We start from the raw sequence: 57,671 nt of genomic DNA on the forward strand, positions 1-57,671 counted from the left end.
TTCAATACTTATTCCTACAAATGATATTTCCCGATATGTTATTTTGTTTGATTACTCATTAAGACATTTTTTAATTTTATCTTCGCCTACTACAGTCTGTAAAATAACAAATTGATAATAGCTTAATGCATCTAATACTTTTTTATAACTAGAAGATTGGTGATAATTTTGATTATCTAAAAAATCATACATTAGTACAATTTCTGGTTTAATATAATCCACATTCCATGTCAAAGAATGGAAATAAATATTATTTTGAGGCAATCTCACATGATTATCTAATCTAAAAATCCATTCACCATTCGCTACATCATATATAAATATATTTAATAATAAACTAGTGTTGTTCATTACAGTAATATGAACGACCTCTGTAATAACAAGTTGACTCGTATCTAAAACATGATTGTTTTTATTATAGTATGTTAATTTAATATCATTAGGCAAAGCTGTAATCACTTCTGTTAAATGCTTACGCTCTACACATAAATCAACTATAGAAGGAAGATCAAATTGATTATTCAAAAATAATTGCATGGCTACTTCTCCATGAAATTTAAAAGCTTGTGGACAGTTATCAAGTAAAATATTTACTAAGTCCTTAGCTTTGTAATCCTGTAATTTAGCCATTCGACCCCTCCTTAGGAAACGCTTTCATTACTCAATTATAACTTGCTCGTACTACATTTTCAATTTTTGAATTGTGAACTTTTGGTAAACTGCATGTTACTTCATATTTACCTATAATTATATATATAGTTACTTTGGCTTTAATTTGAACTTTAGATATTTAATAAGCTACACATTTTGTCTACGCATTGATTGAATTAATAAATTAAACTGTATATAATTTACAGTGTATTTGTATGATTAAAATATCTTTAATAATCAGGAGTATTTTAATGATATAACAATACAAAATAAACAGAGTAAGGTGATAAATAATGACCTTGTCAATAGTGCTTATTATTTTATTAGTGATACTCATTTTAGCTTCTATACTACATCATCGCTACATGCAAAGTAGAATTGATACAGAAGTATACGCTAAAAATCAACTCACTTCTAAGAACGCGATTCTCAGTAATGAAAATACTGAACTCAAAAATCAAATGTTAAGTTCTAATAACGATGTCAGCACACATGCTAAGAAAAATGCAAAACGTGAAGTCAAAGAAATACTTGAAAGTTTCAAAAAGAATGGCCAGCTAAAATACTACGAAATTATTCAGACAAGTAAATTAGCTACAAAACATCCATTCTTCGAGTATTTAAGAACATTTGACTTTATCGTTGTCTCAGATGTAGGTCTAATCAATATCGATGTCAAAAATTGGAAGCAAAAAACATTTTACCATTTTGACGCATCTGTAAAGGATGAATTAAATTTATCTAGCTTTAGTTCAATTGATCAAGTCATTGGACATTACATTGCCAAGCAGTATCACAGCCAATTTAATTCAACACGTCAAGAAATATATACGTTTATTGAAAAAATACAAAGTAATCGTGTTATTTTTGATTTTTATGACGTAGATCCTTATCAACAGGCAGCACTGAACTCTAAAACATTAAAAGACGGCATTGAAAACCACTTCAATCACAAAATTCAAAGTATTGGTGTTGTGTACTTTAATGATGGTAGTGTCAATATAATTGAAGGATCAGATGAAAGAGGAAAATATGTAGATACTGTTTCTACAAAATCTTCATTAAAATCCGTCATTGGACATGCTATAGAGTTGTCAAAACATCCACTGACTAAAGAACAAGTCGAAACCATTGCAAAAAGTTTTGATTAATAATTAAAAAGCCGGAAATGCACCTCTCATAAAGTGATGTAACCACAATCACATAAGCAGATGGGCATTCCTGGCTTTTTCTAACTCCAAAGATTGATTTTTTTCTTTTGCGCCTCGTTTTGTGCTTTGATAAAGACGTCTCTATATTTTCCATTAGGTGCAAAGTATTTTTCTTTAGCTAACCCTTCTTTTACTAATAGCTCATTAAATAATGTATCTTTATCCAGCCAAACATATGCTAAAACACGTCCATAGCGATCATTTTTTTCTTTATCATATTCCAGATAAACATCTTTATTGGTTAAGTTCTTTTTACTAAAATGCGATGCTTCTTTACCGTATGGCTGTACAGGTGTATTAGGTTTCACTGTTTCAGGCGTATCAACGCCGATTAAACGAATTTTAAGCTGCTGGCCTTTGCTATTACGAGCTACAAAGGTATCACCATCAACTACACGTATAATATGAACTTTTTCCTTTCCTTTTAAATCAGTAGATGATTGCTGTTTAGATTGTGATAACAGAGATTGAAAAGGTCCTGTATGATTAATATATTGAAAACCTAAGACAATAAGTACTATGACCACAAAAATAACAATTGATTTTGACTTTTTGGATTTCATTAGTTGCTCCTCATTTTAAATTTACTCAATTATCATATCTAATTAACTTCATCAAGGTCAATATGAAATTACACTGTTATTCCATTCACTTCTATTTAAAGCATGATATAATATTATTGAAAGTTGGGAGTGAATATTATGAGCGAACAAAATGAGAGCCTCGTTACCATCATTGGAGCTGTCATTGCTATAATTGTAGGAGTTATTCTCCAAATCATTTTTAAATTACCTATCATCGTATCAATTGTAGTCGCTATACTACTAGGGGTATTCGTAGGTTTTCTAGTTTATCTTATCCAAAACATCATAAATAAGCGTAATAATAAATAATCATCACGCAACAAATAGTTTTTCTTCTATAATGCCTTCAAAAGCTAATTTCAAGCTTTTGAAGGCATTTTTTTGATTTAAAATTGTAGATTAAAGTTTAATAATGTTATTTTTATTCAAAATGTGGTATATATAAGTAAAGATACTAAAAGACGAACTTTCTTACGAAAAATATTTTAAAAGTTAAGTTTTTAGACTGTGATTAAATTCAAATGGGATATGAGGTGTTTAAAATGGAAATTATGGATATTATTATTGAAACTGATGCTCTTGTATACTGCGTAAAAACACAAGAAGGCTACACATTTAAACATACGTTAGCTAGTGATACACCACCTGACAAAGTAGCACACGTTTTGAGACTTTTGGCTGAACATGTTGATAAAATGTCTAGCAACCAAAAAGTAGTTACAAAATAATTAAACCCAACCTTTTTCAAACGCTTTTTTCCAAGCTTCAAAGCGATTGTCCGCCTCCATCTTATCAATAATAGCTGATGTATAATTTCTCACTGTTCCGTCCGACAAATACAATTTATTTGCGATTTCTTTACTGCTGAGGCCCAGCCCAATTTCTCTTAAGACAATTTGTTCTTTGTGTGTGAGTGGATTCATATTAGAAATCATTGATGTCATGAGTGAAGCACTGTATTCCTTTTCCCCTGTTATTACTTTTTTTATCGTGCCAATCAAATCATCAACAGAACGTTCTTTAAGCACATATGCGTCTACATCATTCGCAACCGCTTTTTCAAAATAACCTGGTCTTTTAAATGTCGTTACGATAATAATCTTAGTTGAATCGTTTCCTTCTCTCACTTTAGCAAGGACTTCCAGCCCCGTCATCTCAGGCATCTCAATATCCAATATAGCTACTTGAGGACTGTGCTTTTGGATATATCTTAATGCAGAAGCGCCATCGCCAAATTGTTCTACCACTTTAATATCATCGCTCATATTAAGTAATTGAACCATCGCTTGCCTTAACATTGTTTGGTCTTCCGCTACAATAACTGAAATCATAGTTGCTCACCTCTTGGAATATGAACTTCAATGGTCGTTCCTTGTTGTTTACTAGAATGAATAACTAATGTTCCTTTTAAATATGCAACACGTTGTTCTATACTATTTAAACGAACAGTTTCTGGTTGTCGCATACCTTGACCATTATCCGATACACATAATATAATTTTCTCTTGTTTGTTTATTAAGTTTCCTTCTACTTTGGTCGCATGCGCATGCTTAATAATATTATTTATTGCTTCTCTTAATATCATTGCTAATGTAGATTGACGTACAGGGCTCATCGTCTTGGCAATATTAGCATTATAAAAATCAAAAGAAATATTCGCATCTTTTAATACATGTTCGACAGCATGAACCTCTTCATCAAACGTTTGTGTTTTTAAATCTTCGATAATTGCTCTAACTTTAGTCAATGTTTGACGTGATAAATCTGCCAGTGCTTCAATTTCTTCTTTTGCCTGTTCTGGTTGCTGGTCAATTAATTTTGTAGCTAGTTCTGCTTTCAATGTCATCCCTGCAAACACATGACCTAGTGTATCATGCAAATCTTGACCTATACGATTTCTTTCTTTTTCAGTAATCAACATATTAATATATTCATTTTTAGCATTTAATTGATCTTTTAAATGTCTTTCATGAACAGCTCGGATATTGCCTAGACACATCATTAAAATGACTAAATAATACACTAATAAAACAAACATATGACTTTGATCTATATAGTATTGCATCATTAGAGCTGCTGCTAGCGCCATGCAAAATAAGACAAAAAATTTAGATTTTATGCCTACTTTTAACATAAATGGCAAAGCAAACGCACTAAAAAAGAAAAATAACGTGTTCATAGGTGTATTACAAAATACGAAATATATTAAAATCGCATAATGTATAATAAACAATATAAAAAGCCAATTATTTCGCCACTTAGTGTAACCAAAAATAATCATCATATATGTGATAGTAAATACAATAACAATGCTTACATATTCAACTTTAGATCGTGTTATATCATCTGAAAACGTAGCCAATATTGGAAATATCAAATAAATGAGTGGCGTTATTTTTTCTGCTAAAAATATAGTTACTGAACGTTCTTTCATTTAAGACACATCTTTTCTATGATTTATCCACAATGCAATGATTAAGGCAAATATACTATATATAAATATAATACTAAATGATTGTACATTGATTCCGCTACCTTTACTTAAGTCATATGCAATCGCTTTTAAATGGTAGGTTGGCATCCACTTTGATACTTGCTGCATCCAATCGGGGAAAGTTGTTGTTGGGAACCAAAGTCCTCCTGCTATTGCAAGCAATATACATATCATATTAGCTATACTACTTGCTTTTTGCGTATCATCAAATTGGGCAATAACAAGACCAAAGGTTAAAAATAAACTTGCGCCAATCCAAAGTAATATACCTGATAACATCCACTCAGCAATACTCATCGTAACGTCTTTAGAGAAATGTGCAACGACAAAAATGATAACAATCGATAATAAAAATTGTATCATCGTTCGCACAACTTTTACACCGTAATAACGTGATATTGACATAGGTGTAACCATTAACCGTTTATACCATCCATTGGCACGTTCTTCTATCATATCTAAAGGAAACGACATCATACAAAAGTTCAATAAACTAAACACTACCATACTATACATATATTCTTTATTAAACACTTGTTGTTGAGCTTTAGGTAAATCTAAAATTGACGTAAAAATAAGATAAAAGAATAAAGGTAATAAAATCGAAAAAATTAGATACACTTTTTTTCTAAAAAGAACTTTTAATTCCGTTGTTAATAAAGTCATCGTCATAATGTTTCCACCTCTTTTGAATGATTATCTTTAAACATGATTTCAAGTAATGATGCTTTATGTATCTCAATCTCATTTAAATTTACTTGCTGTTTTTGCAAATCTTGTAGCGTTCGCGAAACATCTTTGGTACATATTTTAATGATGTGCTGTTGCTTTGTTTCTTGTATCTTTTCATTAATATGAAGCTGTTTTTGATATTTTTTAGGTATATAAATAAATGTCATCGCATCTTGTTGGCGAATTTGTGATAACGTGTCGTTCATTTGAATAACACCATTTTTTAATAAGACAATATGATCAGCCATCCGCTCTACTTCTTCAATGTAGTGTGACGTATATAAAATAGTTGTTCCTTGATCTTTGAGATGTTGAATCACCTGCCAAAAATATTCTCTAGTCTCTATATCCATTGCTGCTGTTGGTTCATCAAGAATGAGTAATTGCGGATGCCCTACCAATGCAAGGGCAAAATCTAGCAACCGTTGCTGTCCACCCGATAGTTTATTGGCCATTTGATTTAACTGAGCATCGTCAAATAATGTTAATGCTTTAAATGCCTTAAGTGACATTGCTTGTGGATATAATGCGTGATGTAAGTAAAATAACTCTTTCACTTTTATCATTTTGGGAAATTGCGTCTTTTGAAATAAAATAGCCATTTTTGATGGGTCTAATAATTCTGACTTATCTAAAATTTGACCTTCATTAGGAGTTAAATTACCAATAATAATATCAATCAATGTTGATTTACCCGCTCCATTTTTACCGATAAAAGCCGTACATTTACCATTTTGAATTTTCAAATTAATGTCGTTTAACGCTAATTTTTTCCCAAATTGTTTTTTTATACCTTTTACTTCAATCATCTATATCACCTCTTGTTTGACTATTACAACAATAACAAGGAATGACGTTTGATATTAGATGCAAATGTCATCATGTTAGAATGACATTTGTCATAAAAAACACCTACTGAAAATATTTCAATAGGTGGTAATACTCCAATACTTTAACTACTTGTTATAAAATTGGTGATACGAGCTTTGCAATGTCTTCTTTTATTTTTATTTTTAATGAACGTTGGTTATATTTTTCTTTAGTTAACAATTTAGATTTTTTGATATCTTCTTGATAAGCTTTTTTTAATTGCTGTGCAATCGTTTTATCATATACAAAGGCATTGACTTCAAAATTAAGTTCAAAACTTCTGTAATCCATATTAGCTGTACCTACAGACACTACTTCATCATCAATCATACATAATTTTGAATGAATAAAGCCATTTTGATAGGTATGAATATGCACCCCACTATCTAATAGAGCGGCCGCATTAGAAAAAGTCGCCCAATAAACAAAAGGATGATCCGGTTTGCATGGTATCATAAGATGCACTTCTACCCCTGTACTCGCTGCCATTTTTAATGCATTAATATAAGCATTATCCGGTATAAAATAAGGCGTCTGTAAGTAAATCGATTTTTTAGCACTCATAATCATTTTAGTATAACCAAATTCAATTTGATGCCAATCTTCTGCCGGACTACTTGCCACAATTTGAAGTGGTGTATGACCATCTCCATAATCTTTTTTAGGAAAATACTTACTATCATATTCAAATTGAGTACGATGTGCTTGAGAGTTCCAATCTAAAATAAATCTTACTTGCAAGGCATCAACTGCATCACCTTGAATTCTAAAATGTGTATCTCTCCAATAACCTAATTTTCCCAATCCTAAATAATCATCTCCTATATTAAAACCACCAATATAGCCTTTTTGACCATCTATGACTATAATTTTACGATGATTACGATTATTCATTCTAAAATTAATTAATGGAAACTTCGATGCAAAGAATGCTTCAACTTCGCCTCCAAGTGCTTTAAATTGCTTAAATTTAGATAAGCCAACTTTTTTAGAACCAACATCATCATAAAGGAGTTTTACTTCTAAACCTTCTTTTAACTTCGTTTCTAAAGCATCAAGAATACGTTTACCTAAACCATCTAACTCAAACGTATAATATTCTAAATGAATGTAGTGTTTAGCATTGTATATATCTTCTATAACTTGATCAAACAACTCATGCCCATCCGTAAATACATCCACTTGATTATTTTCAGTTAAAAAGCCATCTTGGTTCATAAGCAACATGCGAACTAAATCATGATGTGTTGTTACTAGTTCATTGCTAGTACCATAATTATGTTTGTCAAAACTTTTTATCTGATCATCTATCAATTGCTTAAATGCATTAAGCTCCTTACCATTATGTTTTTCCATTTTACGCTTTGACACAGTTCGACCAAAAAATAAATATAAAACAAAGCCAATGAGTGGCAATACTAACAGCACAAAAAGCCATGCCCATGTTGACGTAGCACTTCGTCTATTACGTTCTAAAAAGATAATAATAAATGCTAAAATCAAGTTCAATATAAAGCCAATGATTAACAAAAATGTAAATATAATACCTAAATTTCCCGTTACCCCTAAGAACATAATTCATCTTTCCCTCTTTCAGCGTCATTTATATTCATTATTCATATTTATTTACTAATTTAAATAATAGCTTTTTTAGTTTTAAATATCAAACTACTGTATCTTTTAACATCAACTTTAAAACGCTTACAATTATTTAATTGCGAAATTTAATTTATTTCCAACGAAAAATGCGCTATAATTGTCATATTATATTTTCAGAAAGTTCTGTTAATTTAAGGGGGAATTTCATGATTTCATTTGAAAACGATTATTTAGAGGGTGCACATGAAAAAGTGTTACAACGACTTATAGAAACAAATATGGTGCAAGAAGCCGGTTATGGTGCCGACCAATTTTCTCAACAAGCAGCTGATAAAATTAGAGAAATTATTGACTGTCCACATGCGACTGTAAGATTTTTAGTTGGTGGCACACAAACCAATCAAGTCGTTATAAGTACAGTATTAGAACCGTACGAAGCTGTGATTTCAGCCAATACAGGACATGTTGCCGTTCATGAAGGAGGAGCCATTGAATTCAGCGGTCACAAAGTAATAGAGTTAGAATCAAACGAAGGAAAAATTACAGCAGAATCAGTGAAACAATATTTGGAAACATTTAATAGTGATTTCAAAAAAGAACATATGGCCTTTCCGGGAATGGTTTATATATCACATCCTACAGAATATGGTACGCTCTATTCAAAAAGTGAGTTACAAGCTTTGTCAGAAGTATGTCGTAAGCATCAAATACCATTATTTATGGATGGTGCTAGATTGGGTTATGGCGTAATGAGCGACGCAACTGACGTAGATATCACAGATATTGCAAAGTATTGTGATATTTTTTATATCGGTGGCACAAAAGTTGGTGCATTGTGCGGTGAAGCAATTGTCTTTACGCAATATAATGAACCAAAACACTTCACTACACGCATTAAACAACACGGTGCATTATTAGCTAAAGGACGATTAGTTGGTATTCAATTTTTAGAATTATTTACAAACAATTTATATTTTGACATCAGTCGTCATGCGATTCACATGGCCAATAAAATGAAAAAAGGGTTTATTGACAAAGGTTACAGAGTCTATTTCGACTCACCTACGAATCAACAATTTTTCATATTAAGCGAAGAGAAAATTCAACAATTACAACAAAAAGTAAAGTTCGCAGTTTGGGAAAAATACGATGAAAATCATCGCGTCGTAAGATTTGCTACAAGTTGGGCAACAACTGAAGAAAATGTCAATCAATTATTAGAATTAATATAATAGAAAATACTTATATTTTTAACTAAAGAAGATATATCGAATTAGCCGTCTAAACATTTTTGAGTATGATAACAATGTTTTTGACAATATTTGTTATCTACTCTTTTTTTATAGTTTAAAACGTATTACCTTGGTGATTTGAAAGAGTATATACACCTTTTCTAATCAAGTCTAAACATTTTGTAATAATTTAAGATGAATGATGATGCTAAAGAAAATTTTGAGAAATATATCAAGAATGTATTTTAAAATGAGTTGCCCAATAGTTGCCCATCCAATGAAAAAATAGCTTTCTTTTATAGGTTAGTTGTCCACTTTTATATAAAAAAGAAGCTAAGGCAAAGTGCCTTAACTCCTTGTTATCCCTAAGTCGGTCCCCTGTTTGCTTAGCGATTAATATTGTTTCATGTATTGGTCGCGCTCCCATTCAGAAACTTGGGTTCTGTAATAATCCCATTCAATTGATTTAGAATTAATAAATTGATTGTAAATATGGTTACCCAATGCTTTTTTAATCGTTGGATTTTCACGCATTGCTTTTAATGCTGTATAAAGTGTTGATGGAAGGTCATGAATGCCAACAGCTTCACGTTCTTCACGATTCATTTCGTAAATATTTTGGTTCACTGGTTTTGGTACTTCTGTTTTATTTTTAATACCGTCTAACCCTGCTTGCAAAATAGCTGCAAGCGCCATATAAGGATTTGCCGCTGGATCTACTGAACGCACTTCAATACGTGTTGATAACCCTCTTGATGAAGGTACACGAACCAATGGAGAACGGTTTTTACCACTCCATGCGATATAACATGGTGCTTCATAGCCTGGTACTAAGCGTTTGTATGAGTTTACAATCGGATTACATACAGCTGTGAAGCCACGTGCATTATTTAAAATACCAGCTGTGAAATGATATGCGTCATCTGTTAATTGCATTTCACCATTTGGATCATAGAAGGCATTTTCTTTACCTTTGAATAATGACACATTGAAGTGCATACCGCTACCGTTTACACCGAACAATGGTTTTGGCATAAATGTTGCGTGTAAATTATGTTTACGTGCAATCGTTTTTACAACTAACTTGAATGTTTGAATATTATCACATGCTGAAATTGCATCTGCATATTTAAAATCAATTTCATGTTGACCAGGTGCTACTTCATGGTGACTTGCTTCAATATCAAAGCCCATGTCTTCAAGTTCTAAAACGATATCACGGCGGCAGTTTTCACCTAAGTCAGTTGGTGCTAAATCGAAGTATCCACCATCGTCATTTAACTCAAGTGTTGGTTCACCTTTTTCATCTAATTTGAATAAGAAGAATTCTGGTTCAGGTCCAAGGTTAAAGTCTGTATAACCCATGTCTTCCATTTCTTTCAAGACACGTCTTAAGTTCGCACGTGGATCCCCTTCAAAAGGTTCACCATCCGTTTTATATACGTCACAAATTAATCGTGCTACTTTACCTTGTCCTGCTGTCCATGGGAAAATAACCCATGTATCTAAATCTGGATGTAAATACATATCTGATTCTTCAATACGAACAAATCCTTCAATTGAAGAACCATCAAACATCATTTCATTATCTAACACTTTTTCTAATTGGCTTACTGGAACTTCTACATTTTTTATTGTTCCTAAAATATCTGTGAATTGTAAGCGTAAGTATCTTACATTTTCTTCTTTTGTAAATTTACGAATGTCATCTTTTGTGAATGTACGTTTTGGCATATTTGAATCCTCCACTACTTTATTTAATAAATCTGGATAAATCTCCACGATTTATTGGCAATGCTTCACCTATGGGTTTTTGCGTTGCATCTACAATCATTCTTTTTCTAGTCTCTTGTTCATCAGTTGTTAAATGCCCTTGATCATCTAAAATAATTTGTTTGATTGCTTTGATGTTAAAACCCTTTTCTAAAAGCGCTTTAATCTCTAAAAGTCGTTCCAAATCATTCATTGAAAATAATCGTTTATTTCCTGCTGTTCGTTCGGGCGTTATCAGTTCATGTGTTTCGTAATAACGGATTTGTCTTGCTGATAATTCCGTTAATTTACTTACAACACTCATAGAGAATACGGCCATATTACGCCTTAATTTATCATTAGACACTAATAACCTCACCTCTACTTTTGAACTTGTTAACAATTTAGCATACTTTTTTTTATAATACAAAAATATGTCAGGTTTTCTAACATAGAATGGTTAATACTTCATTAATCTTAATCATACGAAGTCATGTGGTTTATAAAATAGGCTAACACTGCTCTTTCAGGAGTCTCGCCATAAATAATACGTATTAACATGTCGTCTTATATTGAAATGCTTAAAAAAACAAGACACTTTCGTATCATTTAATAAACTTTACTAAACTAAATGAACGAGGTGCCTTTTGTATAAAATCCTGATATAAATTAATCTACGCTACCCAATATTGTAAGAACCATATCCAAATAAAAAGTTTTGGTGTTCCAATTTGAATCCACTACATTTATATTCTAAAATGTTTCTGACTATACTAATTGTTGCTCTTGTAATTGTTTTACTGCATAAATAATCGCTAGCTTAACGTGCTCATAAGTTAAACCGCCTTGGACATAAACTTCATATGGTGGACGAATTGGACCATCTGCAGATAATTCGATAGATGCACCTTGGATAAAAGTGCCTGCAGCCATAATGACATCATCTTCATAACCAGGCATGTAACTTGGCTCTGGACTAAAATGTGCATTTATAGGTGACGCATGTTGAATACTTTGACAGAAAGAAATCATTTGTTCTTTTGTTTCAAATTGTACTGTTTGGATTAAATCAGTGCGTGGTACATCATATTTGGGCGTTGTGTGCATGTGCATTTTCTCTAATAAAAGACTCGTAAATAAAGCGCCTTTCAAACTTTGGCTCACTACGTGTGGTGCTAAGAAGAAGCCTTGATACATTTCATGAAGTGCATAGACCGAAGCCCCTGCTTCACGCCCAATTCCAGGTGCCGTTAGTCGATAGCCACAACGTTCAATTAAATCTTCACGACCTGCGATGTAACCACCAATTTTAGCTAAACCACCACCAGGATTTTTAATCAGTGATCCTGCCATTAAATCTGCACCACATTCAATTGGTTCTCGTGTTTCAACAAATTCGCCATAGCAATTATCTACAAAAATAATAACATGCGGATATTGTGCTTTAATTTTTTGAATAGCGCATTCAATTTTATCAATATTAAGAGATGGTCGTTGATCATATCCTTTAGAGCGTTGTATAGCAACTACTTTTGTTTTATCAGTAATCGTGCTCAAAACTTGTGAAGTGTCTATATCACCATCTTTTAATGGAATATCACGATATTTAACGCCATGCTCTTTTAAACTTTCGATACCATTACCATTGACGCCTATAACTTCTAATAAAGTATCATATGGACTTCCAGTAATATAAAGTAGTTCATCTCCATGCTTTAACATACTTTGAAGCGCTATTGTAATCGCATGTGTACCTGAAATAATTTGCGGACGCACCAAAGCTGATTGTGCTCGAAATGTATGTGCATAAATCTCTTCTAAATGCTGCCTTCCAATATCATCATATCCATAACCAGTAGTTCCTAGTAAATCACTTTCTGTTGCTTTTACATGATGAAATGCTGCTAGTACTTTTTCCTGATTCAAAAGTGCAATGTCTTCAATCTGTTGAAAAAATGGTGCTAAGATATCTTCTACTTCTGCAATTGTGTGTGTTAAATCTGACATGTATAATCTTCCTTTTTGTTATTTTCTATATCCCGTAACCTCATAACAATTGTTTTGAGGATTAAAGTTCATTTCTTCTATTAGTGTATGCTGTTTCAAAAAGTATATGCGTTGTGCATTGGAACTTGCCACTGTTTCTGAATAATAAGTTAAACTTTCTTTTATTTGTTTAATTAACAACGCTTTGACCTTTGTAATATCTGAATGATGCTGTGTCGATACAAATTCAAATAATGATGATGACATTGGTAAAGCCATTGTAGAAGGACATAAATCTCTTTTGTTAAACAGTACAACTTGTGGAATTTGGTCCATATCTAATTCTTGAATTAACTGATTGACTGTTTCGTATTGTGAGCGAAATTCAGGGTGGCTCGCATCAACTATATGTAATAATATATCAGCATTTTTGGCTTCTTCTAAAGTGGATTTAAATGCAGCTACTAAAGTTGTTGGTAGTTTTTGAATAAATCCTACTGTGTCCGTAATTATCACATTAAATCCTTCATTTAGCTGGATTTGTCTAGTTTTAGGGTCTAGCGTAGCAAACAATAGATTTTGCTCATAAGTACTTTCACCAGACAATACATTAAACCATGACGATTTACCTGCATTAGTATAGCCAACTAATGCTATTTGAAATACTTGATTTTGCTCGCGTTTATTTCGATATCTTTCTCGATGTTCAACTATTGTCTGTAATTGATGTTTAATTTCATTTATTCGTGTTCGAATATGTCGTCGATCCATTTCTAACTTGGTTTCACCAGGACCTCTCGTACCTATTCCTCCACCTAAACGTGACAAACTCTTTCCATGTCCTTGTAGTCTAGGTAGTAAATAATCTAACTGTGCTAATTCAACTTGTAACTTCCCTTCTTTGCTTTTAGCACGTAATGCAAAAATTTCTAGTATAAGTTGTGTGCGGTCAATAATCTTAACATCTAACGCATCATTTAAACTTTTGGACTGTGCTGTCGTTAATTCATCATTTGCTACAACGACATCTATATCATGTAAATCAATAAATGCTTTAATTTCATCGATTTTACCTTTACCAACATAATATTTATGATCAACTTGTTGTCGATTTTGTGTTATTTGACTAACCACTTCAAGCTGGCATGTCTGTGATAAGGCCTGTAATTCTTGCATAGTTGAATCATAATCAAATTGATTATCTACTTGGGCATTTACACCGACTAGAACTGCAGTTTCTCGTTTCTGTTGTGTGCTATATGCTGCTTGTTGCACCATAGTATGCATCTCCTTAATCTTGCTACTCAAATCATTCTAACACAGTGCTTTATTTAAGACTATCTGCATAAATTATGTTAAATTAAAGATAAATTGAAAGGGTGAATAGAATGGAAAATATTTATGATATTGTCGTTCAAACTTCAGATGGTAAAGACTATAAATTAGAAAAATATAAAGGGGACGTCATGCTCATCGTGAATACTGCAAGTGAGTGTGGTTTTACACCTCAATTTGAAGGACTTCAAGAGATTTATGATAAATACAAAGAACAAGGTCTTGTCGTATTAGGTTTTCCATGTAATCAATTCGGTGGTCAAGAACCTGGTTCTGGTGCTGAAGCTAATCAAAATTGTAAAATTAATTATGGTGTCACATTCCCTATTCACGAAAAAATTGATGTAAAGGGAGAGCATCAACATCCATTATTTAGATTTTTAACTGACGCGCAACATGGTATGTTTAATGAGAAAATTAAATGGAATTTTACGAAGTTTTTAGTTGATCGTCAAGGTCATGTGGTTAAACGTTTTTCTCCTCAAAAGAAACCTGCACAATTACATGAAGCAATTGAAGCTCTTTTATAACACAAAAAGGCATCCAGTTCGTTTTTAGCGAGCTGGATGCTTTTTACAAACAACTAACGATATTATTTTAATGTGTTATCGCCTATGTTTGTAAACATGTGTAGTAACCGAATACTTCGCTTACTTAGATATGATGATTAAAAGCTTGTAAGCTTATAACCTATTCTTCGCTGTTTGTTTCAACAGTGTCTGAGCCTTCTGTATCTACAGCAAAAGTACTGATCGCATGTTTGTAAATCAAATGTTGTTTACCTTGAGATACGATGTTGACAACATATTTGTCAAAGTCTTCAATAACACCTTTCATTTGGAAACCATTTAAGAAGAAGACAGTGACTTCTGTTTGATTCACTTTAAAATTTTCTAGTGTTTGGTCTTGGATGTTGTGATTTGCAATCATTTTACAGAACTCCTTTTATTTATTTGGGTTGTAATCTCATCTAACATCATTTGAAGCGACATGTTCTCTTTATCTAACCATCGCACTTTCATCTTATTCTTGAACCAAGTCAGTTGTCTTTTGGCATATTGTCTCGAATGCTGTTTCAATTTATCAACTGCATAAGACAATGTTTCTTCACCTTTGACCACAGGAATTAGCTCTTTATAGCCAATTGCTTGCATGCTCTGTTCATGCTCATATCCTGATTCAAGCAGTGCTTCCACTTCCCTAAATAATCCGTTGGTCAACATAATATCAACTCGTTTATTTATTTTAAAATATAATGTTTCACGCGACATTTCAATCCCTACTAATAATGTATCATAATTTTCTGTAAATTGTTGAACTTTCTTGCGTGAACTTAAAAGTTTTTCTGTTTTTAAATAATATTCTATTGCCCTAAGCACTCTTTTTCGATTATTAGGGTGTATTTCTAAAGCAGATTTTGAATCAAATGTTTTTAAATATTGATGTAAATGATCATTATCTAATTCTTCTAATGCATTCATTTTTTTTGCGACTTCACGTTTCTTTTCAGCTGTAATTTCTTCCTTTTCAAATGGATAATTATAAATCAGTGATTGAATATACAAACCTGTACCGCCTGCAATAATAGGAATTTTCCCTCTCGCAGTGATATCTGCGATGCATTGTTCTGCACGTTTTTTAAATTCGTATGCCGAAAAGGCTTCATCTGGATTTAAAATATTGATAAGATGATGCGGTACACCTTCCATTTCTTCTTGTGTTACTTTTGCTGTACCTATATCCATTTGTCTGTACACTTGCATTGAATCGCCACTAATCACTTCACCATTTATTTTCTTAGCTAGGGCGACACTCAATTCAGTTTTCCCTGATGCCGTTGGACCAACGACAACAACGATAAACGGCTTTTTGCTCATCATATTTTACTATCCTCTCTCGTTTGTTCGCTTCAAAATATGTTTTTCAATCCATTCAAACATGTGATTCCATGTTAAATCATAATTATCTTCAAATAATATTTCATGTCTTTTGAATTTATATAGTTGTACCGTGATATGTTTTATACCTGCTCGTTTAAATTTTCGTCCTAGCTTGCGCACACCTTTGCCGTAATCACCAAATGGATCTTCCTTACCTGATATCAACAAAATCGGTAGCTTACTATTTATCTTCTTGAGTTCTTTTTTCCATGATGTCACCATCATATATTTAACCGTTTGATAGATAAGTTGATTAGACACTAAAAAGCCACAGTATTCATCTTCAACATATTTATCTACTTCTGCACGTTGAGAAGATAGCCAATCGCTTGGCGTTTGAGGATTGTCGATACGTTTATTAAATGATTTATAAACAAGTTGATTTACCCATTTTAGACGCTTTCTTCTACCTAGGCATAAAGCTATAAGTTTAAGACTAACTGCTGCTGGAATGGCTTTCCATAATGGAAATTGACCTGTCCCCGTCAAAATTAAGCCATCAGCAACATCAGGGTATTGTTCAACAAAACGACGCGCAATAATAGACCCCATTGAGTGACCCAAAACAATATATGGCAATTTGCCAAAGTCACCATATATTGTCCGTGCGATTTCTTCTGCATCTTGAGCTACAATACGCAAATCATCATAGTGGCCGCGTTCATTAATCGTTATTTCCTTTCCATGTCCTCGATGATTGTGACGAATCACGTCGTAACCATGTAGATTAAATGCATGGACTAAATTATCATATCTATCCATATGCTCTGCCATACCATGAAAAATATGTACTACGCCAATTGTGGTCTTATGCGCTTTATTAAGTTTAACTTCCAACATTGTGCCATCTTCAACGGTGATATAAAACGTGCCTTGGCTCACATATATGCCCCCTAAAATGAAATATCATGTACTATGTATAAAATTCAGTGTTATATTTTAATATACCTTTACTTATCACTGTTATCAAATGGTTTGCTTTTGTTGAAAAGCTTAGCCAAAGCTCATTATCTTCAAAATAATTAGTAAAAACGCCTATATTATTACACAAGAAATAACACCCTGAAAATTAGACCTCCGACTACTTTTCAAGGTGTTACTTGTTTATATAACAATATTTTTATACATAATACTTATGCTTTTACAGCAGGTTGATCATTGCCAGTTTGAGCCTCATCAATAGCTTGATCTAGTTCAGCAGTGAATTGCATCTTCTGCGCAGGCGTATAGTTCAATAAATTACTTAACACTTCGATAACACCTGCTTTATAGGCTAAAACATCTTGAATATTAAAATACAATTTACCTGTTCGGCGTACCAAGAAGTCGGTTGGTTTATATACCATTTCATTTTGAACACTATAAATAAGTTCAACATAAATTTCAAGTGGTAAATCAATATCGTGCAATTGTGCAGTTTGTGCAATATTAAACAATTGATCTACATTAGATCCGTATTTTGAAGCAAGACGTCGTGCAACATTTTCATCGATATGGAATGCTTTTGCTTCTTGGACTTTTTGTTCAACAAATTGATTAAAGTTCTTACTTCCACCAACGTCACCACCAGAAATTGGTAAATGTTTCGTTGCACACGCATCGAATGTTAAACCATATTGCTGCTTCAATCGCTTAGCTAATAAGTTAACTATATCCAATGCCATATGACGATATCCTGTGAGTTTACCGCCTGCAATTGTTAGAAGACCTGAATCTCCTTCCCATACTTCATCTTTACGTGATATTTCTGAAGGATCTTTGCCTTCTTCTAAAATTAATGGACGCACACCAGCCCATGTAGATTCAATATCACTATCCGTCACTTGAACATCGGGGAACATATAATTAATAGCGTCTATAATATAATCTCGATCTTCTTGTGTCACTAAAGGTGATGCTTTGTCATTATCATAAAATGTATCTGTAGTACCTACATATGCTTTACCTTCACGTGGTATGGCAAAAATCATGCGTCCGTCATTCTCTGTATCGAAATATACCGCTTGTTGTAATGGAAATTTAGATTGATCAATAACTACATGAATACCTTTAGTAAGACGTAATTGTTTATTATTTCTAGCATAATCACCGCTTCTTACTTCATCAACCCATGGTCCAGCAGCATTGATTACTTTTTTTGCTTTAATTTGATAAGTTTCATTTGAAAGTTGATCTTTAACTTCTACGCCATTCACTTTGCGTTTTGTATCGTAAATAAAGTGTTCTGATTTCGTATAATTTATGATATCTGCACCTTGTTCGGCAGCTTTTTTTATAACTTCAATTGTTAATCTAGCATCATCCGTGCGATATTCTACATAGTAGCCTCCGCCTTTTAACCCTGCTTTTTTAACTAGAGGTTCTTTAGCCAAGGTTTCTTTTTTAGATAACATTTTTTTACGCTCTGCTTTTTTAACACCTGCTAATCGGTCATACATTGCTAAACCAATTGATGTGCTAAATTTGCCAAAAGTTCCACCCTTATGCATAGGTAACAGCATCCATTCCGGAGTTGTAACGTGTGGACCATTTTCATAAACAATGGCGCGCTCTTTACCCGTTTCAGCTACGACACCTACTTGTAGTTGTTTTAAATAACGTAAACCTCCGTGAACAAGCTTCGTTGAGCGTGAGCTCGTTCCTTGTGCAAAGTCTTGCATTTCTACTAATGCGACCTTCATTCCACGCTGGCTTGCATCTAAAGCAATACCTGCGCCCGTAATACCTCCACCAATAATTACCACATCATAATCTTTATGCTTTAAATTTTGTTTGATTGCTTCTCTTTTTAACGTTGATAATGTCATCGTCATACCCCTCCTATATTAGATAAAAAAAGAGAGACCTGTCCCAATACAAAGTACTGTCAAACAGATCTCTTCTTCTCAAGATAAATATTAACTTATTAAAAGTATAACACAAATTAAAACACTACGTCTATTTCATAGTTTATTGTTCAAGTTTGAAAATTTGTGTTGCCTCGACTGCTTTTTTCCATCCTTTATAAAGCTTAGTTCGTTCTTGATCTTCCATTTGTGGTTCGAATTCTTTTTCTAGTTTCCAACGATGTGCAATTTCATCTTTACTATCCCAAAAACCAACAGCTAATCCAGCTAAATATGCTGCACCTAACGCCGTTGTTTCTTGAATTTCCGGTCTTTCCACTGGCGTATCCACAATATCCGCTTGGAATTGCATTAAGAAATTATTTTTTACTGCGCCGCCATCGACACGTAAGTTGTTAACTTCTATATTAGAATCTTTAGACATCGCTTCCATAACATCTCGTGTTTGATAGCATAATGATTCTAAAGTAGCTCGTATAAAGTGTTCTTTTTCTGTGCCACGTGTTAATCCGAATATTGCACCTCGTGCATCAGCATCCCAGTATGGTGTTCCTAATCCTACAAATGCAGGTACGACATAAACCCCTTCAGTTGATTCTACACGTGTCGCATAATTTTCACTTTGCGGTGCAGAATTAATCATTCTTAAACCATCTCGTAACCATTGAATAGCCGAACCTGATACAAAGATAGAACCTTCTAACGCATAGTTCACTTTGCCATCAAGACCATATGCAATCGTCGTCAATAAACCACTTTCAGATTTAACAGCCTTTTCACCTGTATTCATTAACATAAAGCCACCAGTGCCATATGTATTTTTCACATCTCCACGATCAAAACATGCTTGACCAAATAAAGCAGCTTGTTGATCTCCGGCAATACCACTAATCGGCACTTCTTGACCAAAGAAATGGTAACTAATTGTTTTCGCATAAATTTCACTTGAAGCTTTGACTTCCGGTAACATATTGCGTGGAACATCCAAAATTTCAAGTAATTCGTCGTCCCATTTTAAATCATAAATATTGAACATTAAGGTACGGCTAGCATTGGTATAATCAGTAACATGTGCTTCTTTACCAGATAGTTTCCACACAAGCCACGAATCTATAGTTCCAAATAACAATTCACCATTAGCTGCTTTTTCGCGTGCCCCTTCAACATGGTCTAAAATCCATTTTACTTTCGTACCAGCGAAATAAGGATCTAATAATAATCCAGTACGATCACGGAATTTTTCCTCATGTCCTTGTTCTTTTAATTCTTGACAAATTCCTTGTGTTTGACGTGATTGCCATACGATAGCATGATAAATAGGACGTCCTGTATTTTTATCCCAAACAACTGCCGTTTCACGTTGATTTGTAATACCAATCCCCTCAATCTGATTGGCATTGACATTATTCTCATTTAATACTTCAGCCATAACTGATAACACCGACGTCCAAATTTCATTCGCATCGTGTTCTACCCACCCAGATTGTGGGAAATATTGTTTGAATTCTCGTTGTGAAATCCCTTTGATTTCTCCATCTTTGTTAAATAAAATGGCACGAGAACTTGTAGTTCCTTGATCAATTGATAAAATATACTTTTCCATTTAATGGCCACTCCTTTAGTCTTTTAGCTTAGAAACTGTACAAATGAAATAACTACTAAATCATGCCAATACTAACACAATTTTATTATTAATTAATAAATCGTTTCAATATCATCACTTTGCACAATTTTATTTAAAACAAAACCTAGTATTACAGTTAATATAACTACAATAATGCCAATAATCGATATTGTAGTTAAATGTCCTTTATAGAACAACTGATATAATGCGGCACCTAGCATTCCACCAGCGATAGGTCCAAGAACCGGAACAATTGCATACGCCCAATTAGATGCGCCTTTACCTGCAATAGGTAACAATGCGTGAGCAATACGCGGTCCTAAATCACGTGCTGGATTAATAGCATAACCAGTTGTACCACCTAGGCTTAGACCAATAGCTATAATTAAACTTCCAATAATGATGGGATTTAGCCCATCAGCAATCTTATTGATACCTATAAATAAAATTCCCATTGTCAAAATGGTAGTTCCAATAATCTCACTAATAAAATTGGCCATATAATTTTTGATAGCTGGACCAGTTGAAAAGACGCCTAATTTAGCGCCTTGATCATCAGTTGCTTTCCAATGAGGCAAGTACATAAGCCACACTAGAACACCTCCGACAATGCCACCTAACATTTGTGCCAAAATATAACCAGGTAATTGTGTCCAACTAAAACTACCATCCATGGCTAAAGCAACAGTAACTGCTGGGTTTAAATGTGCGCCTGAAATATTACCAACTGCATAGACCCCCATCGTCACGGCCAATCCCCATCCAAACGAAATAACTATCCAGTCTGACTTGTGTCCCAATGTCCGCTTTAAATTAACATTTGCGCACACGCCACCACCAAACAAAATTAATATAGCAGTACCTAAAAATTCTGCTACGTATACATTCATTAAAATAACCTCCTAAACAAAAAAATCTCCACAATGCATACCTCATTGTAGAAATCTCCTCGTCTCTTATTCTATTATTAACTTGGGACTATCATACTATCGACATGTAAGCGTTGTCAATATTTTGTTTTAAATCGAGTCTTATATTTACTCTAATATTTGAAAATTACAACAATTTTTTATTTAAGCAAGCAGCGGGCTCAAAGTCAAGGTTTACTTTATTGCCCGCCACATATAATTAATCTCATTACCTACACATCATTAAACTTATCATTTTTATTGGTTAATCATTTAATATCATTCTTAATATCATAGGTTATATTGATAAACTACCAAAGACTGCGATCACTAGTAGTTACATAGCTCGCCCCATTTGACACAGCTTCCTCAATTTCTCTTTTTTCGCTAATCAAACCACCAGCGATAACTTCTGTCTTTGTACTTTGTTTAATTATTTTTACAATTTTACTGGCAACACCTGGTAATACTTCTACATAATCAGGCTGAACCTTTTGTATTAATCTAATACTTCGATTTAATGCTTGGCTATCAATAATAAATACTCTAAATATCGTTGTTTTATTTAATGATTTGGCTTTTTGAATCACTTTTGTTTTGGTAGAAACAATACCTTTGGGTTGATAGGTTTGAATAATATATTCACAAGCAAATTCATCATGACTCATACCTTTAATCAAATCAACATGAATGTATGCTGAGATATCATGCTGTGCTAATAGTTCCATAACACTTTTCAAATGTCCTATATGCATATCTAGAAGGACACAAGATTTATAGTCGGTTTCTGTCAGCTTTTCTAAATCTTTCATATTTCTAATTGCCGGTAAAACATTATCATTCATGCGCACTGTCCTTTCTAAACAACTCTTTTAAATAGTTTTTCTAATTCATAATTTGAAAAGTTAATAATAATAGGTCTTCCGTGTGGACATGTAAATGGATCTTCGGCTTTTCTTAACTGATCAATTAAATCTGCCATTTCATTTATTTTAAGATAGTGATTTGCTTTAATTGACTTCTTACAGCTCATCATAATTGCAGCATCTTCGCGCAATTTTTTTATATCAATTTTTTTATGTTCTAATACTAACTCAATCATATCTTTAATAATGTCTTCAACATCTGCTTTCGGCAACCATACTGGATAGCTATTTACAATATAGTCACTACCTCCAAAATGCTCTAAATGCACGCCTACTTTATCTAACTCCGATTGATATTGGTTTATAATGATTTGTTCATCTTTTGAAAAATGAAAGGTCATAGGTATAAGTAAATCTTGTACCTCATTAGTAACCTCTCCTATTTTATCTCTAAAATATTCATATTTTATCCGTTCTTGAGCAGCGTGCTGATCTATCATAAACATGCCATTTTCATTTTGTGCAATAATATAAGTTCCATGTACTTGACCAACAATTTCCATATAAGGGACACGACGCGATGGTGTCTTACTAATCGTACCTTTAATATCTTCTTGTTCCAATAATGAACTATTGCTAGATGTACTATTTTCTAGCTCAGACAAAAATTCTTTTTGTCGTTCAAAGTAATCATCATTTGAATTTCGTTTATTATAAGTAGAGTCAACTGGTTGCACTGTTTCCTCATTGAAATCATCAGATGTCGTTGTCTGTTCTAATTCATTTGAAGCTCGTTCACTAGATGTGTCATTTGAGTTAGTATTTTGTCGTTGTTTCTCAAAATCCATTTGTTGTTGTTCAAATGTATGCAGAACTTTATTCTTTTTCGGCTTCTCATCCCATTTATTTTGTGGTATTAAAATCCGATCATGGAATGCCTCTCTTATCTTTTCAACGATAAGTTGATACAACTGCTCCTCTTTTGACAATCGCACTTCTAATTTTGTGGGATGTACATTAACATCTACTAGTATAGGATCCATTTTAATATTAATATAACAAATTGGATAACGACCAATCATCATCAACGTGTGATAACCTTCAACAATCGCTTTATTAAGAATGAAATTTTTAATATAACGACCATTAATAAAGATAGAAATATAATGTTTATTGCTTCTAGAATGTTCAGGTTTAGCCACGTAACCTTCTATATGGTAATCACTTGTATCACCAGTAATATGAACTAAATCTTTAGCTACTTTCATACCATAAATATCAGCCATAACCTCATTTGTTTTTCCAGAACCATTTGTTTGCAACATTATTTTACCATCTGATACTAAAGAAAAACGAATATCTGGATGACTCATTGCCATACGATTCACAATATCAGTTATTTTACCCAATTCGGTATATAAACTTTTAATATATTTTAAACGTGCCGGCGTGTTATAAAATAATGACTCGACTTTAACATCTGTACCTTTTCTAGCTTTCGCAGGCTTTTTATACACGATTTGACCATTTTCAGCATAAATCTCATGACCTTGTTCGTTATCAGTACACGTCGTTAAAGTAACCTTTGCAACAGAAGAGATACTTGCTAATGCTTCGCCTCTAAATCCTAATGTTCGTATATGAAACAAATCGTCATCATCATGCAGCTTACTTGTAGCATGTCTATGAAACACTAAATTTAAATCGTCGGCCTCTATACCTGAGCCATTATCAACTACACGAATCGACGAGATACCAGATTCTTCAACTTCTACATTAATTTCAGTTGCATCAGCATCGATTGCATTTTCTAATAATTCTTTTACTACTGAACTAGGTCTCTCAACTACTTCGCCAGCTGCAATTTTATTAGCTAAAGAGGTTTGTAACTCTTTTATTTTTCCCATTTCATTTCACCTCATTTTATAACTTTTTTTGTAATTCATTTAGTTTAATTAATGCATCAAGTGGTGTCATATTGGAAATATTTAATGTTCTAATTTCAGCTTCAATTTCACTTTCTGTGGTTACATCGTCGAATAAGCTAAAGGTTGTTTGTTCATATGCTGGTTTTACAGCTTGATTTTCAGAGTCTTTCAGATATGCTGATTGTGATTCTGCAATATATGCATCTTTATTGTCTTGCGACCGTATCTGTGACGATTGCGTCGATTTTTGTTCGAATTGGTCAAGAATAACTTGTGCTCTTTCAATCACTTCGTTAGGTAAATCTGCTAATTTGGCAACTTGAATACCATAGCTATCATCTACCGCACCATCTTTAACCTTATGTAAGAAAATAAGTTCTCCTTGGTACTCGTCAGCTGCAACATGCACATTTTTCAAACAGCTTAATTCTTGATCTAGATCTGTTAATTCATGGTAATGCGTTGAAAATAGTGTTTTAGCGTGTGATGTTTTTGCGACATACTCTATCATTGATTGAGCTAAAGCTAAGCCATCGTATGTTGATGTGCCACGCCCAATTTCATCAAAGATTATTAAACTGTCCGCCGTAGCATAAGTTAATGCTTTTTGTGCTTCTAACATTTCAACCATAAATGTACTCTTACCTGAAACTAAGTCATCGGCAGCACCAATACGCGTAAATATTTGATCAAATATTGGTAATGTCGCTTTATCACAAGGAACAAATGAACCCATTTGCGCCATAATACTTATAATAGCCACTTGTCGCATATATGTTGACTTACCAGACATATTTGGCCCAGTTATCAAATAAATAAAGTTCTCTTTATTTAACAAGCAATCATTAGGGACGTAATCATTATGATCCATCACTCGTTCAACAACAGGATGACGAGAATTTTCTAAATTCAATGTCTTATTCTCGCTAAACTGAGGTCTTGTGTAATTATAGCGTTGTGCGATTTCGGCAAAGCTTTGTAAACAATCTAATTCCGAAATGATTTTTGCTTGTTGCTGAAGTTTCTCAGTATACGTTTTAATATGCTCGCGTAATTTTACAAATAATTGATACTCTAGTTCAACTGCTTTATCTTCAGCCCCAAGTATAATGTCTTCTTTTTCTTTTAATTCATCAGTAATAAATCTTTCTGCATTAGAAAGTGTTTGTTTACGATAATAACCATAATCAGTCGGATTAAATCCTTGTAAATTTGCTCTTGTAATTTCAATGAAATAACCAAAGACTTTATTAAAACTAATTTTTAAAGATTTAATACCTGTTTTTTCTCTTTCTCTAGCTTGTAATTGCGCTAACCAGCTTTTTCCATTTTGAGACGCATCCAAATATTCATCTAACTGCTGATTAAAACCACGTTTAAATAGTCCACCATCTTTAACAGATATAGGCGGTTCTTCCACAATACTATTTTCCAATACATCTAATAGGTCATCTAAAGGTTCCAATTTGTCAAATTGCTGACTAAATGTTTGATCCATTTCTAACAATAATTGTTTAATATGTGGGATTTCTGATATGGAATGTTTCAATTGAATTAAATCTCGAGCATTAACATTACCGTAACTTACTCGACCAACAAGTCGCTCTACATCATAAACTTGATTCAAATAACCTCTTAATGTATCTCTTTCAATAAAAGCGTTTATTAGCTGATCAACAGCATTTAAGCGATGCTCTATTTCTTGTTGTTGAATTAAGGGACGATCAATCCATTGCTTTAATCGTCTAGCACCCATCGGCGTTTTTGTTTCATCCATCAACCACAATAAAGTGCCTTTTTTTGATTTTAATCGAATACTTTCTGTCAATTCTAGATTTCGTTTTGCATAGTAATCCATTTTCATAAAATCAATTGCAGCATATTCTTTCACATCTTCAATATGAGACAAATCTCTTTTTTGAGTATGGTGAATATAATCTAACAATAATTGTGTTGCTTCGAACATCAAGGTTTCTTTTTTGGGATTTACCTCATATACGTTTTGAGAAAGTGATTCATTGACTGTAATCGTTTCAGTGGTCAAATTTATTTGTCGCGTAAGCGCATCAGACAACGCTTGATTAACAACAATTTCATTCGGATTAATCGTAGTTATTTCATTTAACAGTGTCGATGTACCTTCAAATTGTGTTGTCTTCAATTCACCTGTAGAAACATCACAATAGCTAAGTGCTATTTGATTTTGTCTTTGAATAAAACTCAATATATAATTATTTTGTTTGTCATCCACCCCGCCTTGCTCCATTACAGTACCAGGTGTGACAATACGTACTACTTCTCTTTTCACCATTCCTTTGGTTTGCTTTGGATCTTCCATCTGTTCACAAATAGCAACTTTATATCCATTATTTATCAAAGTTTCAATATAGCTATTTGCCGAATGATACGGTACGCCACACATTGGAATAGGTTTTTCTTTTTTGGCATCTCTTTTCGTTAAAGTAATTTCAAGAACTCGTGATGCTTCTTTAGCATCATCAAAGAACATTTCATAAAAATCGCCTAATCGAAAGAATAATAAACAATCATTATATTGTGCTTTTATGTTTAAATATTGTTGCATCATAGGTGTTACATTTGCCATTTATTATTCACAACCTTATTTCTTTTTACTTTTTGATTTATATTATTATTAAAATTATTTGCCTTCGTTAACTTATATATTTTAACATAACTATAAACAAGTCGCCTATTGATATTATCTTTTAAAGTTTAACATAAAAAAACATTGACTTTTGCAGCTATAAACGCATAAGTCAATGTTTTAGGCTCTACTTAAAGCGATCAAGTAAACCTCGTTTTTTTAAAATAATCAATAATATATAGCTTATTACTGCACCAATCACACTAGAAACAATAAAAGCTAACATTAATGGTTTAACAACAAAATTGTGAAATCCTAATATCCAAGCCATTGGTATACACATCAAACTACCAATAATACCCGTACCAATAACTTCTCCAATAGCAGCTATAAAGATATGTTTTTTATACATATAAAATAAACTTGCTAAAAACACACCAATCATGCTACCTGGAAATGCAAAGAAGCTACCTGTATTAAATGTGATTCTGATAATTGATGAGATAAGTGCTTGTGCTAAGCCATACCATGGTCCAACAAATACTGCACATAAAACATTGATAAAATGCTGTACTGGTGCTGCTTTGATTGGTCCTACCGGTATAACAATGATACTGCTTAAGACAACGTTAATGGCAATAAGTATGGCAGTCACAGTTAACTTCTTTGTGTTCATGAAATTACAATCCTTTCACTATTGATTACTATGTTCATCAGTATGATGTTCATTTAATCTATTTTCCATTGTGCTAATCATCAATTGTAGAAATTCATTAGCTTCAAATTGCGCGCTTTTAAATTCATCTACAATAGGCAAATGATTAATTTCTGCTTCAAGATGATTAATTTCATCTTCTGATTGTTCAAACGCATGTTGTTTACCATAATTCTGAAAGTTGACCGATTGCTTTTGTTGCTTTTTAAGCTGATTCATCTTTGTTGCAATCGTCTTATTTTGATGAATTTGTTGTTCGACACGCTGATAGGTTTGGATAATATCCAATTTTTCAATATTCTTTGTTATCCCATCGGCATACGTTAAAATATCTTTTTTTGAATACATTTAAGGCGTCACCAACGTTTGTTGAGTGAATCTAACAAAGGTACCATTTAATGAATATTGTTTAGCTTCATCAATTTTCACTTCTACTAATTGACCAATCGCTTCTTTAGGACCTTTAAAATTCACTAATTTATTTTTACCAGTATATCCAGCTAGTACTGTGTCATCTTTTTTACTTGTGCCTTCACATAATACAGTCACAGTTGTGTTTTCATAATGGCTCATAGCTTGTTGTGAATACTGTCCAACCTTTTGATTTAAACGTTGTAATCGTTGTTTTTTCACTTCTAGCGGTACATTATCTTTCATTTTAGCAGCTGGTGTACCATCGCGCTGCGAGTATAAATACGTATAAGCATGTTCGAAAGCCACTTCATCGTATAGTGTTAACGTTTCTTCAAATTGATCTTCTGTTTCGTTAGGGTAGCCAACAATGATATCAGTTGTTAAAGCAATATTCGGAATAGCCGCTTTAATCTTTGATACTAATTCTAAATAACTTTCACGCGTATATTTACGCCCCATAATTTTTAACACTGCATTATTTCCTGATTGAACCGGAAGATGAATATGTGGCACAATATTACCACCTTGCGCAATCACTTGTATCATTCTGTCAGTAAAATCCCATGGATGACTTGTTGTAAATCTAACTCTAGGAATATCAATTTTAGAAATAGCTTCAAGTAAGTCGCCAAGCTCATAATCTATATCTTCAATATCTTTCCCATAAGAGTTAACATTTTGACCTAATAACGTGATTTCTTGATAACCTTCACGTGCAAGTTCTTTGACTTCCGCAATAATATCTTCTGGTCTACGACTACGTTCTTTTCCTCTTGTGAAAGGAACAATACAATACGTACAAAACTTATCACAACCATACATGATATTCACCCATGCTTTAATATTGCCTTCTCTCACTTTCGGCAAGTTTTCAATGATGTCCCCCTCTTTGGACCACACATCAACAACCATTGCTTTAGACATATATGCCTCTTCAAGAATTTCTGGCAATTTATGGATATTATGTGTGCCAAAAATCATATCGACATTTTGATATGACTTTAAAATTTTATTGACTACTGATTCTTCTTGCGACATACAACCACAAACACCAATTAGGCAATCAGGTCTATTTTTCTTTAGGTGTTTTAAATTTCCAATCTCACTAAACACCTTATTCTCGGCATTTTCACGGATAGCACAAGTGTTTATAAGTATGACATCTGCTTCTTGAATATCAGAGGTGGATTGATAACCTAGTGCTTCTAAAATACCGGCCATTACTTCTGTATCGTGCGCATTCATCTGACAACCATATGTTTTAATTAAAAATGTACGTCCTTGACCGATATTGCGATATTTATCCTCTATCTGAAAATCTCGATTATATTGTACTTGTTGTTTCCCACGTTTTTTAGCTTCTTTTAAACTAGGCGGCTGATAAACCGTCTCAAAGTACTTGCTATAATCTTTTTCTTCTTTTTTATTACGTTCACTTAAAATATCTATCGTACCAGCTTTTCTTTGCTCTTCATTCACTTAAAAAATCCTTTCCATATGCCCTTTTTATCATTATTCCATTATATTAAATTTAGCTATAAAGTGCAAAATGCCTTCATTCTGAATTTTAAAGACATCTTTATTATAAAAAAATTAGGGCAAGAAAAAGGTCAATACATTGTCCTTTAAGCTTACCCCATCACTATTTATTATTTAAATCGTAGCTTATCCATCATATTTTCCTGTTAAAGTTTCAATCGAAATACCTTCGGGTACATGATAAAACTTAACTTGGCTAATAATACTTGAACATTCTAATTCAACCATTCTCTCGTTCAATTTTTGAATGAGAATTAAACAAGCACTCATTTCACCTTGTACTGTTGTTTCAAGCGGACCTACTCGATAATGCAATCCAGATTGTTCTATCAATTTAATAGCTTCGTCAACATATGGGATTACATCATCATTTTGTGGTGTTTTTGGTATAATTTGAATACTCATTAATGTATCTTGCATCATTATCACCTCGAAAAAATTGTTCTTTATGTTCATCATATCATTTTTATCTTATATTTAGTTAACTTGAGATGTTGATTCTACAATTGCTTGTGCTATCTGATACATTAAGTTACTCCAATTATCTTTATTAGTTCGATTGTGATAGCCGTATTTTCCATTTTTAAATAATTGTTTTCTGAGTGCCGATGTTAATTCTAGTTGTACACCCGCACCAAGTTGATTACAATTAACAATATTATTTGATTGTTTGCCTGACATGTTGCTTGGGGCATGCGCCACTTTTATACCTATTTGTTTCAGACTATTGCTTATTTTTTTACTCAGCAGTTCATCTTTACCTCCAATATAGACTATTGGACTTTCACCTTTACATCCATGTATAGCAATTGTTCTTTCACTCCGTTTTACAAGATCTATCGCTATTTTATTATCATAATGAATTGAAGTCACATGCAGTTCTTGATTCCCCTTGCTTCTCATTCCATTAAAAACAAAGTAATTATAGTTACCTTCTTTGGCTATCAGTTTTGTTAACTCTGTAGTTGCTGGCTCAATTCCGCCACCATGTGGGGCAATAATAACCACTTGACTGTGATTATCTTCCGTTTCAATCTTCCAATCTTGATGTTCAGCTGTTTGTTGTTCCAATGTCTCCATCGTTTTAAATTTATCCATCATACATCACTCCTTTATACAACTTATATTTCATATTACCTATTTTAGAAGTTATAAAAGTGATTTACAGAAAATAAATAAAATTTCAATTTATTAAAAATAAACAGCAGAGACATAATCCAAACTAATAGAACCTCAAACATGATTATTATGTTCGAGGCTCTTAACTATATATTGACAGTAGTAGACTAAATTGAAAATGCACTGATACCCAGCTTTTTCTATCCTAGTCAACCTTGACTGGGTGGAAATAAGAACTCAAAATGAATGCTGTCCCGCTTCCTTATTTTATATTTAATACTCTATGTTGTATGGCTTCGCGTCTTTAGGATTCTATATCAGTCACACTGGCTTGCTTTGTTAGAAAAAACTGTTCTAGCCAGTTACGCTGTGCTTGGATCCCAACAAAGGGTAATACAACAACCATTTCTACAATTAACATATGTTGCAATCAATATGCGTTAACAAAAATTGGGAAAATAATATTACCTTATTGTTCAGGATTACTTATACCCTAGACACTTAATGGCCTAGCCTTTTATAAACTACTATACAAATTGCTCTGTTAGAGTGTTAAATACTTCTTCCGGTAACTGCAAATCTCTTTTAGCCAATGGCGTATCTTCTAACTCTACGATTTGCGACTCATAAGACGGAGTTGAAGTATCTTGATACACTATTCCTTTTACTAAAGATTCATGTTCAATGACTGTTTTCATAGCTAATTGCTTATCCGATGTATCATAATCAGTGATATCTTCTATATTTGTCAAATGTTCTTTAAACCAATCATATGTGTTCACTTTATTATATGTTACGCAAGGTGAGAAAACATTTACAAATGAAAATCCATCATGATTAATTGCATCTTCAATCATTTTTGTTAAAGCTTTAATATCGCTGGAAAATCCTTGAGCGACGAAGGTTGCACCTGAAGATAGCGCTAACTCTAATGGCGCAACATTTTTTTCTATATTGCCTTTAGGTGTTGATTTCGTAACAAAACCAACAGCTGAAGAAGGTGAAGTTTGTCCTTTTGTTAAGCCATAAATTTGATTGTCCATAACGATATAAGTCAAATTCATATTTCTTCTTAATGCGTGGATCGTATGCCCCATACCTATCGCATAGCCATCTCCATCCCCACCTGATGCAATAACAGTTAAATCTTTATTTGCCATTTTTACACCTTGAGCTAAAGGTAATGCTCTACCATGAATAGCATGAACACCATAAGAATTTACATAACCCGATAAACGTCCGGAACAGCCTATACCTGTAATTATGGCTACTTCTTCTGGCTCTAATCCTACATTGGCAGCAGCTTTTTGAATGGCTGCTTGTACTGAGAAATCACCACAACCTGGGCACCAATTTGGTTTGACGCTATTTCTAAAATCTTTAAATGTAGCCAATTAGACCAACTCCTTTAATTCTTTTACAATTTTAAGTCCTTGTTCCTCAATTTCATGTGGTAAAAATGGCGTACCATCATATTTTGTCTGCTGTACTAATTTATCTTGAATCTGCGTATTCATTTTAATAATACTTGCTAGTTGTCCTTGATAATTATGTTCTGCAACAATTACCTTTTTAGCTTTATTGATGGCGTCTTGGATGATTTCTTTAGGAAATGGATGTAATTGGCGAATCTGCATTGTATTAACTTTTATTCCTGCATCTTTTAATCGTGATGTACCTTCTTGAATGGCACCTTTACTTGAGATAAAACCAATGTATAATATATCTGCTTCATCATACGTTTCGTTTGACTCTACAGGATTTTCAATTCGTAGCTGTTCTGTTTTTCTCATTCTTTTATCCATTTGTTCGCATCGATTCATCGCAGCTTCACTTGGTTTACCCTGTTGATTATGCTCTACGCCAGTTACATGATGAATACCACCTTTTACACCAGGTATTGGTCTTGGGGATATACCACTATCTGTTATCGCATAGCGTTTAAAGTATTCCTTATCTCCCTCTTCTCTCTCAATATCAGTTTGGATAATCTCACCACGATTGATTTCAATTTTATTATAGTCTAATGCTTTCACTGTCTGTTTACCTAGAGACAACTGCAAATCACTTAAGACAATAACTGGACATTGATAAATTTCGGCTAAATTAAAAGCTTCAATAGTTAAATAAAATGCATCTTCTGCATCAGTTGGCGCAAGAACAATCTTTGGTATATCACCATGAGTTCCGTATATCATTTGCATAAGATCAGATTGTTCTTGTTTAGTTGGCAATCCTGTTGAAGGTCCCCCACGCTGCGTATTTACAATAACTAATGGTGTTTCTGTCATACCAGAAAGACCGATTGCTTCCATCATTAAAGATAATCCGGGCCCAGAACTTGCAGTAAATGCTCTTACACCAGCATAATTTGCACCAATAGCCATTGTGGCAGCTGCGATTTCATCTTCAGTCTGTACAACAGCCCCTCCTGCTTTTGGCAAATTAGCAATCATATATTCCATAATTTCAGATGCAGGTGTAATCGGATATGCTGCCATAAATCTTGAGCCTGCTGAAATTGCACCCAGCCCTATAGCATCATTCCCAATCATATATAAATGCGGCGCACTATCCGTTGCTACTAATTCAAAATCTCCTTGAATTTGATCTAATTGCTCTTGCATCAATTGGTATCCTTGATACAATGCAGTTATATTCATATCGACAACTTTGTCGCCTTTTTTCATAAACATATTTCGAATTAAATCTTCGAAAGTTTGTGTATTTAAGTTCATTAAAGCACATGTTGCTCCGACAGCTACCATATTTTTCATTAATGCAGTACCTAACTCTTTTGCAGTTGCAGTTAATGGTAAATCAATGAGTTGTGCTTTACAGTTTTCAGGCTTTTCTGGTTTTGCTTTAGTATCAGCAATAATAATACTATCTGATCTCATTTCGTGATGATTTAATTCGATAGTTTCTTGGTCAAATGCAACAAGGATATCTAAATCATCACTAATAGCATGAACAGGTGTTAATGATACTCTTATTTTATTATTTGTATGACCGCCTTTTATTCGACTCGAAAAGTGTCTATACCCATATAAATAGTATCCTTTTCTGTTCATTGCAGTTGCAAAGATTTCACCTGTAGATTCTATACCTTCACCTTGTTGTCCGCCCACTTTCCACGATAATTGTGGTTTCATATCATAAGCCTCCTGTGGAATTAATTCATCTTAAATAATAACAAAAAGAACCACCGTATTACTATGTCAACAGTGGTAATTTCATAAACTCATACTTATGGACGATAGTCTTCATATCGTTCTTAGGAACTTGTTAAAATGGATGATCTTGATTAATTAGTATCCTTTCAATATGTGATGTTTTTCCTTCTCTATCAAGATCAATCAGCACACCTGACAACACACTGCGTCCATCATCAGGGACAACATGACGTTGCGGTAAACTTGTAATAAATCGCTCAATAACTTCTGTCTTGTTGATACCTAGAATACCATCATAAAAACCAGTCATACCAACGTCTGTAATATATCCCGTGCCTTGGGGTAAAATACGTTCATCTGCTGTTTGTATATGTGTATGTGTACCAACAACAGCACTCACCCGTCCATCTAAATACCAGCCCATTGCATTTTTTTCAGATGTTGTTTCCGCATGAAAATCAACGAATATATATGGTGTTTGTTGTTTAGCCTCATTTATAAGTTCATCTGCTTTTTTAAAAGGATCATCAATAACTGGCATAAAAGAACGTCCTTGTAGATTAATTATAGCTAATTTAATATCATTAATTTGGATAAATCTCATACCCACGCCAGGTGCTTCACTAGGAAAGTTTGCTGGTCGCACCATTCTTTTCGCTTCATCGATAAAATCATATATTTCCCGTTGACCATAGGTATGATTTCCCATTGTAATAAAATCAACGCCGTCTCTTAGCAATTGCTTATATATTTTTTCGGTTAGACCTTTACCGTGTGCAGCATTTTCCGCATTGACAATCGTTATTGTTGGCCTATGTGATTGCTTTATTTTAGGTAGGTATTCTGCTATTGCTTTTCTACCAATTTTCCCTACGATATCTCCTATAAAAAGTATTCTCATGAATTGTTCATCCTTTCATAAATAATTTTAAGTCAAAATCAAAAAGAATTAAAGCAGATTAACTATTTTTATTTTGTTTTAAAGTGCATTTCTTTTTCAGTAAAGAAACCTATGTTAAGATGAATTTATAAAATAATAGGAGTTGTATATATTACATGTCAATTAACATTGATCCAGAAAGATTTGCAGAATTGGTTTTAACAGCAAACCCAGCAAAATCTGAAGATGCTGAAGATATCGCAAAAGAATGTTTAGAGTTATATATTAATGCTTATCGCTTAGCAGAAAGATATTCTAACGTTGCAACAAACTGCTATGACACTGCTGAAGTCATTTCAGAGATGAACAAAGCGGATTTACAATTGAAGCATTAACATACCACACCTATTAACGACAACAATTTGCATATTAATGAATAAACATATAAACATTTAAATTATTAATACAGGTTGCCACCAAAAGTTGAATGAAAATTCTAACTTTTGGTGGCACTTCATATTTCAAATAAATATATTTTTATGATGCCTTACTTTAAGTTCTTAATAAGATGATCAATTATGCATAAGCATTAACCTAACTTATTATTTAATGTTGAACTAATCATTTTTATTTGAAACAATAATGAAGTAAGTTGTGCCTTATAATTAAAAATAACACCTAAAAAACAAACCTAATATTTTACAACATTAGGTTTGTCGACATTTAAGAAACAGGCACGAAAGGCCTGTTTTATTTAGCATATTCAACTGCTCTGGTCTCACGAACAACTGTCACTTTAATATGACCAGGATATTGAAGTTCTTCTTCGATTTGGTTTTTAATATCTCGTGCAAGGCGATATGATTTTAAATCATCAATTTCATCCGGAGAAACGATTACTCTTATTTCTCGTCCGGCTTGTATAGCAAATGCTTTTTCAACGCCATCGTAACCTTCAGATAATGTTTCTAAGCGTTCTAATCTGCGGATATAATTCTCTAAAGTCTCTTTACGTGCACCTGGTCGTGCAGCGGATAAAGCATCTGCTGCCGCGACTAAAATTGATATGATAGAAGTGGGTTCCACGTCACCATGATGAGAATGAATAGCATTTATTACCGTATCATTTTCGCCGTATTTTTTAGCGAGTTCTACACCAATTTCAACGTGACTACCTTCAACTTCATGGTCTATTGCTTTACCAACATCATGGAGCAAGCCAGCTCTTTTGGCTAAACTTACATCCTCACCTAATTCAGCAGCAAGCATACCTGATAAATGCGCAACTTCAATCGAATGTTTCAACACATTTTGACCGTAGCTTGTTCGATAATTTAAGCGACCTAAAATTTTCACTAATTCAGGATGCATATTATGAATATTCATTTCAAAGGTAGCTTGTTCTCCCGCATCTCGAATGATTTCGTCAACTTCTTTTCTTGCTTTGTCAACCATATCTTCAATTCTACCAGGATGGATTCTACCGTCTGATACTAAATTGACTAATGCTGTTCTTGCAATTTCACGTCTAATTGGATCAAAACCAGATAAAATAACTGCTTCTGGTGTATCATCAATTATCAAATCGATACCTGTTAATGTTTCTAATGTTCGAATATTTCTACCTTCTCTACCAATAATACGACCTTTCATTTCGTCGTTTGGTAAATTAACAACTGATACTGTTGATTCTGTTGTATGATCTGCTGCTAATCTTTGGACAGTTGTAGCTAATAATTCTTTGGCAGTTTTATCGACTTTTTCTTTAGCTTCTGCTTCTTTTTCTTTAACAAGTACTGCAATATCTTGTGACAGTTCTTCTTCAACTCTCTGAAGTTGTTCTCTAACAGCTTCTTCTTGAGTAAGACCGGAGATGCGTTCTAATTCTTGTTCATGCTTCATTATTAATGATTGAACACTACTCTCTTTTGCATCTACTTGTTGTTGTCTTTCTTCAAGTTTAGATTCTTTTTGTTCTAAAATCTCATCTTTTTTGTCTAATAGATCAGATTTTCGATCTAAATTTTCCTCTTTTTGAAGAAGTCGGGCTTCTTGTTTTTGAAGCTCACCACGTCTTTCACGTAATTCTGATTCAGTTTGTTCTCTTAAGATTTGGTTTTCTTCTTTTGCTTCAAGTAACTTTTCTTTTTTGATATTTTCAGCTTCTTTGTTTCCTTGCCTAATAATATCATCAGCGGTTTGTCTTGCTTGTAATTGTTTTTGATGCAACAAATTTCGGGCTACGAAATACCCTACAACAACTCCTAGAATAATCCCAAGCAAAATGAGTAGGAGGGCTAATAAATTCACACAAACACCTCCTTTTTCTAGGGCTATGTTCTGTATATCAAAATCGATATGATTTTATGAAATTTATAATAATCATACAAACTAATTGTACTTTTTTAGTTGTGTGAGTGTCAAGGTAAGAAGCCTATTAATCATTGTAATTCTATTAAAAATAGTGTATAAAAATACCTTGATGGCCATAAAACCAACAAGGTATTTTAAAAGTTATATATTTAATTATTTTGTAGTTAATTAACTATGCGTTAAATCATATCACTCAAACTTGATATCATTCTTCATCAAATAGAGATTCTGGTGCTTTAGCTTCTTTTTCTTCAACATCACCATCAAAAATACCTAATTTTTCTCTTAGTTTACGATCAATATCATCTCTTACTTCTGGATTTTCTTTTAGATAAGTTTTGACATTTTCTTTACCTTGGCCCATTCTATCTCCATTGTATGAGTACCAAGCACCTGATTTATCAACAATATCATGTTCAACACCTAAATCAATGAGTTCTCCCTCTTTAGAGATTCCTTGACCATACATAATATCTACTTCTGCAACTTTAAATGGCGGCGCAACTTTATTTTTAACAACTTTGATTTTAGTTCTATTACCAACGATGTCTTGACCTTGCTTTAATTGTTCTGCACGACGAACTTCTAAACGTACTGAACTATAAAATTTAAGTGCACGACCACCAGGTGTTGTTTCAGGATTACCAAACATTACGCCAACCTTTTCACGAATTTGATTGATGAAAATGGCTGTCGTATTTGATTTAGAAATTGCACCTGAAAGCTTACGTAATGCTTGAGACATCAAGCGAGCTTGTAAACCTACATGCGTATCTCCCATTTCTCCTTCAATTTCAGCTTTAGGTGTTAAAGCTGCAACTGAGTCCACAACTACAATATCAACAGCTCCACTACGTACAAAGGCTTCAGCGATTTCTAAACCTTGTTCACCATGATCTGGTTGAGAAAGATATAAGTTATCAATATCTACACCTAAAGCAGCTGCATATTCAGGATCTAACGCATGCTCAGCATCAATAAAAGCTGCAATACCACCATTTTTTTGAACTTCGGCAATTGCATGTAATGCAACGGTCGTTTTACCTGAACTTTCAGGACCATATATTTCTATAATTCTTCCTTTAGGATATCCACCAACTCCTAAAGCATTATCTAATGTCACTGATCCAGTAGATACACTAGATACGCGACGGCCTTTATTATCCCCTAATTTCATTACGGCACCTTTACCGAATGATTTTTCCATATTTTTAATTACAGTATCTAGCGCTTTTTGACGATCATTATCCAAAACGAGACCTCCTAATAGGATTATTTTCCTGTTTATTGTCTTATCATTACTATACAATCATTTCATATAAAATACAAGAGATTTACGAATATTTGTTCGCTATATTTGCGGTAAACTTATATTAATTTCATGTTAAAACTAAAAATATACGAACATAAGTTCAAAAATGATACTATCTTAACCAATTAAGTAATGTTATCAAAGCATAATTTTGACTTCTGCGTCTTAGAATATTTCGTGTTTGTGGCATTTTAAACATTTTAGCTTTAAATGCTTGATCTGTTAATAAACCTATATAGACTTTCTCATCTTCATTCAATAATGCAATTCCCATTTTACTATGGTATGTCTCTTTTATATATAATGCTGCCTGTTGCAGCTTGTCATGAATATTTGATGTGTTGCTCAAAAATATTTCTGAATCTGGCAACATTCCTACTAACTTTTGTTTTTCATCTACATCTTTTAAGCGATGATATAATGCACCATTGGTCACACCATCATAAATTGCGTATGAATCAGTTAACTTTTGACTCACGGCTTCTTCTATAAGAATATCATCAGAACCGTAATAATATTCACCAATTCTAGCTAATATCTCATCTTTCACAGGTGCTATTAAATCGTGACAATCTTCTTTAGTATCCGCATTAGCTGTTAAGCGTATATATACCTCATCAGTACCCGCTAATGGTGCAATAGTCGGATTTTCTTGTACATCAATTAAATCCATTAACAACGTTTCAACTTTTGATTCCCCTATACCAGCAAAACGGAGTTGTTCTGAAAAAATGATATGTTCGCCATCTAATAAATACGGTAATAACTTATTTTTAGCCATTGGACGCATTTCACGCGGTGGTCCTGGAAGTAGGACTATTTTTTTATTACCTTCTGTTATTAACATGCCAGGTGCCATACCATAATCATTTGCTAATACAGTTGAACCTTCTATCACTAAAGCTTGTTGCTTATTATTGGGGGTCATTATTTGCCCTTGAGCATTAAAATAGTCTTGAATAAAGTTAAGTGCCACATCATCTATAACCAGTTGTCGTCCTAAAATATCTGCAACAACCTGTTTGGTTAAATCGTCTTTTGTTGGTCCTAACCCGCCAGTTAATACGATAGTATCAAATCGTGTTAATCCTTGTGATATAGCATGCGCCAATCGTTCTGGATTATCACCAACAACTGTATGTTCTACTACACTTTTTCCAATACTATTAAATAATTTTGATAAATATTGACCATTGGTGTTTGCTATTTGACCTAATAGCAGTTCTGAACCAACCGCTATAATTGATATATTCATAAATTAAAAGCTCCTATTCAATAAAAAATTATCACTTTATGTGTCAAAAACTTGTGCCAATTATTAACTTACAATAAAAACGACCAAGTGTCCTAATAAAAAGTTTATACTTATGAATCACGTCATTTATTATGCGTGTATAAACTTCAGAACATCTTGGTCAGAAATAGCTATTGTTTAAAAACAGCTCTACCTTTATAAAAATATTCAAGGCCAGATAATATTGTAAATAAGACACCGATGTATAGCAATGTTTGTCCTATTGAGAATCCAATCACGTTAACGAACAGATCGCCAAATAGTAGCCAAATAATTGCAACCATCGTTACAGCAGTTTTAATTTTACCTAATTGACCTGCTGCACTTACAAATCCTTGTTCGATTTGTAATAATCGTAGTCCTGTCACAGCAAATTCACGTGCTATAATAATAATCGCTACAACAGAATTAGTTATTCCTAATTCTACCATTACAATCAAGGCGCTTGATACGAGTAATTTATCAGCTAAAGGATCTAAAAATTTCCCCATATTCGTAACCAATTCCCATTTACGCGCCAAATATCCATCAACAAAGTCGCTCAGTGAAGCAACTATAAATACTATCGCACTAATCAACTGCTCAATGCGTATATCGTAGCCTCCTAAAACGGATACCGTACCGAATCCAAAATCTACAAGAGCAAAAAGGATAAATACGGGGATGAGGATAACTCTAAAAACTGTAATCTGGTTAGGTATGTTCATTAAAAAGCCTCATTTCTATATTTAAAAAATTAATACTGCAATAATCCATAGTATAACAGATATGATACTTAGTGAGACGATGATTATACTCAATTGAATAGGTTCTTTATAAGAAACGTGTTGGGTTGGTGGTTCAATACTTTGAAACTGTGTGATTAAATCATCTAGTTGGCTTTGACTATTGGGAATTTCTTCTCTATGTGCAGATACTAATTGGTTATCATCAATATTTACAGTTTTAGCATACTTACGAATAAAACCTTCTGCATAATCTTTTTTAGCCAATAATTCATAATTATTATTCTCAATATGCTGTAATGTTTGACGTTTAATTTGCGTTCGTGACTCTAGTTCAGCTAATGTCATTCCTAAACGTTCTCTTCTATGTTTTAATATTTCACCAACTGTTTTCACTTGATATAGCCTCCAACTTTATTATTCAAAGAAACCAAATCCACCACCAAATGGATCACCAAAATCCAAGTTGTTCTTGCTTTGTACCTTTTGAGTCTGAGCTTTCATATGCTCATATTCAATTTTTTGAAGTTTATTTTCCCGCAATTCTATAATATAGTCAAAATCATCCATAGTATATTCTGATGTTTCTACAAATAAATCGGGATGTTCTACAACCTTAATAGATGGTAATGTCATCACTTCACGCACAAGCTCTTGATGCTTTTGATTGGTTTCTCTACCTGTTACTGCACCATCGATGATATAAACATGATTTGACTCATATTCCCCTTTAATAAGTGAACTTCTAACTGTTTGCTTAATAAGTGTTGAACTAATAAATAACCATCGTTTATGAGCACAAACACTACCTGCAACAATTGACTCGGTCTTGCCAACACGAGGCATTCCTCTTATACCAATAAGCTTATGCCCCTCTTCTTTAAACAATTCAGCCAAAAAATCCACCAACAGTCCTAAATCTTCTCGTTCAAAACGAAAGGTTTTCTTATCATCTGCATCTTGCTCAATGTATCTACCGTGTCTTACAGCTAACCTATCTCGCAATTCAGGAAGTCTTAGTTTGGTTATTTCAATATCATTAACCTCTGAAATAATGTTTTCAAAACGTTTTACTTTTTCGAGGCTATCGGTTTTGATTAACAAGCCTCTCTTGCCTTGATCCACACCATTAATCGTAACAATGCTGATGCCGAGCATACCGAGAAGGCTTGATACATCTCCTAGCAAACCTGGACGATTTAACGTAATCCTATACTCAAGGTACCATTCTTTCTTTTCAATTATGGCCATCAGTCATCCCCCTTGTAGATAACATCAATTTATTAAAGCTATTATAACACTTCAAATGATTACATGAATATAAGAAAATAAACAACAAAATATCTTATTAAATATACCAACCGCCGTTAATTTTTTGCACTGTTCCAGTGATACTACGTGCTAAAGGATGGCATAAATATGAACAGGTATGTGCAATTTCAGCCGGTGTCACAAGTCGCTGTTGTGGAATGTTCTGTAAAATTTCTGCTAAATCATCCTCAGACCAGATATCGCTCATTCGCCCTGAAACTATACCGGGCGCAATAGCATTAACGGTCACCGTCGTCAAAGCCAATTCTTGACTCAATGCTTTAACAAAACTTATTTGTGCACCTTTCATCGCCGAATAAATTGTTTCCATACTTGCGCCAGTCTCACCCCAAATAGAAGAGATAACAATCACTCTTCCATGTTGACTTTGTCGTAATTTATCAATAAAAAAACGGCAACAACGCATCATTTGTTTAACATGAATATAATAACTCTTATCCATATCATCATCCGTCATATCTTGGAGCATACCGTATAGGGCTACGCCGCTACAATAGATAAGGCAATCCAGTTTATCAATGTGTCCAAATGTTTGCTCTAAATCGATATTTTGACTTAAATCTGCTTGAATAAAAGATACACTTTTACCATGATATTTTTCTCGCAAATCTTCGATATCGCTGCGATAATAATGCAAAATAACATCATAACCATCAGATAATAAGCGCTCAACAATTGCCGTTCCAATACTTCCTGATCCGCCTAACACTAATGCCTTCATTGTGTCTCAATCTCCAAACGACTATCTACTTGTTGTTCAAGATTTAAATAAGCCATTGTCGTTTCATTAATACTTTCAAGTGTAATACGTTCAACAATATCTAGTAACTCAAAGACACTAACTCCCTCAAAATATAATTTAGTATACTGATTAGCTATATATTCAGGAGAGTTTAAACTAGAAATGTATTCGCCTATAAATTGTTTTTTTAGTAATTGGAACGTTGCATCATCTGTAAGCTGTCCACGATTTTGAGCTAACTCATTGAGTAATAATTCTTTTAATTTGTCAGGTTGTTGTGTTGCACTCGTAATAACTGAGAAACTATAGCTTGGCTCTAGCACAAACTGATAACCAAATGTTTCGTCTATCAATGATTCATTAAGCAGCATTTGATAAAAATCTGTTTCCTCACCGAAAACTAATTCAAAAAATAATGTCATTTCTAGATCTTTTTGAACAAATTGTTGTGGTGACAAATCACCTGGCGTATTTTTAAAACCAAGCATAATTCGTGGAGACTGCAATTTCATACATTCACGCACATTAGCATCTTTAACATATGACAGTTCATCCACTAAAGATCGTTCTATCGTAGGTTGATAGACTTTGTCTCGTTTCGCTTCATGCTTTTCAACAATTTGGCATATTTCTTCCGGATTAACGTCTCCAACAACAAACAACACCATATTGGAAGGATGATAAAACGTTTCATAACAGAGATATAAATCATCTTTTGTAATATGGTAGATACTTTCGACACTTCCAGCAATATCTACCCTGATTGGATGGTGATGGTACATAGCTCTTAGTGTATTAAACATTAATTTATAACCTGGTTGTTCTTGATACATTTTGATTTCTTCTGCTATGATTCCTTTTTCTTTTTCAACAGTTTCTTCCGAAAAATAAGGCTGTTCAACCATGGACAATAAACGAATAATATTGGCTTCAATTTGATCAGTTGCACTAAACAAATAACTTGTACGATCAAAACTAGTAAATGCATTTGCTTGAGCACTGTCTTGAGCAAATGATGTAAATAAGTCTTCGCCTTGCTCTTTTTCAAATAATTTATGTTCTAAAAAATGGGCTACGCCATCTGGTACAGTTACAAAATCATCTTGACCAAATGGTTTGAATTTACTATCAAGGGAACCAAATTGCGTCGTATATGTAACAAATGTTTTTTGAAATCCTTTTTTAGGAATGATAAATAAACGCAATCCATTGTCTAGTTCTTTTTCATAAACACGCTCATCAATAAGTTCATAATAATGTTCATTCATTTATGTCATCTCCTTTTGTTAAGACATAAATTGTATCTAATTGAGCTTGGTTTACTAATTCGATTATGTCTTCTTTGGTTACTTTATTTATAGCATCAATATATTGTTCGTTACTTTGAGGATAATCAAGTAGTAATTGATTATGCATTATTTCGATAATACTTTTTGGTCTATCCATCGATTCATAGCGCTGGGATGCAATAACCTTTTTGGCTAAAGCTAATTTTTCTTCGCTAAAGTTTCCATTTTTAAACTTATCAAATTCATCTAAAATAGTTTGCTTAGCAACTTGGTATTTATCGACTGAAACACCACTTAACACAAATAAATAACCATTTTTACCATCGATTTGTGAATGAATAGAATATGCTAAACTTTGTTTTTCACGCACTTCACTAAATAAAACCGAAGATGGATCTCCACCAAACATCATATTAAAAACAACAAGTGTGTAATAATTTACGTTTCCATAAGTAGCAGGGAAACGATAACCTAAATTCAATTTAGCTTGATCAACCACATCATAGTCTTTGATATCTTGAACTTGGATTTCATTTGCTAAGTCTAGATTTTCGTCAACTTTTTCAAGTGTAATGGAAGACATAGGGAACTTTTGTTCAATCATTTTTGTAACATGTGCTTCATCTACATTTCCTACAATATAAACGGAAGATGTATCATTAGTAATCATAGCTTGATATGTATTGTATAGACTCGTTGGCGTAACCTGATCTATTTGTTCTAACTGGCCTGTTGCTAAAAAACGATAGGCTTCATTTTTAAACATATGTTTCATCAAATTTAAAAATGCAAACTGTGATTTATTGTCAACCATGGATTCTAATTTCTTAGTAAGTAATGTTTTTTCTTGTGTTACATATGTATTATGAAAAGCTTTATCATGAATAAGTGGATTCCAAATCACTTCGTAAAGTAAGTCTAACCCTTTTTCAAGGAGTGGTGTTGTATCCTTTAAATAACGTTCATTAACAATCTCCAATGAAATACTTACTACATGTTGATTCTTATATTTGGATACAGAACTATTGATGTAAGCACCATATAAACCTGCTAAATGTTGATTGAAAGCCTTGTCTGTAGGGAAGTGTTGTGTAGCCCTGGTTAAAACTTTGCTGAGCACTGATCTTTGTGTAATCGTCTCATAATTTAATGGGGTCATAAACTTAAAAGTTATAGTCGTTGTTTTGAACTTTTCTGTGGAAAATATATGAATATTATTCTGTTTTTCTTTCTCTGTCATATTCTTTCGCCTCTCTTTCAAAGTTGTCTTTCTACTACCATTTATAAAGCTTATTAATTACAACTAATAAAACAACCTTAAAATGTATCGCTATTCTCGCCTTTGCATCTAGTTATTTTAAATTTAACTAAGCTGCTTTTTAAATAATTTAAAGAATAAAGAATGGGCTGCTGATTTTCGTCATAATGCGTAACCTTTAACATCATTAAGCTTTCGTGGGGAGAAGCATTTAATACTTCTGAAATATGTGGCTCATAGCTAATAGCTTCAACCTCTGTTTCGGCATATTCAATACTTAAACCCGTGTTATCTTCTATTGCCTTCAACATTGAACCACTGCGCGATTGATACTCTGTACAGGTCAAATGATGGTTTGCTATTTTGTCTAAACAATAAACGACAGGCACTTGATTTGCTGTGCGTATACGTTCTATTACAGTAATCAATTCTTGATCTTGTATACCTAACTTTTCTGCATCTAAAATACTCGCTGGCTGCTGTTCTAAACTTAAATATTCTGTTCCTGATTGATATCCAGCACATGTTATCATTTCACTAATGCTAAATAATTTATTTAGCGGATAGTAAAAAGGGTGAAGTGCTTTCACACTTGGCCCTTCTTCAAAGTTATCCGTTAATACCTGCTCTGTGATAAGTTCACCAATAGCATCATAAACATCATCTGTTTTCACATGAAGTTCACGTGCAATTGCTAAATTGCTAGGAAGTTTGTCACCAGGTAGATATTTATTTGAATGTATTTGATTTAAAATATATTCTTTCACTTTAAAAATAGCGGTCAATTCTGCCATGATTTACACCTCATCATTATCTAAATCAATTAATACTTGTCGTGGTTTACTTCCTTTTTGTGGACCAATCACTTGGTTTCTTTCTAAATCATCCATTAATCTTGATGCTCTATTGTATCCAATTCTAAATTGTCTTTGCAATAATGACGTACTCGCTTTCTGCTTTTCTAAAACAAACAAGTAAGCTTCATCATATAATTCATCTTCACTTTTCATCTCTGATTTATCTACTGGTGCGTCTGGTTCCATTTCTTTTACATAGTTTGCTTGTTGTTGTTCCACAACATAATTCACTACTTCTTGGACTTCATAATCACTTAAAAATGCACCTTGCACACGCGTTTGCGATGATTCGCCATTTCCAACATAAAGCATATCACCCTTACCAAGAAGTTTCTCAGCACCACCTGAGCCAATAATTGTTCTTGAATCAGTTTGTGAACTCACTGCAAACGCAATACGTGACGGTATGTTATTTTTAATAATACCAGTAATAACATCTACAGAAGGTCGTTGTGTTGCAACAATTAAATGAATACCTGCCGCTCTTGCCATTTGTGTAATACGTTGTATGGCATTTTCAACATCTTTTCCTGCTACCATCATTAAATCAGCTAACTCATCTACAATAACAACAATATATGGTAATTCCGCTTGCTTTTCGTCTAACTCAGCATTTTGTTGACGAATATATTGATTATAACCTTCTATATTACGTGTTGATGAATGTTGGAACAAATCATAGCGTCGTTCCATCTCAGCAACAATTTTTTCAAGTGCTTGTGCAGCTTTATGTGGATTAGTAACAACAGGTATTAATAAATGTGGAATTCCATTGTATACATTTAATTCTACCATTTTAGGGTCAATTAACATAAGTTTTACTTCGTGTGGTTTTGCATTAAGTAATATACTCGTGATAATGCCGTTAATACAGACAGATTTACCGCTACCTGTCGATCCTGCTACTAATAAATGCGGCATTTCATTAAGTTGTATTGTCATAGGATCCCCAGAAATATCACGACCTAAGCCAACTTCTAATTTATTTTGAGCTGGGAATTTTGAATCTAATACTTCTTTAAGCGTTACCAATGAAATTTTATCATTAGGCACTTCAATTCCTACTGCAGACCGCCCTGGAATTGGTGCTTCTATTCTTACATCCTTTGCTGCTAAGGCTAACGCAATATCATTATGTAAGTTAACTATCTTACTTACTTTAACGCCTTGAGCTGGTTGAATTTCATATTGTGTTACTGCAGGTCCAATTTTAATTTGTGTAACTTTTGCATTCACACCAAAGTTCTTTAACGTTGTTTCTAGTACACGACCTTTACGTTGCACTTCTGCTTTAGATGTCGTTTGTTGCTTAGTCGGTTGATTCAATAATGATAAAGGCGGAATATGATATGCTTCATTGGCCACTTCACCCGCTTCAGAAATCGAGCTACCTACTTGGTCATCAATCATTGTTTCCTCATTGGTTTCAGCTTCTAATGATGGTGCTTTGTTTTCATCAGTATCTGAATTCATATCAGTTGTTTCAAAGCGACGTTTTTTTCGTGAAGAATGATTAGCCTGCCCTTTTTCATTATGATTATAAATAGGAATATCATTATTACCTGTTATTTCAGGTAAGTCAGATACATCTTTGACTTCAGAGTCTTGCTGACCATTTTCTAGTAATTGCTGCTGTTTTTCTTCTGAACGTTGTTGCTTTTTCTCTTGTGCTTTAATACGTTGTTGCTTTATTTTAGCAGATGCTGCTTGGCTGAAATCTTTAATTTTTGTGAATAATGATTTTAATACATCACGATGTCTCAATTTCATAATTAAAATGATACTAGATGCACTTAACACAATGGTGATTAATATGACACCTATAATTGAAACTAATGGTTCAAATATTGCTAATAGATAAAAACCTATCAAGCCGCCACCAAAATCAGGAAAACGGGAAGAATCATAAGCGCTATAAACGTATGATAACACCGGTTCTCTCTCCGCTAATACACCTTTAGTAAAATGAAAGTTGAGTTGTGCTATCAATAACAAGACAAATTGTAATAAAAATATACCTGATGTCCGTCTTGATTTCGGTATTTTACCAGCAAAAGCAATATAAAGTGATATTAAACTAATAAGAATATAAGTCATATAGCGACTCCAACCAAATAGATAATTAAAAAAACTATCCACTGCACGACCTATAATCCCTAATTGAAATAAACCAAATATCGATATTGCGATAACAATGATTGCGAATATGAAACGTACTGAATTATCACTGCTATTTTTTCTATTTCTTGACGATCTACGCGCGGTTGTTTTTTTCTTTCTAGAAGTAGTTTTCTTCTTTGTTTGTGGCAAACTCATACACCTTCTTTTTAATCTTTAACATGATATAACATCTGTGTTGCTTATGTATTGTTGTTCTGTGTCATAACATAAATGATTAAAGAGGTAGGGCGACATATTCACTAATAGATAACTTTATCAAGCAACCGACTGGCTACATTATGATAACACTATCATCTATCATTCTACATGTACTGCGACACTCTGATAGCATCATTGTACAAATTCAAGTGATACGACCCAACCTCTTTATATAAATGTGAACAACTCACTAGAAGCTAATTTATTAAATTTCTGAGATAACTGGTATAATCATTGGACGACGTTTCGTACTCTCAAATAATAGCTTGCTAATTTGGTCCCTCATATTTTGCTTAATTTCAGACCATTCAATACGTTTTTCTTGTAGACCGGCTTCTACGATTTCACGCACTTTTTCTTCTGCTTCTTTTAAAAGTTCTTCACTTTCCCGAACATAGACAAATCCTCTTGATTGAATTTCAGGTCCAGCAGCGATACGACGATGTTTAGGGTCTAACGTTACGACAGCAATAAAAATGCCATCTTCTGCTAGTAAATGACGATCTCTTAACACGATATTACCTACATCACCAACACCGATACCATCAATTAAAACATTGCCTGATGTAACTTTCTCACTCAAAGTCATGTCTTTACCGTCGTAATGCATGACGTCACCTTTTTCAACTAAAAAGATTTTTTCTGGAGCAACGCCAGTTTCATTAGCTAATTTAGCATGCGCAATTTGCATTTTAAATTCACCTTGTACTGGAATAAAGTACTCTGGTTTCATAATATTAAGCATCATTTTTAATTCTTCCATGCAACCGTGACTAGAAGCATGTATTTTTTTATTATTAGGAACGATATGTGCACCTGCACGAACCAACTCATTTAAAGTATTACCAATAATAACTTCCATATTAGCAGAAGCTGTAATGGCTAGATACACTGAATCACCTTTTTGAATGTTCATAATTTTATGTTTATTACGTGCCATTTGACTTAATGCTTCAATAGGTTCGCCTTCCATTCCAGAGGCGATAATAACAACTTCATTTTTCGGATAATTTTCAACTTCATCAATTGGAATAAGGAGATCTTTAGGTATATCAAAATATCCCATCTTACGTGCAATATTAAATGAGCTTTCTAGTGATCTGCCTAAGAATGAAACTTTACGATTTAACTTACTAGCAGTATTTAACACCTGCTGAATACGAATAAAGTTTGATGCATAACATGATACAATAATTCGTCCTTTTGCTTTAGCAAATGCATCATAAATGTGCGTTTCAATGACATTTTCTGGTGTGTTGTAACCAGGTTTTTCCGCTTCTGTAGAATCACTTATTAACGCAAAAACACCATTCTCTCCTATTTCTGACATTCGTTTTAAATCTGGCGCATAGTTTCCTTGTAAGCTTTGGTCAAACTTAAATTCGCCTGTATAGACAATGGCACCATATGATGTATGAATACAAATACCTAAACTATCTGGAATACTATGTGTTGTATTGAAAAACGTAATATTTACATTTTTGAATTTCATCACTGAATCATGATTAACTGTATAATAGCGTACTTTTTTCTTTATATTACGCGCTTTCATATTCTCTTTAACAAGTGCCAATGTAAGCTTTGATCCATAGACTGGAACATCTAACTGCTCTAAAATATAACTTACTGCACCAATGGCATGTTCATGTCCATGAGTCAAGAAAATCCCTTTTAAACGCGCTTTATTTTCAAGGACATACGTAATATCCGGTATAACAATGTCAACACCTAGCATTTCATCTTCTGGAAACATCAAGCCGGCGTCTAATATAAACATTTCATCGTCAACTTCGACGATATACATATTCTTTGCGATTTCACCCACGCCACCTAAGGGTATGATGCGAATATCTTTATTTTTTTTCTTAATTAAACTCAAAATGTTACCTCCTATAAAAATTCCCGTCCAAATATATACTCATTCATTATTATAAGTTAAATTGTACGCTGTGTACACTATTAAAACCATTTCAACTCCGGTTAAAAAATAGAAAAGGTAGCGCGTCTAGCACACTACCTAAAACTTCATTAATTGATTTAATTCGTTTTAAAAAACAGAACCTTATTCAACAAGTACTTTATGAGAGGCATTGACGCGACCTTGTTTATCGATTTCAGTGATTTTAACTTTAATCGTATCTCCAATTTTCAAGACATCTTCAACTTTATTAATGCGGTCTTTTGAAATTTGAGAAATGTGTAATAATGCATCTTTGCCTGAGAATATTTCTACAAACGCACCATATTTTTCAATACGTTTTACTTTTGCATCATAAATTTGACCAACTTCAGCTTCACGTGTAATCGCTTCAATGATTTCTTTTGAACGATTAATCATTGCTTGATCTACAGCCCCAATATAAATTGTTCCATCTTGTTCAATATCTAATTTCACACCTGTTTCATCAATAATTTCATTGATTTTTTTGCCTCCAGGTCCAATGACATCTCTAATTTTATCTGGATTAATGTGCATAATTTCTACTTTTGGTGCGTATGCACTAAGCTCAGCACGTGGATGATCAATCGTTTGTAACATGTGGTCCATAATCGCTAAGCGACCTTTACGTGCCTGTTCTAAAGCCTCTTCAATAACTTCACGTGTTAACCCATCAATCTTAATATCCATTTGGATTGCCGTAATACCATCTTTTGTACCAGCAACTTTGAAATCCATGTCTCCTAAGGCATCTTCCATACCTTGTATGTCTGTTAAGATTGTATAGCTGTCTTCACGTGTAACAAGACCCATCGCAATACCTGCAACCGGTGCTTTAATTGGTACACCTGCATCCATTAAGGCCAAAGTAGAACCACAAATAGATGCTTGTGAAGATGAACCATTAGATTCAAGTACTTCACTCACGATTCTTATTGTATAAGGGAATTTAGATGTATCCGGAATAATGTGACGTAATGCGCGTTCACCTAAAGCACCATGTCCGATTTCTCGACGTCCTGGTGCTCTTACAGGACCCGTTTCACCAACTGAGAAATTAGGAAAATTATAATGATGCATAAATCGTTTTTCTTGTTCAGGTCCTAAACCATCAATAATTTGATAATCACCTAAGGCTCCGAGTGTCAATACAGACAATGCTTGAGTTTGTCCACGTGTAAACAATCCTGACCCATGTGCTCTTGGTAAAATACCAACTTCAGATTCTAAAAGACGAATCTCATCTGGTTTACGCCCATCAGGTCGGATTTTTTCGTCTGCAATAAGACGACGTACTTCTTCTTTAACTAGATCATTTAAAATTGCATGAACTTCATTAATTAGCAATTCATTCTCAGGATCAGCTTCGTCTATAAATTCTGCTGCAATTTCCGCTTTTAACTCGTCTAAGTTATCATCACGTTGTTTTTTATCGAATGTTAACACCGTTTCTTTAAGACCTTTTTCTTCTGTTAATGCTTGTACTCTACTAACTAACGCTTCATCGCGTTCAACTGGAATAAACTCTGACTTAACTGGTTGGAGATGATCAACAATTTGTTGTTGGAATTCAACAAGACGTTTTATTTCATCATGCCCAAAGAAAATAGCCTCTAACATTTCCTGTTCTGTGATTTCACTTGCACCGGCTTCAACCATATTAACAGCATCTTTATGCCCTGCAACCTCTAAATCCAAACGAGATTGCTCTTTTTGTTCCAATGTAGGATTAATAACATATTTGCCATCTACATAACCAACATTCACACCGGCAATTGGACCTTGGAATGGAATATCAGATACGCTAAGCGCCATTGATGAACCAATCATCGCTGCCATTTCAGGTGAGCAATCAGGATCTGCACTTAAGACGATATTCATAATTTGAACATCATGTTTATATCCTTTAGGAAACAAAGGTCTAATCGGTCTATCGATAAGTCGTGCTGTTAATGTCGCTTCATCTCCAGGACGACCTTCTCTTTTTTTAAAGCCACCAGGGATTTTACCAGCAGCATACATTTTTTCTTCATAATTTACTGTTAATGGGAAAAAGTCACCATCACGTGGTTCTTTTGACGCAACAGCAGTTGATAAGACAACTGTATCGCCATAACGTACCAAAACAGCACCGTTAGCTTGCTTAGCTAATTGTCCTGTCTCTATTGTTAATGAACGGCCGGCCCATTCAGTTTTGAAAACTTTCTTTTCTTGAGACATTATGAATCTCCTCTCTTCATTCTAATATGTATATCATATCATTAATTTTTGAATTTTTATAATAGTTATTTGTCTTATTTCTATAAAAAAAGGAAAGCCCTAAGTGAATAGAACTTCCCTCAAAGTGTATTAAGATTAACGACGAATACCTAATGATTTAATCAATTCACGGTAACGTTGAATATCTTTGCTACGTAAGTAGTTTAATAAATGTCTACGACGACCTACCATTTTCAATAGTCCACGACGTGAATGATGGTCTTTTTTATGAGTACTTAAATGTTCGTTTAATGCTGAAATTTCAGCAGTTAAAACAGCAATTTGTACTTCTGGTGAACCAGTATCTGTTTCGTGTACACGGTATTCTTTAATAATTTCATTCTTACGTTCTTGAGTGATTGCCATAATCAATTCCTCCTATAATTTGTATACACCTCAATCTGAGCTAGGCGTCGGAGTCTCAACCTGCCAAGATAAAGGATTATATTGGTTGATGTCTTTATTTACAAAACTCAACTTTATATATTATATGATACTTCATCGCCAAAATCAACTGCCAGTAAATATTGGGCTTTAGCTTTATCTTCATTCATCTGTTCAACTAGCGGATCAATGCCATCAAATTTAACTTCAGGTCGTAAATAATGATGCCAATAAACAATGACCCTTTCACCATAGATATTTTCATCAAAATCAAAAATATTAACTTCTATTACAATTTCCGCTTTAGAAGGATCATGGAATGTTGGCTTTACACCAACATTTGCTACACCACGATACAATCTCTTTTCTGCACCAATAGCCATACTAACAGCATATACACCTTTTTTCGGTAGCACATAATCATCACTAGGTTGAACATTCGCGGTTGGAAAACCAATCGTACGCCCTCTTTTTTCACCTTGTACAACGGTACCTTTTAAACGGTATAAATAACCTAATTCATTGTTAGCTTTTTGCAAATGACCTTCTTGCAAAGCCTGACGAATAGCAGTAGTAGAAATTTTTTCGGCTTCAATTTCTTGCTTTCCAACAATGGTCGTATTAAAGTCGTCCATTTCTTTTAATACTGTCATATTTCCTTTGCCAAATTTACCATAAGTAAAATCAAAACCAGCAACCACTTCTTTAACATGGTTATTTATAATATAATTTTGAACAAAATCTTCTGCAGTCACATCAGCAAAACGCGAAGAAAAATTAATGACAATGCAATAATCGATATTTTGTTGTTCAATCATCTCTAATTTATCAGTCAAAGGTGTTAAATATGTAGTTCTTTTTCTTTTTGGGTTTAGAACGACAGAAGGATGTGGATCAAATGTCATAACTGCTTTTTTCAAGTTATGCGCTTCAGCACGTTCGTTGAGTGTTTCAAAAACCTTTAAATGACCTTTATGCATACCATCAAAAAAGCCAAAAGCCATCGCAACATCTTCGTTAATCAGTTGTTCCGGCTGTATAGGATGCGTTACTTCTATCACTTTCATTAATATTTCTCCTTTAATTAAAAACTTTCTTTGGTTTAATTTCCTTTGGCTTATCTGGATGTGAAATATAGATAGCTAAAACTTGTTGTGTCCTACCATCAATAAATACAATTTGTTGTTGAATAACTGTAGAAAACATAGACTTCTGAAACTTTTGTCCATTAAGTATACGATGCTTGATGTCCTCATTATATATTTCAATAGAAGGTAGACCTTTTAATCCATATTCTATAGGAAACAACTTTTCTTGTAACTGTTCTTGCTCATGCAATACTTTGATTTGCTCAATAGTTAAACTATCACTTATATTAAATCCGCCAGATGATGTTCGAGTAAGGCGTGACATATGTGCTGGAAAGCCTAATGCTTTGCCAATATCTGTAGCAAGCGTACGTATATATGTCCCTTTACCACAAGTAATATCTATATCAAATAAGCACATGCCTTGTTTAAAGTGAATTTCTGAAACACGTTGTATGCTTTTTATCTCAACTTTTCTTTCTGGACGCTCTACAGTTTCACCATTTCTAGCATATTCATAAAGCTTTTTTCCTTTAACTTTAACTGATGAATACATAGGTGGAATTTGTGTAATCCATCCTTGAAATTGAGACAAGGTCGAGTCAATTGCTTCTGATGTAATTTCTCCTACATTTATTGTTTTCTGTTCTAATATATCTCCAGTTTGATCTTCAGTAGTGGTACTTGTCCCTATAGCCACAGTAGCATGATAGGTTTTTCCCATATCCATGATATAATCACTTACTCGAGTGGCGATGCCAATGCAAACTGGCAATACACCATCAACTTCAGGATCAAGTGTGCCCGTGTGGCCTATTTTCCTAGTTTGTAATATCTTTCTCAATTTAAAGACGACATCATGACTTGTAAGTCCTCTTTCCTTGCGTACAGGCAAAATACCGTTATACATATTTTCACACCTTTTAAATAATAAATGCTATTCTTTCACATTATAACACTGATGATTAGCGCTTCGAACATTATTTTTACAAGAAAAAAGACAAGCTGCTTTAAAATACTCACTGTCTTTACTAAAAATCATAGAAGGTTGAGTATTTAAAATCGAATTGCTTGCCTTAATGTTGCTTTTAAATGTTAACGTTAATTTTAATCTTTTTTATGCAAATCTCGAATCATTTTTTCAATTTTATTACCATAATCTATGGATTTGTCATACTCAAATGATAATTCTGGTATTATGCGCAATCTCATACGAGTTGCTAATTCTGATTTAATAAAACCTTTTGCTTTATCTAATGCTTTAAATGTATCATCAATTTCTTTATCACTGCCAAGTACTGTTAAAAATACTTTAGCTTGTGATAAGTCGTTCGTTAAGTCTACATCTGTGATAGTAATAAAACCTACTCTTGGATCTTTGACTTTATTATTGACAATATCCATAATCTCTTTTTTCATTTGTTCGCCCACACGTTCAGCTCTCATATTAGTCATAAATCTTTCACCTCTTTGTCCATTTTTGTATTTATTCGAAATTCAATAAAGTCATAATACGTCTTTGCATGTGAATATCATTGTTTATTTTAAGTTATATTGTACTATTTAACACATAAATTTATAAATTTTTTGATATTCAAAAACTGTCAACATAGTTCAACTCAATGCTGACAGTTTTTAATTGTATTATCATTTATTTTCGATAAATTTAACGTTTTACTTCTACCATTTCAAATGCTTCAATAATGTCGCCTTCTTTAAGGTCGTTATATTTATCAATTGTAATACCGCATTCGTAACCTTGTGCTACTTCTTTAGCATCATCTTTAAAACGTTTTAATGTATCTAATTCACCTTCAAATTGAACAATACCGTCTCTAATCACACGAACACCTGCATTACGAGTGATTTTACCTTCAACAACGTAGCTGCCTGCAATTGTTCCTACTTTAGATACTTTAAATGTTTGACGTACTTCAGCTTGACCGATGACTTGTTCTTCAAATTCTGGATCTAGCATTCCTTTCATAGCTGATTCAATTTCTTCGATAACATTATAGATAACACGATGTAAGCGCATATCTACATTTTCAGCTTCTGCTGCACGTTTAGCTCCTGAATCCGGTCTCACATTAAAACCAATGATAATTCCATTAGATGCATTAGCTAATGTAACATCTGATTCATTGATTGCACCAACTGCAGTGTGAATAATACGTACATTAACGCCTTCAACGTCAATTTTCATTAATGATGCAGCTAGTGCCTCAACAGAACCCTGCACATCACCTTTGATAATGACATTTAAATCTTTCATTTCACCTTGTTTCATTTGTTCAAATAAGTTATCTAGGGTTACATTCTTACTTTCTTGACGTTGTTGTATAATACTGGCTTCGTGACGTGCTTCACCGATACGACGCGCTTGCTTTTCATCACTAAAGATAACGAAGCGATCTCCAGCTTGTGGCACATCGTTAATACCTGTAATTTCTACTGGTGTGGATGGTCCTGCTGATTTAATACGTTGGCCCAAATCATTGACCATTGCACGAATACGTCCATATGTGTTACCGACAACAATGGCATCACCTACATTTAGAGTACCGTTTTGTACTAACAGTGAAGCTGATGGCCCTCGTGATTTATCTAACTCAGCTTCAATCACTGTACCAACTGCACGCTTACTTGGATTAGCCTTTAATTCTTGAACTTCTGCCACTAAACCAATCATTTCTAATAAATCATCAATCCCCTCACCACTTAATGCTGATAGCGGTACAAAGATGGTATCGCCACCCCAATCTTCAGGAATGAGTCCATATTCAGTTAATTCTTGCATAACTCGATCAGGATTAGCTGTTGGTTTATCAATCTTATTTACAGCGACAATCGTAGGTACATCTGCTTCTTTAGCATGATTAATCGCTTCAATTGTTTGAGGCATGACGCCATCATCAGCTGCCACAACTAAAATAGTGATGTCAGTAACTTGGGCACCACGAGCACGCATCGTTGTAAATGCTGCATGTCCTGGTGTGTCTAGAAATGTTATTTTCTTCCCAGCATTTTTAATTTGATAAGCACCGATATGCTGCGTAATCCCTCCAGCTTCTCCTGCAGTCATTTTAGTGTGACGAATTGAGTCAAGAAGTGTCGTTTTACCATGGTCAACATGTCCCATAATTGTAACAACAGCAGGTCTTTCAATTGCATCAGGATCTTCTTGTTCATCATCAAAGTAAATAGATAAATCTTCTTCATCAATAACTATTTCTTTTTCAAGTTCAACATCATAATCACTAGCAATCAGTTCTAATGTATCTTCGTCTAAAGATTGATTAATATTGGCAACAATACCCAATAAGAATAATTTTTTTATAATCTCAGCTGACTCTACATTCATTTTATCAGCTAGTTCTCCAACTGTAATACCTTCAGTATATGAAATTTTTGATGGAATTTCTTTAGGCTCA

General features: G+C 33.5%; 51 protein-coding genes and 1 pseudogene (1 of these 52 only partly in view). 6 read left to right on the top strand and 46 right to left on the bottom strand.

What is annotated here, in order from left to right; genetic code table 11:
• Positions 1-51: 51 nt before the first annotated feature.
• Positions 52-630, bottom strand: a complete 579-nt coding sequence (locus HMPREF2597_RS07910) for a hypothetical protein (RefSeq protein ID WP_002459221.1) — start codon at positions 628-630, stop codon at positions 52-54.
• 314 nt (positions 631-944) lie between these two features.
• Between HMPREF2597_RS07910 and HMPREF2597_RS07915 the strand changes: the two genes are divergently transcribed.
• The gene (locus tag HMPREF2597_RS07915; protein ID WP_002478250.1) at positions 945-1,802 is read left to right on the top strand and encodes an NERD domain-containing protein; all 858 of its coding nucleotides are present in this window, start codon (positions 945-947) and stop codon (positions 1,800-1,802) included.
• An 80-nt stretch (positions 1,803-1,882) separates the two neighbouring features.
• Here the strand turns inward: HMPREF2597_RS07915 and HMPREF2597_RS07920 are convergent, their stop codons facing one another.
• Entirely contained in the window at positions 1,883-2,425 is a 543-nt protein-coding gene (locus HMPREF2597_RS07920) for a thermonuclease NucI (protein WP_002459223.1), read from the bottom strand.
• Positions 2,426-2,563: 138 nt separating this feature from the next.
• Here HMPREF2597_RS07920 and HMPREF2597_RS07925 point away from each other — a divergent pair, with 138 nt between their 5' ends.
• Both HMPREF2597_RS07925 and HMPREF2597_RS07930 read left to right on the top strand, forming a co-directional pair.
• Positions 2,564-2,755 carry a hypothetical protein gene (locus HMPREF2597_RS07925; RefSeq protein ID WP_002459224.1) on the top strand — a complete coding sequence of 64 codons (192 nt, stop codon included), beginning with the start codon at positions 2,564-2,566 and terminating at the stop codon, positions 2,753-2,755.
• 233 nt (positions 2,756-2,988) lie between these two features.
• Positions 2,989-3,174, top strand: a complete 186-nt coding sequence (locus HMPREF2597_RS07930) for a hypothetical protein (protein WP_002478251.1) — start codon at positions 2,989-2,991, stop codon at positions 3,172-3,174.
• On the opposite strand, the gene HMPREF2597_RS07935 is transcribed toward HMPREF2597_RS07930, so the two are convergent.
• From HMPREF2597_RS07935 to cls, 5 genes are all read right to left on the bottom strand, one after another.
• Entirely contained in the window at positions 3,175-3,777 is a 603-nt protein-coding gene (locus HMPREF2597_RS07935; RefSeq protein WP_002459226.1) for a response regulator transcription factor, read from the bottom strand.
• A complete protein-coding gene (locus HMPREF2597_RS07940; protein ID WP_002478252.1) occupies positions 3,774-4,880 on the bottom strand; it encodes a sensor histidine kinase in 1,107 nt (368 codons plus the stop codon). The genes HMPREF2597_RS07935 and HMPREF2597_RS07940 overlap by 4 nt, the downstream gene beginning before the upstream one ends.
• Positions 4,881-5,612 (bottom strand): ABC transporter permease, encoded by a 732-nt coding sequence (locus HMPREF2597_RS07945; RefSeq protein ID WP_002459228.1) that lies wholly within the window; start codon positions 5,610-5,612, stop codon positions 4,881-4,883.
• On the bottom strand, positions 5,609-6,481 hold the full coding sequence (locus HMPREF2597_RS07950; protein WP_070817262.1) for an ABC transporter ATP-binding protein: 873 nt from the start codon (positions 6,479-6,481) through the stop codon (positions 5,609-5,611). The genes HMPREF2597_RS07945 and HMPREF2597_RS07950 overlap by 4 nt, the downstream gene beginning before the upstream one ends.
• Positions 6,482-6,635: 154 nt before the next feature.
• Positions 6,636-8,117 (bottom strand): cardiolipin synthase, encoded by a 1,482-nt coding sequence (gene cls / locus HMPREF2597_RS07955; protein WP_002478254.1) that lies wholly within the window; start codon positions 8,115-8,117, stop codon positions 6,636-6,638.
• Positions 8,118-8,347: 230 nt separating this feature from the next.
• Between cls and HMPREF2597_RS07960 the strand changes: the two genes are divergently transcribed.
• Entirely contained in the window at positions 8,348-9,373 is a 1,026-nt protein-coding gene (locus HMPREF2597_RS07960) for a threonine aldolase family protein (protein ID WP_002459231.1), read from the top strand.
• Between the two features lie 393 nt (positions 9,374-9,766).
• On the opposite strand, the gene glnA is transcribed toward HMPREF2597_RS07960, so the two are convergent.
• The 4 genes from glnA to hflX all read right to left on the bottom strand — a co-directional run bounded on the left by glnA (position 9,767) and on the right by hflX (position 14,389).
• Positions 9,767-11,107, bottom strand: a complete 1,341-nt coding sequence (glnA, locus tag HMPREF2597_RS07965) for a type I glutamate--ammonia ligase (protein WP_002478255.1) — start codon at positions 11,105-11,107, stop codon at positions 9,767-9,769.
• A gap of 19 nt (positions 11,108-11,126) precedes the next feature.
• Positions 11,127-11,465, bottom strand: coding sequence for a MerR family transcriptional regulator (locus tag HMPREF2597_RS07970; RefSeq protein ID WP_012990857.1), 339 nt, complete (start codon positions 11,463-11,465; stop codon positions 11,127-11,129).
• A 428-nt stretch (positions 11,466-11,893) separates the two neighbouring features.
• Positions 11,894-13,132 carry a methionine gamma-lyase family protein gene (locus tag HMPREF2597_RS07975; RefSeq protein WP_002478257.1) on the bottom strand — a complete coding sequence of 413 codons (1,239 nt, stop codon included), beginning with the start codon at positions 13,130-13,132 and terminating at the stop codon, positions 11,894-11,896.
• Positions 13,133-13,150: 18 nt separating this feature from the next.
• Positions 13,151-14,389 carry a GTPase HflX gene (hflX, locus tag HMPREF2597_RS07980; RefSeq protein WP_002478258.1) on the bottom strand — a complete coding sequence of 413 codons (1,239 nt, stop codon included), beginning with the start codon at positions 14,387-14,389 and terminating at the stop codon, positions 13,151-13,153.
• A gap of 110 nt (positions 14,390-14,499) precedes the next feature.
• Here hflX and HMPREF2597_RS07985 point away from each other — a divergent pair, with 110 nt between their 5' ends.
• A complete protein-coding gene (locus HMPREF2597_RS07985) occupies positions 14,500-14,976 on the top strand; it encodes a glutathione peroxidase (protein ID WP_002459237.1) in 477 nt (158 codons plus the stop codon).
• A 160-nt stretch (positions 14,977-15,136) separates the two neighbouring features.
• Here the strand turns inward: HMPREF2597_RS07985 and hfq are convergent, their stop codons facing one another.
• From hfq to HMPREF2597_RS08070, 17 genes are all read right to left on the bottom strand, one after another.
• Entirely contained in the window at positions 15,137-15,376 is a 240-nt protein-coding gene (gene hfq, locus HMPREF2597_RS07990) for an RNA chaperone Hfq (RefSeq protein ID WP_002459238.1), read from the bottom strand.
• Positions 15,373-16,326 carry a tRNA (adenosine(37)-N6)-dimethylallyltransferase MiaA gene (miaA, locus tag HMPREF2597_RS07995; protein ID WP_002478259.1) on the bottom strand — a complete coding sequence of 318 codons (954 nt, stop codon included), beginning with the start codon at positions 16,324-16,326 and terminating at the stop codon, positions 15,373-15,375. Before miaA ends, hfq begins: the two co-directional genes overlap by 4 nt.
• Before the next feature lie 6 nt (positions 16,327-16,332).
• On the bottom strand, positions 16,333-17,268 hold the full coding sequence (locus HMPREF2597_RS08000) for an alpha/beta hydrolase (protein WP_012990859.1): 936 nt from the start codon (positions 17,266-17,268) through the stop codon (positions 16,333-16,335).
• Positions 17,269-17,519: 251 nt separating this feature from the next.
• Complete coding sequence (locus tag HMPREF2597_RS08005) at positions 17,520-19,193, bottom strand: glycerol-3-phosphate dehydrogenase/oxidase (RefSeq protein ID WP_012990861.1); 1,674 nt, start codon at positions 19,191-19,193, stop codon at positions 17,520-17,522.
• A 142-nt stretch (positions 19,194-19,335) separates the two neighbouring features.
• Positions 19,336-20,835 (bottom strand): glycerol kinase GlpK, encoded by a 1,500-nt coding sequence (gene glpK, locus HMPREF2597_RS08010; protein WP_002478262.1) that lies wholly within the window; start codon positions 20,833-20,835, stop codon positions 19,336-19,338.
• 92 nt (positions 20,836-20,927) lie between these two features.
• Entirely contained in the window at positions 20,928-21,746 is an 819-nt protein-coding gene (locus HMPREF2597_RS08015; protein ID WP_002459244.1) for an MIP/aquaporin family protein, read from the bottom strand.
• A gap of 329 nt (positions 21,747-22,075) precedes the next feature.
• Positions 22,076-22,609, bottom strand: a complete 534-nt coding sequence (locus HMPREF2597_RS08020) for a glycerol-3-phosphate responsive antiterminator (RefSeq protein WP_002459245.1) — start codon at positions 22,607-22,609, stop codon at positions 22,076-22,078.
• Between the two features lie 14 nt (positions 22,610-22,623).
• Positions 22,624-24,537 (bottom strand): DNA mismatch repair endonuclease MutL, encoded by a 1,914-nt coding sequence (gene mutL, locus HMPREF2597_RS08025; protein WP_002478263.1) that lies wholly within the window; start codon positions 24,535-24,537, stop codon positions 22,624-22,626.
• A gap of 16 nt (positions 24,538-24,553) precedes the next feature.
• A complete protein-coding gene (mutS, locus tag HMPREF2597_RS08030) occupies positions 24,554-27,163 on the bottom strand; it encodes a DNA mismatch repair protein MutS (protein ID WP_002478264.1) in 2,610 nt (869 codons plus the stop codon).
• Between the two features lie 187 nt (positions 27,164-27,350).
• Positions 27,351-27,839 (bottom strand): energy coupling factor transporter S component ThiW, encoded by a 489-nt coding sequence (gene thiW / locus HMPREF2597_RS08035; RefSeq protein WP_002459248.1) that lies wholly within the window; start codon positions 27,837-27,839, stop codon positions 27,351-27,353.
• An 18-nt stretch (positions 27,840-27,857) separates the two neighbouring features.
• Complete coding sequence (locus tag HMPREF2597_RS08040; protein WP_002459249.1) at positions 27,858-28,226, bottom strand: YlbF/YmcA family competence regulator; 369 nt, start codon at positions 28,224-28,226, stop codon at positions 27,858-27,860.
• On the bottom strand, positions 28,227-29,771 hold the full coding sequence (miaB, locus tag HMPREF2597_RS08045) for a tRNA (N6-isopentenyl adenosine(37)-C2)-methylthiotransferase MiaB (protein WP_002459250.1): 1,545 nt from the start codon (positions 29,769-29,771) through the stop codon (positions 28,227-28,229).
• A 186-nt stretch (positions 29,772-29,957) separates the two neighbouring features.
• The gene (locus HMPREF2597_RS08050; RefSeq protein WP_002492111.1) at positions 29,958-30,251 is read right to left on the bottom strand and encodes a thiamine-binding protein; all 294 of its coding nucleotides are present in this window, start codon (positions 30,249-30,251) and stop codon (positions 29,958-29,960) included.
• A 57-nt stretch (positions 30,252-30,308) separates the two neighbouring features.
• A complete protein-coding gene (locus tag HMPREF2597_RS08055) occupies positions 30,309-30,929 on the bottom strand; it encodes a poly-gamma-glutamate hydrolase family protein (RefSeq protein ID WP_037542965.1) in 621 nt (206 codons plus the stop codon).
• A gap of 548 nt (positions 30,930-31,477) precedes the next feature.
• Positions 31,478-32,344: a 2-oxoacid:ferredoxin oxidoreductase subunit beta gene (locus HMPREF2597_RS08060; RefSeq protein WP_002459254.1), complete on the bottom strand. Its 867-nt coding sequence runs from the start codon at positions 32,342-32,344 to the stop codon at positions 31,478-31,480.
• Complete coding sequence (locus HMPREF2597_RS08065) at positions 32,345-34,105, bottom strand: 2-oxoacid:acceptor oxidoreductase subunit alpha (protein ID WP_002459255.1); 1,761 nt, start codon at positions 34,103-34,105, stop codon at positions 32,345-32,347. It lies immediately after the preceding gene.
• Positions 34,106-34,238: 133 nt separating this feature from the next.
• Complete coding sequence (locus HMPREF2597_RS08070) at positions 34,239-35,027, bottom strand: TIGR00282 family metallophosphoesterase (protein WP_002459256.1); 789 nt, start codon at positions 35,025-35,027, stop codon at positions 34,239-34,241.
• A gap of 155 nt (positions 35,028-35,182) precedes the next feature.
• Between HMPREF2597_RS08070 and HMPREF2597_RS08075 the strand changes: the two genes are divergently transcribed.
• Positions 35,183-35,401: a hypothetical protein gene (locus HMPREF2597_RS08075; RefSeq protein WP_002459257.1), complete on the top strand. Its 219-nt coding sequence runs from the start codon at positions 35,183-35,185 to the stop codon at positions 35,399-35,401.
• Positions 35,402-35,756: 355 nt separating this feature from the next.
• On the opposite strand, the gene rny is transcribed toward HMPREF2597_RS08075, so the two are convergent.
• The 18 genes and pseudogenes from rny to infB all read right to left on the bottom strand — a co-directional run.
• Positions 35,757-37,316, bottom strand: coding sequence for a ribonuclease Y (gene rny, locus HMPREF2597_RS08080; protein WP_002478266.1), 1,560 nt, complete (start codon positions 37,314-37,316; stop codon positions 35,757-35,759).
• Between the two features lie 268 nt (positions 37,317-37,584).
• Positions 37,585-38,631 carry a recombinase RecA gene (gene recA, locus HMPREF2597_RS08085; protein WP_002478267.1) on the bottom strand — a complete coding sequence of 349 codons (1,047 nt, stop codon included), beginning with the start codon at positions 38,629-38,631 and terminating at the stop codon, positions 37,585-37,587.
• 172 nt (positions 38,632-38,803) lie between these two features.
• Entirely contained in the window at positions 38,804-39,946 is a 1,143-nt protein-coding gene (locus HMPREF2597_RS08090; RefSeq protein WP_002478268.1) for a CinA family nicotinamide mononucleotide deamidase-related protein, read from the bottom strand.
• A gap of 170 nt (positions 39,947-40,116) precedes the next feature.
• Positions 40,117-40,692 carry a CDP-diacylglycerol--glycerol-3-phosphate 3-phosphatidyltransferase gene (pgsA, locus tag HMPREF2597_RS08095; RefSeq protein WP_002459261.1) on the bottom strand — a complete coding sequence of 192 codons (576 nt, stop codon included), beginning with the start codon at positions 40,690-40,692 and terminating at the stop codon, positions 40,117-40,119.
• Positions 40,693-40,713: 21 nt separating this feature from the next.
• Entirely contained in the window at positions 40,714-41,106 is a 393-nt protein-coding gene (locus HMPREF2597_RS08100; protein ID WP_002459262.1) for a helix-turn-helix domain-containing protein, read from the bottom strand.
• A 21-nt stretch (positions 41,107-41,127) separates the two neighbouring features.
• Positions 41,128-41,961 carry a YmfK family protein gene (locus HMPREF2597_RS08105; protein ID WP_002459263.1) on the bottom strand — a complete coding sequence of 278 codons (834 nt, stop codon included), beginning with the start codon at positions 41,959-41,961 and terminating at the stop codon, positions 41,128-41,130.
• 97 nt (positions 41,962-42,058) lie between these two features.
• Entirely contained in the window at positions 42,059-42,763 is a 705-nt protein-coding gene (gene ymfI, locus HMPREF2597_RS08110; RefSeq protein ID WP_002459264.1) for an elongation factor P 5-aminopentanone reductase, read from the bottom strand.
• Entirely contained in the window at positions 42,760-44,052 is a 1,293-nt protein-coding gene (yfmH, locus tag HMPREF2597_RS08115) for an EF-P 5-aminopentanol modification-associated protein YfmH (RefSeq protein WP_070817263.1), read from the bottom strand. The genes ymfI and yfmH overlap by 4 nt, the downstream gene beginning before the upstream one ends.
• Entirely contained in the window at positions 44,045-45,313 is a 1,269-nt protein-coding gene (gene yfmF, locus HMPREF2597_RS08120; protein ID WP_002478270.1) for an EF-P 5-aminopentanol modification-associated protein YfmF, read from the bottom strand. Before yfmF ends, yfmH begins: the two co-directional genes overlap by 8 nt.
• Before the next feature lie 77 nt (positions 45,314-45,390).
• A complete protein-coding gene (locus HMPREF2597_RS08125; protein WP_002459267.1) occupies positions 45,391-46,125 on the bottom strand; it encodes a GntR family transcriptional regulator in 735 nt (244 codons plus the stop codon).
• Positions 46,126-46,128: 3 nt separating this feature from the next.
• Positions 46,129-48,402: pseudogene (locus tag HMPREF2597_RS08130) on the bottom strand (DNA translocase FtsK); the annotation flags it as partial.
• 370 nt (positions 48,403-48,772) lie between these two features.
• Positions 48,773-50,446: a ribonuclease J2 gene (gene rnjB, locus HMPREF2597_RS08135; RefSeq protein WP_002459269.1), complete on the bottom strand. Its 1,674-nt coding sequence runs from the start codon at positions 50,444-50,446 to the stop codon at positions 48,773-48,775.
• Positions 50,447-50,629: 183 nt separating this feature from the next.
• Positions 50,630-52,726: a polyribonucleotide nucleotidyltransferase gene (gene pnp / locus HMPREF2597_RS08140; protein WP_002478272.1), complete on the bottom strand. Its 2,097-nt coding sequence runs from the start codon at positions 52,724-52,726 to the stop codon at positions 50,630-50,632.
• Positions 52,727-52,861: 135 nt separating this feature from the next.
• The gene (rpsO, locus tag HMPREF2597_RS08145; RefSeq protein WP_002459271.1) at positions 52,862-53,131 is read right to left on the bottom strand and encodes a 30S ribosomal protein S15; all 270 of its coding nucleotides are present in this window, start codon (positions 53,129-53,131) and stop codon (positions 52,862-52,864) included.
• A 113-nt stretch (positions 53,132-53,244) separates the two neighbouring features.
• A complete protein-coding gene (gene ribF, locus HMPREF2597_RS08150; protein WP_002459272.1) occupies positions 53,245-54,216 on the bottom strand; it encodes a riboflavin biosynthesis protein RibF in 972 nt (323 codons plus the stop codon).
• Between the two features lie 13 nt (positions 54,217-54,229).
• Positions 54,230-55,147, bottom strand: a complete 918-nt coding sequence (gene truB / locus HMPREF2597_RS08155; protein WP_002478273.1) for a tRNA pseudouridine(55) synthase TruB — start codon at positions 55,145-55,147, stop codon at positions 54,230-54,232.
• Between the two features lie 197 nt (positions 55,148-55,344).
• Entirely contained in the window at positions 55,345-55,692 is a 348-nt protein-coding gene (gene rbfA / locus HMPREF2597_RS08160) for a 30S ribosome-binding factor RbfA (RefSeq protein ID WP_002459274.1), read from the bottom strand.
• 211 nt (positions 55,693-55,903) lie between these two features.
• Positions 55,904-57,671 carry the 3' portion of a translation initiation factor IF-2 gene (infB, locus tag HMPREF2597_RS08165; protein ID WP_070817264.1) on the bottom strand. The gene runs 389 nt beyond the window's last position, so the window shows 1,768 of its 2,157 coding nt (coding positions 390-2,157); its start codon lies beyond the right edge, outside the window; it ends in the stop codon at positions 55,904-55,906.

The organism is Staphylococcus sp. HMSC063A07 (assembly GCF_001836955.1).
GTDB classification, from domain to species: domain Bacteria; phylum Bacillota; class Bacilli; order Staphylococcales; family Staphylococcaceae; genus Staphylococcus; species Staphylococcus lugdunensis.

What these genes read in the sequence shown, in the direction of transcription:
- HMPREF2597_RS07945 (WP_002459228.1), bottom strand. Translation starts at nt 5,612, where the DNA reads ATGACGATGACTTTATTAACAACGGAATTAAAAGTTCTTTTTAGAAAA.
- HMPREF2597_RS07920 (WP_002459223.1), bottom strand. Translation starts at nt 2,425, where the DNA reads ATGAAATCCAAAAAGTCAAAATCAATTGTTATTTTTGTGGTCATAGTA.
- HMPREF2597_RS07935 (WP_002459226.1), bottom strand. Translation starts at nt 3,777, where the DNA reads ATGATTTCAGTTATTGTAGCGGAAGACCAAACAATGTTAAGGCAAGCG.
- HMPREF2597_RS08050 (WP_002492111.1), bottom strand. Translation starts at nt 30,251, where the DNA reads ATGCAAGATACATTAATGAGTATTCAAATTATACCAAAAACACCACAA.
- mutS (WP_002478264.1), bottom strand. Translation starts at nt 27,163, where the DNA reads ATGGCAAATGTAACACCTATGATGCAACAATATTTAAACATAAAAGCA.
- miaA (WP_002478259.1), bottom strand. Translation starts at nt 16,326, where the DNA reads ATGATGAGCAAAAAGCCGTTTATCGTTGTTGTCGTTGGTCCAACGGCA.
- HMPREF2597_RS08015 (WP_002459244.1), bottom strand. Translation starts at nt 21,746, where the DNA reads ATGAATGTATACGTAGCAGAATTTTTAGGTACTGCTATATTAATTTTG.
- HMPREF2597_RS08075 (WP_002459257.1), top strand. Translation starts at nt 35,183, where the DNA reads ATGTCAATTAACATTGATCCAGAAAGATTTGCAGAATTGGTTTTAACA.
- HMPREF2597_RS08040 (WP_002459249.1), bottom strand. Translation starts at nt 28,226, where the DNA reads ATGTATTCAAAAAAAGATATTTTAACGTATGCCGATGGGATAACAAAG.
- HMPREF2597_RS08055 (WP_037542965.1), bottom strand. Translation starts at nt 30,929, where the DNA reads ATGGATAAATTTAAAACGATGGAGACATTGGAACAACAAACAGCTGAA.
- HMPREF2597_RS08065 (WP_002459255.1), bottom strand. Translation starts at nt 34,105, where the DNA reads ATGAAACCACAATTATCGTGGAAAGTGGGCGGACAACAAGGTGAAGGT.
- HMPREF2597_RS07950 (WP_070817262.1), bottom strand. Translation starts at nt 6,481, where the DNA reads ATGATTGAAGTAAAAGGTATAAAAAAACAATTTGGGAAAAAATTAGCG.
- yfmH (WP_070817263.1), bottom strand. Translation starts at nt 44,052, where the DNA reads ATGAATGAACATTATTATGAACTTATTGATGAGCGTGTTTATGAAAAA.
- HMPREF2597_RS07985 (WP_002459237.1), top strand. Translation starts at nt 14,500, where the DNA reads ATGGAAAATATTTATGATATTGTCGTTCAAACTTCAGATGGTAAAGAC.
- ribF (WP_002459272.1), bottom strand. Translation starts at nt 54,216, where the DNA reads ATGAAAGTGATAGAAGTAACGCATCCTATACAGCCGGAACAACTGATT.
- mutL (WP_002478263.1), bottom strand. Translation starts at nt 24,537, where the DNA reads ATGGGAAAAATAAAAGAGTTACAAACCTCTTTAGCTAATAAAATTGCA.
- hfq (WP_002459238.1), bottom strand. Translation starts at nt 15,376, where the DNA reads ATGATTGCAAATCACAACATCCAAGACCAAACACTAGAAAATTTTAAA.
- rpsO (WP_002459271.1), bottom strand. Translation starts at nt 53,131, where the DNA reads ATGGCAATCACTCAAGAACGTAAGAATGAAATTATTAAAGAATACCGT.
- HMPREF2597_RS07910 (WP_002459221.1), bottom strand. Translation starts at nt 630, where the DNA reads ATGGCTAAATTACAGGATTACAAAGCTAAGGACTTAGTAAATATTTTA.
- ymfI (WP_002459264.1), bottom strand. Translation starts at nt 42,763, where the DNA reads ATGAAGGCATTAGTGTTAGGCGGATCAGGAAGTATTGGAACGGCAATT.
- HMPREF2597_RS07970 (WP_012990857.1), bottom strand. Translation starts at nt 11,465, where the DNA reads ATGGCCGTATTCTCTATGAGTGTTGTAAGTAAATTAACGGAATTATCA.
- hflX (WP_002478258.1), bottom strand. Translation starts at nt 14,389, where the DNA reads ATGGTGCAACAAGCAGCATATAGCACACAACAGAAACGAGAAACTGCA.
- HMPREF2597_RS07925 (WP_002459224.1), top strand. Translation starts at nt 2,564, where the DNA reads ATGAGCGAACAAAATGAGAGCCTCGTTACCATCATTGGAGCTGTCATT.
- HMPREF2597_RS07915 (WP_002478250.1), top strand. Translation starts at nt 945, where the DNA reads ATGACCTTGTCAATAGTGCTTATTATTTTATTAGTGATACTCATTTTA.
- pgsA (WP_002459261.1), bottom strand. Translation starts at nt 40,692, where the DNA reads ATGAACATACCTAACCAGATTACAGTTTTTAGAGTTATCCTCATCCCC.
- HMPREF2597_RS08005 (WP_012990861.1), bottom strand. Translation starts at nt 19,193, where the DNA reads ATGACATTATCAACGTTAAAAAGAGAAGCAATCAAACAAAATTTAAAG.
- cls (WP_002478254.1), bottom strand. Translation starts at nt 8,117, where the DNA reads ATGTTCTTAGGGGTAACGGGAAATTTAGGTATTATATTTACATTTTTG.
- HMPREF2597_RS07975 (WP_002478257.1), bottom strand. Translation starts at nt 13,132, where the DNA reads ATGTCAGATTTAACACACACAATTGCAGAAGTAGAAGATATCTTAGCA.
- pnp (WP_002478272.1), bottom strand. Translation starts at nt 52,726, where the DNA reads ATGTCTCAAGAAAAGAAAGTTTTCAAAACTGAATGGGCCGGCCGTTCA.
- HMPREF2597_RS08020 (WP_002459245.1), bottom strand. Translation starts at nt 22,609, where the DNA reads ATGAATGATAATGTTTTACCGGCAATTAGAAATATGAAAGATTTAGAA.
- thiW (WP_002459248.1), bottom strand. Translation starts at nt 27,839, where the DNA reads ATGAACACAAAGAAGTTAACTGTGACTGCCATACTTATTGCCATTAAC.
- glpK (WP_002478262.1), bottom strand. Translation starts at nt 20,835, where the DNA reads ATGGAAAAGTATATTTTATCAATTGATCAAGGAACTACAAGTTCTCGT.
- HMPREF2597_RS08070 (WP_002459256.1), bottom strand. Translation starts at nt 35,027, where the DNA reads ATGAGAATACTTTTTATAGGAGATATCGTAGGGAAAATTGGTAGAAAA.
- HMPREF2597_RS07940 (WP_002478252.1), bottom strand. Translation starts at nt 4,880, where the DNA reads ATGAAAGAACGTTCAGTAACTATATTTTTAGCAGAAAAAATAACGCCA.
- HMPREF2597_RS07930 (WP_002478251.1), top strand. Translation starts at nt 2,989, where the DNA reads ATGGAAATTATGGATATTATTATTGAAACTGATGCTCTTGTATACTGC.
- yfmF (WP_002478270.1), bottom strand. Translation starts at nt 45,313, where the DNA reads ATGACAGAGAAAGAAAAACAGAATAATATTCATATATTTTCCACAGAA.
- HMPREF2597_RS08105 (WP_002459263.1), bottom strand. Translation starts at nt 41,961, where the DNA reads ATGGCCATAATTGAAAAGAAAGAATGGTACCTTGAGTATAGGATTACG.
- HMPREF2597_RS08090 (WP_002478268.1), bottom strand. Translation starts at nt 39,946, where the DNA reads ATGAATATATCAATTATAGCGGTTGGTTCAGAACTGCTATTAGGTCAA.
- HMPREF2597_RS07960 (WP_002459231.1), top strand. Translation starts at nt 8,348, where the DNA reads ATGATTTCATTTGAAAACGATTATTTAGAGGGTGCACATGAAAAAGTG.
- HMPREF2597_RS08125 (WP_002459267.1), bottom strand. Translation starts at nt 46,125, where the DNA reads ATGGCAGAATTGACCGCTATTTTTAAAGTGAAAGAATATATTTTAAAT.
- rbfA (WP_002459274.1), bottom strand. Translation starts at nt 55,692, where the DNA reads ATGACTAATATGAGAGCTGAACGTGTGGGCGAACAAATGAAAAAAGAG.
- truB (WP_002478273.1), bottom strand. Translation starts at nt 55,147, where the DNA reads ATGTATAACGGTATTTTGCCTGTACGCAAGGAAAGAGGACTTACAAGT.
- glnA (WP_002478255.1), bottom strand. Translation starts at nt 11,107, where the DNA reads ATGCCAAAACGTACATTCACAAAAGATGACATTCGTAAATTTACAAAA.